General features: G+C 63.1%; 55 protein-coding genes (1 of these 55 cut by a window edge). 19 read left to right on the plus strand and 36 right to left on the minus strand.

Going from position 1 to position 56419, the window contains the following annotated elements; translation table 11 throughout:
• Positions 1 to 238 precede the first annotated feature (238 nt).
• The 4 genes from IVA95_RS10470 to IVA95_RS10485 form a co-directional block, all read right to left on the minus strand.
• Positions 239 to 676: a thioesterase family protein gene (locus IVA95_RS10470; protein ID WP_247510399.1), complete on the minus strand. Its 438-nt coding sequence runs from the start codon at positions 674 to 676 to the stop codon at positions 239 to 241.
• Between the two features lie 161 nt (positions 677 to 837).
• Positions 838 to 1875: a nickel/cobalt transporter gene (locus tag IVA95_RS10475; protein ID WP_247510495.1), complete on the minus strand. Its 1038-nt coding sequence runs from the start codon at positions 1873 to 1875 to the stop codon at positions 838 to 840.
• A 5-nt stretch (positions 1876 to 1880) separates the two neighbouring features.
• The gene (locus IVA95_RS10480) at positions 1881 to 2534 is read right to left on the minus strand and encodes a DUF1007 family protein (protein WP_247510400.1); all 654 of its coding nucleotides are present in this window, start codon (positions 2532 to 2534) and stop codon (positions 1881 to 1883) included.
• Positions 2535 to 2643: 109 nt separating this feature from the next.
• Complete coding sequence (locus IVA95_RS10485; RefSeq protein ID WP_247510401.1) at positions 2644 to 4734, minus strand: M3 family metallopeptidase; 2091 nt, start codon at positions 4732 to 4734, stop codon at positions 2644 to 2646.
• Positions 4735 to 4909: 175 nt separating this feature from the next.
• Between IVA95_RS10485 and IVA95_RS10490 the strand changes: the two genes are divergently transcribed.
• From IVA95_RS10490 to IVA95_RS10520, 7 genes are all read left to right on the plus strand, one after another.
• Entirely contained in the window at positions 4910 to 5170 is a 261-nt protein-coding gene (locus tag IVA95_RS10490; protein WP_247510402.1) for a hypothetical protein, read from the plus strand.
• A 653-nt stretch (positions 5171 to 5823) separates the two neighbouring features.
• Positions 5824 to 6966, plus strand: coding sequence for a type III PLP-dependent enzyme (locus IVA95_RS10495; RefSeq protein WP_247510403.1), 1143 nt, complete (start codon positions 5824 to 5826; stop codon positions 6964 to 6966).
• A gap of 123 nt (positions 6967 to 7089) precedes the next feature.
• Positions 7090 to 7695, plus strand: a complete 606-nt coding sequence (locus tag IVA95_RS10500) for an N-acetyltransferase (RefSeq protein WP_247510404.1) — start codon at positions 7090 to 7092, stop codon at positions 7693 to 7695.
• 258 nt (positions 7696 to 7953) lie between these two features.
• Entirely contained in the window at positions 7954 to 8343 is a 390-nt protein-coding gene (locus IVA95_RS10505) for a RidA family protein (RefSeq protein WP_247510405.1), read from the plus strand.
• Positions 8344 to 8384: 41 nt separating this feature from the next.
• On the plus strand, positions 8385 to 9815 hold the full coding sequence (locus IVA95_RS10510; protein ID WP_247510406.1) for a homospermidine synthase: 1431 nt from the start codon (positions 8385 to 8387) through the stop codon (positions 9813 to 9815).
• Positions 9816 to 10031: 216 nt separating this feature from the next.
• On the plus strand, positions 10032 to 10610 hold the full coding sequence (locus tag IVA95_RS10515; protein ID WP_247510407.1) for a hypothetical protein: 579 nt from the start codon (positions 10032 to 10034) through the stop codon (positions 10608 to 10610).
• 229 nt (positions 10611 to 10839) lie between these two features.
• A complete protein-coding gene (locus IVA95_RS10520; RefSeq protein ID WP_213247024.1) occupies positions 10840 to 11067 on the plus strand; it encodes a hypothetical protein in 228 nt (75 codons plus the stop codon).
• A gap of 24 nt (positions 11068 to 11091) precedes the next feature.
• On the opposite strand, the gene IVA95_RS10525 is transcribed toward IVA95_RS10520, so the two are convergent.
• The 17 genes from IVA95_RS10525 to IVA95_RS10610 form a co-directional block, all read right to left on the minus strand.
• Positions 11092 to 11829 carry an ABC transporter ATP-binding protein gene (locus IVA95_RS10525; protein WP_247510408.1) on the minus strand — a complete coding sequence of 246 codons (738 nt, stop codon included), beginning with the start codon at positions 11827 to 11829 and terminating at the stop codon, positions 11092 to 11094.
• Positions 11819 to 12553 carry an ABC transporter ATP-binding protein gene (locus IVA95_RS10530; RefSeq protein WP_247510409.1) on the minus strand — a complete coding sequence of 245 codons (735 nt, stop codon included), beginning with the start codon at positions 12551 to 12553 and terminating at the stop codon, positions 11819 to 11821. The genes IVA95_RS10525 and IVA95_RS10530 overlap by 11 nt, the downstream gene beginning before the upstream one ends.
• Positions 12550 to 13515 carry a branched-chain amino acid ABC transporter permease gene (locus IVA95_RS10535; RefSeq protein ID WP_247510410.1) on the minus strand — a complete coding sequence of 322 codons (966 nt, stop codon included), beginning with the start codon at positions 13513 to 13515 and terminating at the stop codon, positions 12550 to 12552. The genes IVA95_RS10530 and IVA95_RS10535 overlap by 4 nt, the downstream gene beginning before the upstream one ends.
• On the minus strand, positions 13512 to 14378 hold the full coding sequence (locus tag IVA95_RS10540; protein ID WP_247510411.1) for a branched-chain amino acid ABC transporter permease: 867 nt from the start codon (positions 14376 to 14378) through the stop codon (positions 13512 to 13514). Before IVA95_RS10540 ends, IVA95_RS10535 begins: the two co-directional genes overlap by 4 nt.
• Positions 14379 to 14430: 52 nt before the next feature.
• Positions 14431 to 15675 (minus strand): amino acid ABC transporter substrate-binding protein, encoded by a 1245-nt coding sequence (locus IVA95_RS10545; protein ID WP_247510412.1) that lies wholly within the window; start codon positions 15673 to 15675, stop codon positions 14431 to 14433.
• Positions 15676 to 15756: 81 nt separating this feature from the next.
• Positions 15757 to 16698 carry a dioxygenase gene (locus IVA95_RS10550; RefSeq protein ID WP_247510413.1) on the minus strand — a complete coding sequence of 314 codons (942 nt, stop codon included), beginning with the start codon at positions 16696 to 16698 and terminating at the stop codon, positions 15757 to 15759.
• Between the two features lie 233 nt (positions 16699 to 16931).
• Complete coding sequence (locus tag IVA95_RS10555) at positions 16932 to 17228, minus strand: hypothetical protein (RefSeq protein WP_247510414.1); 297 nt, start codon at positions 17226 to 17228, stop codon at positions 16932 to 16934.
• Positions 17229 to 17358: 130 nt separating this feature from the next.
• On the minus strand, positions 17359 to 18363 hold the full coding sequence (locus IVA95_RS10560) for a WD40 repeat domain-containing protein (RefSeq protein WP_247510415.1): 1005 nt from the start codon (positions 18361 to 18363) through the stop codon (positions 17359 to 17361).
• A 10-nt stretch (positions 18364 to 18373) separates the two neighbouring features.
• Entirely contained in the window at positions 18374 to 19411 is a 1038-nt protein-coding gene (locus tag IVA95_RS10565) for a GTP-binding protein (RefSeq protein ID WP_247510416.1), read from the minus strand.
• A 54-nt stretch (positions 19412 to 19465) separates the two neighbouring features.
• A complete protein-coding gene (locus IVA95_RS10570) occupies positions 19466 to 20335 on the minus strand; it encodes a metal ABC transporter substrate-binding protein (protein WP_247510417.1) in 870 nt (289 codons plus the stop codon).
• Positions 20336 to 20337: 2 nt separating this feature from the next.
• A complete protein-coding gene (locus IVA95_RS10575; RefSeq protein WP_247510418.1) occupies positions 20338 to 21207 on the minus strand; it encodes a metal ABC transporter permease in 870 nt (289 codons plus the stop codon).
• Positions 21207 to 21962, minus strand: coding sequence for an ABC transporter ATP-binding protein (locus tag IVA95_RS10580; RefSeq protein WP_247510419.1), 756 nt, complete (start codon positions 21960 to 21962; stop codon positions 21207 to 21209). Before IVA95_RS10580 ends, IVA95_RS10575 begins: the two co-directional genes overlap by 1 nt.
• Before the next feature lie 2 nt (positions 21963 to 21964).
• Positions 21965 to 22150, minus strand: a complete 186-nt coding sequence (locus tag IVA95_RS10585; RefSeq protein WP_247510420.1) for a hypothetical protein — start codon at positions 22148 to 22150, stop codon at positions 21965 to 21967.
• 610 nt (positions 22151 to 22760) lie between these two features.
• Positions 22761 to 23264 (minus strand): permease, encoded by a 504-nt coding sequence (locus tag IVA95_RS10595; protein WP_247510422.1) that lies wholly within the window; start codon positions 23262 to 23264, stop codon positions 22761 to 22763.
• A complete protein-coding gene (locus IVA95_RS10600) occupies positions 23261 to 23857 on the minus strand; it encodes a permease (protein ID WP_247510423.1) in 597 nt (198 codons plus the stop codon). The genes IVA95_RS10595 and IVA95_RS10600 overlap by 4 nt, the downstream gene beginning before the upstream one ends.
• 148 nt (positions 23858 to 24005) lie before the next feature.
• Positions 24006 to 24380: a fluoride efflux transporter CrcB gene (gene crcB, locus IVA95_RS10605; protein WP_247510424.1), complete on the minus strand. Its 375-nt coding sequence runs from the start codon at positions 24378 to 24380 to the stop codon at positions 24006 to 24008.
• 190 nt (positions 24381 to 24570) lie between these two features.
• On the minus strand, positions 24571 to 25173 hold the full coding sequence (locus IVA95_RS10610; RefSeq protein ID WP_028350505.1) for a superoxide dismutase: 603 nt from the start codon (positions 25171 to 25173) through the stop codon (positions 24571 to 24573).
• 180 nt (positions 25174 to 25353) lie between these two features.
• Between IVA95_RS10610 and IVA95_RS10615 the strand changes: the two genes are divergently transcribed.
• The 3 genes from IVA95_RS10615 (at position 25354) to IVA95_RS10625 (ending at position 27892) form a co-directional block, all read left to right on the plus strand.
• The gene (locus IVA95_RS10615; RefSeq protein ID WP_247510425.1) at positions 25354 to 25893 is read left to right on the plus strand and encodes a GNAT family N-acetyltransferase; all 540 of its coding nucleotides are present in this window, start codon (positions 25354 to 25356) and stop codon (positions 25891 to 25893) included.
• Positions 25894 to 25980: 87 nt separating this feature from the next.
• Positions 25981 to 27366 (plus strand): MATE family efflux transporter, encoded by a 1386-nt coding sequence (locus tag IVA95_RS10620; protein ID WP_247510426.1) that lies wholly within the window; start codon positions 25981 to 25983, stop codon positions 27364 to 27366.
• A gap of 82 nt (positions 27367 to 27448) precedes the next feature.
• Positions 27449 to 27892 carry a DUF2147 domain-containing protein gene (locus IVA95_RS10625; protein ID WP_247510427.1) on the plus strand — a complete coding sequence of 148 codons (444 nt, stop codon included), beginning with the start codon at positions 27449 to 27451 and terminating at the stop codon, positions 27890 to 27892.
• A 200-nt stretch (positions 27893 to 28092) separates the two neighbouring features.
• On the opposite strand, the gene IVA95_RS10630 is transcribed toward IVA95_RS10625, so the two are convergent.
• From IVA95_RS10630 to IVA95_RS10645, 4 genes are all read right to left on the minus strand, one after another.
• A complete protein-coding gene (locus IVA95_RS10630; protein ID WP_247510428.1) occupies positions 28093 to 29247 on the minus strand; it encodes a DUF3095 domain-containing protein in 1155 nt (384 codons plus the stop codon).
• A gap of 83 nt (positions 29248 to 29330) precedes the next feature.
• Positions 29331 to 31199: a molecular chaperone HtpG gene (gene htpG / locus IVA95_RS10635; protein WP_247510429.1), complete on the minus strand. Its 1869-nt coding sequence runs from the start codon at positions 31197 to 31199 to the stop codon at positions 29331 to 29333.
• Positions 31200 to 31300: 101 nt separating this feature from the next.
• Positions 31301 to 33268 (minus strand): HlyD family type I secretion periplasmic adaptor subunit, encoded by a 1968-nt coding sequence (locus IVA95_RS10640; RefSeq protein WP_247510430.1) that lies wholly within the window; start codon positions 33266 to 33268, stop codon positions 31301 to 31303.
• Entirely contained in the window at positions 33265 to 34980 is a 1716-nt protein-coding gene (locus IVA95_RS10645; RefSeq protein ID WP_247510496.1) for a type I secretion system permease/ATPase, read from the minus strand. Before IVA95_RS10645 ends, IVA95_RS10640 begins: the two co-directional genes overlap by 4 nt.
• Positions 34981 to 35539: 559 nt before the next feature.
• Between IVA95_RS10645 and IVA95_RS10650 the strand changes: the two genes are divergently transcribed.
• The 3 genes from IVA95_RS10650 to IVA95_RS10660 all read left to right on the plus strand — a co-directional run bounded on the left by IVA95_RS10650 (position 35540) and on the right by IVA95_RS10660 (position 39878).
• Positions 35540 to 36640 carry a hypothetical protein gene (locus IVA95_RS10650; protein ID WP_247510431.1) on the plus strand — a complete coding sequence of 367 codons (1101 nt, stop codon included), beginning with the start codon at positions 35540 to 35542 and terminating at the stop codon, positions 36638 to 36640.
• 265 nt (positions 36641 to 36905) lie between these two features.
• On the plus strand, positions 36906 to 38789 hold the full coding sequence (locus IVA95_RS10655) for an ethylbenzene dehydrogenase-related protein (RefSeq protein WP_247510432.1): 1884 nt from the start codon (positions 36906 to 36908) through the stop codon (positions 38787 to 38789).
• The gene (locus tag IVA95_RS10660) at positions 38790 to 39878 is read left to right on the plus strand and encodes a 2Fe-2S iron-sulfur cluster-binding protein (RefSeq protein ID WP_247510433.1); all 1089 of its coding nucleotides are present in this window, start codon (positions 38790 to 38792) and stop codon (positions 39876 to 39878) included.
• Here IVA95_RS10660 and IVA95_RS10665 read toward each other — a convergent pair.
• The 4 genes from IVA95_RS10665 to IVA95_RS10680 form a co-directional block, all read right to left on the minus strand.
• Positions 39875 to 40678 carry an MBL fold metallo-hydrolase gene (locus IVA95_RS10665; protein WP_247510434.1) on the minus strand — a complete coding sequence of 268 codons (804 nt, stop codon included), beginning with the start codon at positions 40676 to 40678 and terminating at the stop codon, positions 39875 to 39877. The genes IVA95_RS10660 and IVA95_RS10665 overlap by 4 nt on opposite strands.
• A 73-nt stretch (positions 40679 to 40751) precedes the next feature.
• On the minus strand, positions 40752 to 42374 hold the full coding sequence (gene ggt / locus IVA95_RS10670; RefSeq protein ID WP_247510435.1) for a gamma-glutamyltransferase: 1623 nt from the start codon (positions 42372 to 42374) through the stop codon (positions 40752 to 40754).
• Between the two features lie 26 nt (positions 42375 to 42400).
• Positions 42401 to 42565 carry a hypothetical protein gene (locus tag IVA95_RS10675; protein ID WP_247510436.1) on the minus strand — a complete coding sequence of 55 codons (165 nt, stop codon included), beginning with the start codon at positions 42563 to 42565 and terminating at the stop codon, positions 42401 to 42403.
• 44 nt (positions 42566 to 42609) lie between these two features.
• On the minus strand, positions 42610 to 44586 hold the full coding sequence (locus IVA95_RS10680; RefSeq protein WP_247510437.1) for a primary-amine oxidase: 1977 nt from the start codon (positions 44584 to 44586) through the stop codon (positions 42610 to 42612).
• 154 nt (positions 44587 to 44740) lie between these two features.
• On the opposite strand from IVA95_RS10680, the gene IVA95_RS10685 reads away from it, so the two are divergent.
• Entirely contained in the window at positions 44741 to 45685 is a 945-nt protein-coding gene (locus tag IVA95_RS10685; protein ID WP_247510438.1) for a helix-turn-helix domain-containing protein, read from the plus strand.
• Here the strand turns inward: IVA95_RS10685 and IVA95_RS10690 are convergent.
• The 6 genes from IVA95_RS10690 to IVA95_RS10715 all read right to left on the minus strand — a co-directional run bounded on the left by IVA95_RS10690 (position 45682) and on the right by IVA95_RS10715 (position 51804).
• Positions 45682 to 46725 (minus strand): NAD-dependent epimerase, encoded by a 1044-nt coding sequence (locus tag IVA95_RS10690; RefSeq protein WP_247510497.1) that lies wholly within the window; start codon positions 46723 to 46725, stop codon positions 45682 to 45684. The two genes, IVA95_RS10685 and IVA95_RS10690, sit on opposite strands and share 4 nt — an antisense overlap.
• A 46-nt stretch (positions 46726 to 46771) precedes the next feature.
• Positions 46772 to 48091, minus strand: coding sequence for a UDP-glucose/GDP-mannose dehydrogenase family protein (locus tag IVA95_RS10695; protein ID WP_247510439.1), 1320 nt, complete (start codon positions 48089 to 48091; stop codon positions 46772 to 46774).
• Between the two features lie 68 nt (positions 48092 to 48159).
• On the minus strand, positions 48160 to 48948 hold the full coding sequence (locus IVA95_RS10700) for an FkbM family methyltransferase (protein WP_247510440.1): 789 nt from the start codon (positions 48946 to 48948) through the stop codon (positions 48160 to 48162).
• A gap of 87 nt (positions 48949 to 49035) precedes the next feature.
• The gene (locus IVA95_RS10705) at positions 49036 to 50469 is read right to left on the minus strand and encodes a mannose-1-phosphate guanylyltransferase/mannose-6-phosphate isomerase (RefSeq protein WP_247510498.1); all 1434 of its coding nucleotides are present in this window, start codon (positions 50467 to 50469) and stop codon (positions 49036 to 49038) included.
• A gap of 40 nt (positions 50470 to 50509) precedes the next feature.
• Complete coding sequence (locus IVA95_RS10710; protein ID WP_247510441.1) at positions 50510 to 51274, minus strand: sugar transferase; 765 nt, start codon at positions 51272 to 51274, stop codon at positions 50510 to 50512.
• A gap of 344 nt (positions 51275 to 51618) precedes the next feature.
• Positions 51619 to 51804, minus strand: a complete 186-nt coding sequence (locus IVA95_RS10715; protein WP_247510442.1) for a hypothetical protein — start codon at positions 51802 to 51804, stop codon at positions 51619 to 51621.
• A gap of 1 nt (position 51805) precedes the next feature.
• On the opposite strand from IVA95_RS10715, the gene IVA95_RS10720 reads away from it, so the two are divergent.
• The 3 genes from IVA95_RS10720 (at position 51806) to IVA95_RS10730 (ending at position 53498) form a co-directional block, all read left to right on the plus strand.
• A complete protein-coding gene (locus IVA95_RS10720) occupies positions 51806 to 51946 on the plus strand; it encodes a hypothetical protein (RefSeq protein ID WP_247510443.1) in 141 nt (46 codons plus the stop codon).
• Between the two features lie 79 nt (positions 51947 to 52025).
• The gene (locus IVA95_RS10725; RefSeq protein ID WP_247510444.1) at positions 52026 to 52760 is read left to right on the plus strand and encodes a metallophosphoesterase family protein; all 735 of its coding nucleotides are present in this window, start codon (positions 52026 to 52028) and stop codon (positions 52758 to 52760) included.
• Positions 52761 to 52910: 150 nt separating this feature from the next.
• A complete protein-coding gene (locus IVA95_RS10730; protein WP_247510445.1) occupies positions 52911 to 53498 on the plus strand; it encodes a polysaccharide biosynthesis/export family protein in 588 nt (195 codons plus the stop codon).
• A gap of 65 nt (positions 53499 to 53563) precedes the next feature.
• Here IVA95_RS10730 and IVA95_RS10735 read toward each other — a convergent pair whose 3' ends face one another.
• Positions 53564 to 53854 (minus strand): hypothetical protein, encoded by a 291-nt coding sequence (locus tag IVA95_RS10735; protein WP_247510446.1) that lies wholly within the window; start codon positions 53852 to 53854, stop codon positions 53564 to 53566.
• Positions 53855 to 53885: 31 nt separating this feature from the next.
• On the opposite strand from IVA95_RS10735, the gene IVA95_RS10740 reads away from it, so the two are divergent.
• Together IVA95_RS10740 and IVA95_RS10745 are read left to right on the plus strand one after the other, a co-directional pair.
• Positions 53886 to 55214: an outer membrane beta-barrel protein gene (locus IVA95_RS10740; RefSeq protein ID WP_247510447.1), complete on the plus strand. Its 1329-nt coding sequence runs from the start codon at positions 53886 to 53888 to the stop codon at positions 55212 to 55214.
• Positions 55195 to 56419 carry the 5' portion of an AAA family ATPase gene (locus IVA95_RS10745; protein ID WP_247510448.1) on the plus strand. The gene runs 1088 nt beyond the window's last position, so only the first 1225 of its 2313 coding nucleotides appear in the window; it begins with the start codon at positions 55195 to 55197; its stop codon lies off the right edge, out of view. The genes IVA95_RS10740 and IVA95_RS10745 overlap by 20 nt, the downstream gene beginning before the upstream one ends.

The raw sequence follows: 56419 nt of genomic DNA on the forward strand, positions 1-56419 counted from the left end.
GGAGTTATGCAGATGATTTGCTCTCGAAGTTAAGCGGAATATTTTTGATTCCTGGGCTTGACGCGATTTCTGAAAATCAGAAGTGATTTGCCCGTCGTGTTACCTTGTCGCAGGCCGCTGCCCGAAATTGCACTTGCACGCGCGGCAAATCAGCATCCGTCGGGTGGGCAAAGCGCAAGCGTGCCCACCATTAAGCAGCGCGCTCGACGATCGATGGTGGGCACGGCAAAGGCGAAGCTCACGCCGCCAGATGCCGCTCCCGCGTCGCGATCAGCTCTCGGATTTCCTTTGATATCGGGGCTGGGCGATGGGTTTTCTGATCGGTGTTGACCCAGACGATCTCTCCCGTCACGAGCGCGTCACCGCCACCTTTAAGGAAAATCGCAAGCTCGAAGGTCAAGCTCGAATTGCCGATCCGCGCTACGCGCGCACCGACGTCGAGCTCCCAGTCGAACCGGACCGGCGCCTTGTATTCGATGACGGACTTGACGACGTGAAAATCGACACCGGATTGCTTGGCGTCGGCGTATTGATCGAAGCCTAGCGCGCGAAAATATTCGGTGACGGTGGTATCGAAATAGGTCAGGTAATGCGCGTTGAAGACGACGCCCTGGCCGTCGATCTCGGAGTAGCGCACCCGGAACGGGTGAAAGAACCAGAATTGCTCGCGTGACATGGGAATTCCCGGCGTGTTCGATTTTCCGTTAGCCCGGACGGAGCGTAGCGCAATCCGGGAATCGTTGGCCCCGCGCGCTCTGCGGCCCCGGGTTGCGCGGAGCCTGTCATCGGGCGCGCGTTCGCGCGACCCGTTGGCTCCACCCGGGCTACGGCTCCGGCTTACAAACACGTCGCGCGTTCGGCGGCGAGGTAGCCGAACAACAAGCCGAGGCCGAACAGCAGTACCAGGCCGGCGGCGCCGAATTCGATGCCGCGCATGATCAGCGCACCGCCGCCCTCGCGCCCGGCGCTCAGCCGTTTTGCCAGACCTTTCGCCGATACGGCAATCACGGCAATGGTTGCCACCGTGATCGCGGTACCGAGCCCCATCACAAAAGTCGCGGCGATGCCGGCCAGGAACAGGCCCTGCGCCAGCGAGAATACCAGCACCAGAATGGCACCCGAGCAGGGCCGCATGCCCACGGCAAAGATCGTCCCCAAGCCGCGCCGCCAGCCGCCGGGACCAGCGAGCTGATCCGGCGTGGGCCCGTGCGAATGGCCGCAATGCTCATCATGAACATGGGCATGGCCGTGATCATGGTCATGTCCATGGTCGTGATGATGGGCCGTGGCCGATGCCATCGCCAGCTCCGGCTTCGCCTGCAGCGCGCGCATAAAACCGCCGCCCTTGGTCCAGACCAGCCGGGCGCCCAAAGCCGCGATCAGGGCGTAGCTGACGATCTCGATCGCCTTCTCCGCGCTGCACATCGTCTTGGCGGTGGAAGACAGCAGCCAGGCGAAGACGGCCACAATCGCCACCGCCACCAGCGCCTGCAAGAACGCCGAGGCGAACGACAGCACAATGCCGCGCCGCGCGGTCTCCTCGTTGGCGACGAGGTAGGACGAGATCACCGCCTTACCATGGCCGGGGCCGGCAGCGTGGAAGACGCCATACGCAAATGAGATCCCAAGCAGCGTCCAGACCGCGCTGCCGTCCGATTTCGCCGCGCGAATGGTGGCCGACATTTCGCGGTAGAATTCGGATTGCTTGGCCAAAATCCATCCGATCACACCGCCGACCTGCGGCTCGGCGGCGGGCCGCGGACCGCCGAACGGATTCTGCGCCATCAGCGCATGCAAGGCAGCATCGAAAACCACAACGGCCGCGATCGCCGCGGCCGTGATTGCGATACCTCGCGCGAAGCTTGGGGGGAGCATCCGCCTCACGGGCAGTTCACCATGATCTTGTTGGCGAACATCGCGCCATAGTTGGAATTGTCGCCGTTCATGAAATTCTGCTCGTTCAGGCGCTGGGTGTTGGCGGTCTCGTCGTTCGGCCGCTGGAATTGCATCTGGCAGGCGGCGGGCGCACCGATCAGCTTGATCGGGTCCTTGTCGTCGAACTTGAAGTCGATGAAGTAAGAGGGATCGAATACTTCCAGCGCCAACTGCTTCGATGTCGCCGGCGCCTTCAGCGGCAGCACGAAATGCAGCGTCAGCGCGCTGTCCTTGTATTCGAGGTAATAGTCGACCGGCTCGTTGAATTTCGCCTTCTTGCCGTCGGCTTTGGCGAAGGTGAAATAGGCGAAGTCCTTCAGCGACTCGACATTGGTCTGCGCCAGCGGCGCCAGTTCCTCGCGGGTGTAGACGCCCTTGGTCTTGGTCGCGACACCCTGCAGTGCGTATGTCGAGAACATGTCATCGAACGTCCATGCGTGGCGCACACCTGTCATCGCGCCGTCAGGCGCGTAGACCACCTCGCTCCTGGCGGTGATCCAGACATGGGGGTGGGCCTCGGCCGCAGGCGTGCCGAGCGACAACGCGACAATCAAGCCGAACAATACACGAATCACGCGCCCGCGAAAGCGAGGACCCATATGCTGTGCTGTCTCATTTTGGCAATGTGGCAAAGGCTTTTCCTTCACAACGAACATCAGGGTTAGGTCTTGCGTCGCAGCGACGACTCGTCAAAGCGGCGCCGGCTAATCAGGCCGCCGGCGTTGCTTCGAGCAGGCCGCGACGGCGCAACAGCGCGTCGGCATCCGGCTCGCGGCCGCGGAAGGCGACATAGGCGTCCTCGGGGTCCCGCGAGCCGCCCGACGAATAGATGTCGTCGTGCAGGCGTTTGGCCACCGCGGGATCGAAGATGTCGCCGGCCTCCTCGAACGCGCCGAAGGCGTCGGCGTCCATCACTTCCGACCACATGTAACTGTAGTAGCCCGATGCGTAATGATCGCCGGAGAAGATGTGGCCGAATTGGGTCGGCCGGTGCCGCAGCGCGATTTCGGCGGGCATGCCGATCTTCTCCAGCTCCGCCTTTTCGAACGCAGCTACGTCGCGGCTGGCGGCGGCCGGCTGGGTATGGAATTCGAGATCGATCAGCGCCGAGGAGACGAACTCCACGGTGGCAAAGCCCTGGTTGAATTTTCGCGCGGCGAGGAAGCGCTGCAGCAGGTCGTCCGGCAGCGGCTCGCCGGTCTGGTAGTGCTTGGCGAACTGCCGCAGCACCTGCGGCTGCTCCTGCCAGTGCTCGTAGAGCTGCGAGGGCAACTCGACAAAGTCGGTGAACACGGATGTCCCCGACAGCGAGGGATAAGTCACATTCGACAGCATGCCGTGCAGGCCGTGGCCGAACTCGTGGAACAGGGTGCGCGCGTCGTCCGGCGACAGCAGCGACGGCTGGCCGTCGGCGCCCTTGGCGAAGTTGCAGACATTGATAATCAGCGGCGCGACCTCGACGTCGAGCTTCTGCTGGTCGCGCAGCGAGGTCATCCAGGCGCCGGAGCGCTTTGAGGGCCTGGCGAAGTAATCGCCATAGAACAGCGCCTTGTGCTTGCCGGCCGCGTCCTTGACCTCCCAGACCCGGACATCCGGATGCCAGACCGGGATGTCCTTGCGCTCCGAGAAGGTGATCCCGAACAGGCGGGTGGCGCAGTCGAAGGCGGCCTCGATCATGTGGTCGAGCACCAGATAGGGCTTTATGGCTGCATCGTCGAAATCGGCCCGCCGCTGCCGCAGCTTTTCGGCGTAGTAGCGCCAATCCCACGGCGCCAGCGCGAAGTTGCCGCCCTCCTCCGCGATCAGCGCCTGCAGGGCGTCGCGGTCGGCGAGCGCCCGCTCCCGGGCCGGCTTCCAGACCCGCTCCAGGAGGCTGCGCACCGCCTCCGGCGTCTTGGCCATGGAATCCTCCAGCCGGTAGGCGGCGTAGGTCGGAAAGCCCATGATCTTGGCGGCCTCCTCGCGGAGCGCGAGGATCTCGACGATGGTGGCGTTGTTGTCGTTGGCGTTGCCATTGTCGCCTCGCGCGGTGAAGGCCTTGAAGACTTTCTCGCGCAGGTCGCGGCGGGAGGAGCTCTTCAGGAACGGCTCGACCGAGGAGCGCGACAGTGTCACGATCGCCTTGCCCGCCATGTCGCGCTCTTCAGCGGCGGCCTTGGCCGCAGCGATAAAGGCCTCCGGAAGGCCGTCGCGGTCATCCTCGCCGAGCTCCATGAACCAGTCCTGCTCGTCGCCGAGCAGATGGTGGCTGAACGCGGTGCCGAGCTGGGCCAGCCGCTCGTTGATCTCGGCACGGCGCTTCTTGGCAGTCTCGTCGAGGCCCGCGCCGGCGCGGTAGAAATTGGTGTAGGTGCGCTCCAGGAGCCGCATCTGCTCGCCGGTCAGGCCGAGCGTGGCGCGGTTCTCGTGCAGCAGCGCGATGCGGCCGAACAGCACCGCGTTCATCATGATCGGGTTCCAGTGCCGCGCCATCCGCAAGGAGACTTCCTTGTCGATCTCGAGAATCGCCGGATTGGAGTGCGCCGAGACCAAGTCGTAGAACACGGCAGAGACCTTCGCGAGCAGCTTGCCCGAGCGCTCCAGCGCCGTGATGGTGTTGGCGAAGTCCGGCACTGAGGGATCATGGGTGATCGCCGCGATCTCGGCGGCATGATCAGCAAAGGCCTGCTCGAAGGCGGGCAGGAAGTGTTCCGGCTGGATCTCGCTGAAGGGCGGTGTCTCGAACGGCGTCTGCCACGGCCGGAGCAGTGGGTTTTCGCCAGCTTCCGAACGGGCCGCCGTCTGCAGGGTTTCCGACATCACAATTCCCGTTTTTGCCTCGTTTTCTTAAAGCTGAAACCGGTACCGATTTCGCTCGAAAACGCTCCAGAAGATGCGGCAATCTATAGCACGCGATGCGGCATTTTTGGGCCTTTTGCGCTTGATAGATGGGGCCTTTTCGGAGAGATTGCGCCCCTTGAACAGGACCTTTTTCATGAGCCCACAGCCCGCCTCCACCTCCTCCCGCACGATCGCCTGGCCGACCGTCATCACCGTCATCTCGGCAGCGATCCTGATCGGCGCGGAAGTGTTCGGCGCGGCGTTTGCCGGCGGCTGGGCGCTCGCGATCCTGTTCGGCCTCGACGACACCAGCGCGCACATTCTCCAGGCTGTGCTGTTCGGCATCGGCGTGCTGATCATGGTGGCGTTCATCCGCACCGCGCAGCGCATCGAGCCGTTCTTCAAGCGCGCCTGACGCGCATTCAAGAAAGCGCTGCGGCACAGGCGCTAAAGCGTTCATCGCCCGCCTGAGAAATCTTAACTTCCATTCATGTTTGTCGTGAGCCGTGCGCGCCGCGAACGATTTCGTAAGCACACGTCGGGGAAATTTGTCCCCAGCCTAAAAAAATTCTTGCGAACCAGAATCAAAAGTCTTATTTCCAGCCTTGCCCAATTTCGCACGTGCCTGTGGTCGTGTGTCAGTCGGTAGGTATCCGGACAAGAGGCCGGACAGCCGCCAAGGGATGGAAGAACCGAGGGTCGCTTAACAGGCGGCCAGCATCTCTCTCCAGGGATGCCGTTGAAGGTCTCACCACTCCTTGCAACCGTGACTGGCAGCCGGAGGCGAACCGGCGCACCCCGCTCTCAACGGGGGACGCGACTTAAAGCAACGACGGATCGGGCTTTTTTGGTCTCTACCGGCATTCCACCGCCGGCGCGGGCTACTGAAAAGGCTTGTCCTTCATTGCCAGGTGTGCGGGCGGGAAAATTCCCAACCAATCCACGGCAGCACAATTCGGTTCTTGAGTTCGAGGCTTCGTCGCGTCTCCATCGTGCGACAACGCCAAAGCACTCACGTCCGAGATCAAATTTGAACGTGACCCGTCGCTGGGCCGTTTGGAGGGTGCTATGACCGAACGTATTCAGGAATTCCTGCGTAACCGCCGCAGCGAGGGCCAGGACACCGAGCCGTGCCTCGTCGTCGACCTCGAAGTCGTGCGCGACAACTACCAGACTTTTGCCAAGGCGCTGCCCGACAGCCGCGTGTTCTACGCGGTGAAGGCCAATCCTGCGCCCGAAGTGCTGTCGCTGCTGGCCTCTATGGGCTCCTGCTTCGACACCGCGACCGTCGCCGAAATCGAAATGGCGATGGCTGCGGGTGCGACGCCGGACCGCATCTCCTATGGCAACACGATCAAGAAGGAGCGCGACATCGCGCGCGCCTTTGCGCTCGGCATTCGCCTGTTCGCGGTCGACTGCGCCGCCGAAGTCGAGAAGATCGCGCGGGCCGCTCCCGGCGCAAAAGTGTTCTGCCGCATTCTCTATGACTGCGCAGGCGCCGAGTGGCCGCTGTCGCGGAAGTTCGGCTGTGACCCGGAGATGGCGGTCGAGGTGCTCGATCTCGCCAAGCGCCTGGGGCTGGAGCCGGTCGGCATCTCGTTCCATGTCGGCTCGCAGCAGCGCAAGGTGAAGGCATGGGACCGCGCGTTGGCGATGGCCTCGACGGTGTTCCGGGACTGCGCGGAGCGCGGGATCAATCTGTCCATGGTCAACATGGGCGGCGGTTTCCCGACCAGGTACCTGAAGGACGTTCCTCCGGTCGTGCAGTACGGCCGGTCGATCTTCCGTGCGCTGCGCAAGCACTTTGGCAACCAGATCCCGGAGACCATCATCGAGCCGGGTCGCGGCATGGTCGGCAACGCCGGCGTGATCGAGACCGAAGTCGTCCTGATCTCCAGGAAGAGCGACGAGGACGAGGTGCGCTGGGTGTATCTCGACATCGGCAAGTTCGGCGGTCTCGCCGAGACGATGGACGAGTCGATCCGTTACGCCATCCGCACGCCGCATGACGGCGCGGAGATGACGCCGTGCGTGCTCGCAGGACCCACCTGCGATAGCGCCGACGTGCTGTACGAGAAGATGCCGTATCCGCTTCCGGTGACGCTCGAGATCGGCGACAAGCTGCTGATCGAAGGCACCGGGGCGTACACGTCGACCTACTCGTCGGTGGCGTTCAACGGCATCCCGCCGCTCAGGACTTACCACATCTGAGCTGCCTCGCTTCGAGGTCCGATTAGTTGGGAGCCGGTGCGCCGGCTCCCTTCCCTGACATTGCCAATCAATGACAACGCTTTGCGCGGCTTAATCGCCGTTGCGAGCGGGGACTGACGTGCCATGGCTGCTTTGCGGAAAACCACCACTGCCCTCATCCCGAAAGCCGCTCCGTTCGCGATCCGCGCGGAGCGGGCCTCGGACGTCATCGCGCGCGAAGCGCTGCTGGATGCCTGCTTTGGCGACAACCGCCATATGCGCACCTGCCAGCGCCTGCGCGACGGACGCGCGCCCGCCGAAGGCCTCAGCCTTTCGGCTGTGAGCAAGGGCCGGCTGGTCGGTACGTTGCGGTTGTGGCACGTCAGCGCCGGGGGCATCCCGGCGCTCATGCTCGGCCCGCTGGCGGTGGAGGCTTCCTCCCGGCAGCTCGGGGTCGGGGCTGCGCTGATGGACCACGCGCTCGCGGCGGCGAAGGCGCGTGGCCATCGCGCGGTGCTCCTGCTCGGCGATGCGCCGTACTACGCCCGCTTCGGCTTCTCGGCCGCGAAGACCGGCGAGCTGTCGCTGCCGGGTGCTTTCGAGCGCGACCGCCTGCTCGGCCTCGAGCTTTGCGAAAACGCGCTTGACGGCGCCTGGGGCATGATCGTTCCGACCGGCGCACGTTTGCCGAAAACAAAGGCTGTGCGGGCCAGGAAGGCGAAGGCCTTGCTCCTGTCGCGCGTGGCCTAAGGCCATGCCGGCGAGCCTCCCCGTGCGCCCGCGCTGGCGCAGCGCCGTCACGACCGTCCTCCTGGTCATGATCCCGGTCATGATCGTCAGGGACATTCTCGTGCGTCGCTGGAGCGCCGGCGCGCCGCCGGCCTCCGACCTCACCCGGCATTCCCGGTGACGTCGCCAGGGGTTGCGCGCGCCGGGGAAAAGCCCTTAAACCGCGCCCATCCCGCCGCCGGATCATTCCCCAGGATCGTTCCCAAGACCGAGGTTCCGATGCCCCGCCGCCTGATTTCCACCGGCTCGCCGTTCGAGAAGACCGCCGGCTACAGCCGCGCCGTCATCGACGGCGATTTCGCCTTTGTCGCCGGCACCACCGGCTACGACTACAAGACCATGGTGATTCCGGCCGATATCACGAGCCAGGCCCGCAACTGCTTTGGCAACATCGAGGCGGCGCTCAAGGAAGGCGGCTTTGCGATGGCCGATATCGTCCGCGCCACCTACTACATCACCGACATCGCCGATGCGGATGCCTTCTTTGCGGTCTGCGGCGAAGTTTTTGGCGAGATCCGTCCGGCCACAACCCTGCTCGTCGTCGCCGGGCTCTATAAGCCCGAGATGAAGATCGAGATCGAAGTGACCGCCAAGCGCCGCGCCGCCTGATCCCTCCATTCCCACGAATTTCTGTTTCCGGAGACCAACTGATGAACGCACTCGCAAAAATTCACGCGAAAGTCACTGGCCCCATCGTGATGATCGGCTTCGGTTCGATCGGCAAGGGCACGCTGCCCTTGATCGAGCGCCATTTCGACTATGACAAGTCGCGCTTCGTCATCATCGATCCGCATGAGGATGGCGAGCTCGCCAAGAAACACGGCGTGCGCTTCATCAAGCAAGCCGTGACCCGCGACAATTATCGCGAATTCCTGATCCCGCTGCTCACCGAAGGCGGCGGCCAGGGATTCTGCGTCAATCTCTCCGTCGACACCTCCTCGGTCGACATCATGACCATGTGCCGGGAGATCGGCGCGCTCTACATCGATACCGTGGTGGAGCCCTGGGCGGGTTTCTATTTCGACAAGAACATCGGTCCCGAAAAGCGCTCCAACTACGCCCTGCGCGAGACCTTGCTCGCCGCCAAGCACAAGAGCCCGGGCGGCACCACCGCCGTCTCCACCTGCGGTGCCAATCCCGGCATGGTATCCTGGTTCGTCAAGCAGGCGCTGCTCGATATCGCTCGCGATACCAACACGCCCTTCAACGAGCCGAAGAGCCGCGAGGGTTGGGGTCAGCTCGCGCAGAAGCTCGGCGTCAAAGGCATCCACATCGCCGAGCGCGACACCCAGCGCTCCAGGAATCCGAAGCCGATGAACGTGTTCGTCAACACCTGGTCGGTGGAAGGGTTCGTGTCCGAAGGCATGCAGCCGGCCGAGCTCGGCTGGGGCACCCATGAGAAATGGATACCGGAGAACGGCCGCCAGCACACCGAAGGCTGCGGTGCGGCGATCTATCTGCTGCAGCCGGGCGCCAACACCCGCGTGCGTTCATGGTGCCCGACGCCGGGGCCGCAATACGGCTTCCTCGTCACCCACAACGAGTCGATCTCGATTGCGGACTATTTCACGCTACGCGATGGCAGCGAGGTGATCTATCGCCCGACCTGCCACTACGCCTACCACCCAGCCAACGACGCCGTGTTGTCGTTGCACGAGATTTTCGGCGCGACCGGCAAGATGCAGCCGAGCTGGCACATTCTGGACGAGCACGAGGTCGTCGATGGCATCGACGAGCTCGGCGTGCTCATCTACGGCCACGACAAGAACGCCTATTGGTACGGCTCGCAACTCTCGATCGAGGAGACCCGCCTCGTCGCGCCTTACCAGAACGCGACCGGCATGCAGGTGTCCTCGGCGGTGCTGGCCGGTATGGTGTGGGCGCTGGAGAATCCCACCGCCGGGATCGTTGAGGCCGACGAAATGGATTTCCGCCGCTGCCTCGAAATCCAGATGCCCTATCTCGGCCCGGTAAAGGGCTACTACACCGATTGGACCCCGCTCACGGATCGGCCCGGCCTGTTTCCGGAAGACATCGACACCTCGGATCCCTGGCAGTTCAGGAACGTGCTGGTGCGGTAACCGCGCCGGCACGCTGGCGCAGCTCCGGCAAACGGCCGCAAGCGGGCGGGCCGATCCCAACACCATCATCGGCTTCCTCGGCGGACTGTTCAGGAGTTCTCCGCAGGAGCGCGAGATGTCATCAGCCTCTACAGGGCGGGCCTGCCCGACGAGGCGCAGAAGTTTGCCGCCGCCAACAGTCTTTCCGGCCTGTCGGACAGACTGCGGGCGGCGCGGATGCCGCCGCTGGACGCCGTAACACCGTCCTCCACGCCGGCCGACAATGACTTGCTGATCGGCGCTTACATGGCATCCGGCAACACGGCGCATATCCGGCGAATTCTCGAGAATTATTCCAGCGCCGACGACGGCATGGCCAGTGACGGCTTGCGCGTCGGATTCATGATGGGCAAATTCGGCCCCGGTCTTGCGCCGAAAGAACGCGACAGTGTCACGATCAAGGTCGCCTGCACCAAATACGATTGCAACGCGGACAAGTCGAAATTCCTTCGCGTCATGACATTGGGGACGGCGATGTGGTCTCTGCAATCGCTGTCGGCCCAGGACGACGGCATCAAGAAGACGCTGTCCGAGTTCTTTTCCCGCGATGCGCGCCTCAAGAATCTGTTCGCAGCGGAGCAGGCTGCTTTCGGAAACTACCTGATGGCGATCCTGTTCGTGTCGACTTTCCAGAATGATCGCGCCGGCGCGGACCAGGACCAGGCCTACGAGCTGATGAGCAAATCCGCGTCGATCTACGAGCGTTTCGGTTCGGGCAAGGAGGCGTTCGAACCGTTCATGAACCTGAAGAAGTAGCGGGCCCGACGAGAGCAGCCGCATGAAGGTGCAAGCGGCTCAGCGGCTTTCTTTGCTGCGCTGCACATCGCCGTGTGCAGTCACATGCGGCGGGTAAAAGTGGCCACGGAACCAGCGCCTCGTAACATTCGCTTAACTCAATCGCGCCATCCTGAGGGGATGATTTCTGCGAGGGCCTCGGCCGTCGCCAAGCTGTTTGAGCGACGGCTCCCTCGGTGGAGCGAGCAACATGCGCAGCATCATTGCCATCGTGCTGTCGGCAGCGGCACTGGCGTCGTGCACGCCCGAGAGCAGCAGCAATGCTGACGTGACGGGCTCGATCGACAATTGCGCACGCAAGCTTTACAGCCAGTACAATCCCAAGGACAAAAAGCAGTGCGTCGCGGTGTGCATCGCCTGCGAGCGTGGCGTCATGACGACCTGCTCGACCGCCTGCACGCTCAGGGGAGCACAATAATCGTAGGGCTATGGCGCGGCGGCGTCACGCAACGCCGCCGAGATAGAGCCGCTTGACGATATCATTGGCCTTCAATTCATCGACCGACTGCGCAGCTACCGCGATCTCGCCGTGGACGATGATGTAGCCGCGGTCGGCGATCCGGATCGCCTGGTTGAAATTCTGCTCCGCCATCAGCACCGTCAACCCGACGCGCTGCTTGAGCTCGCCGATCTTGGCGATGGTCTGCGACACCAACAGCGGCGACAGCCCGACGGACGGCTCATCGATCAGGAGCAGCCGCGGCGACGACATCAGCGCGCGCGCAATCGCCAGCATCTGCTGCTGCCCGCCGGACATGGTGCCGGCGAGTTGGCTGCGCCGCTCCTTCAGCACCGGAAACGTGTCGAAGACGAGCGCGAGATTCTGCTGGATGGCGCTGCGGGCCATTCTCCTGAACGCGCCGAGCATCAGGTTTTCCGTCACCGTCAGCTTGGGAAACAGCCGCCGCCCCTCCGGCACCAGCGCCACGCCGAGATCGACGATCGCCTCGGGCGAGAGCTTTGTCAGGTCATGCGCCACGCCGTCGATCGAGAGCGCAAGCCGGCCGCTGTCCGGGCGCACCAGGCCCATGACGCACTTCATCAGCGTGCTCTTGCCGTTGCCGTTGGTGCCGAGCAAGGCCACCGTCTCGCCGGCCTCGACATGCAGCGTGACGCCGCGCAGCGCCTTGACGGCGCCGTAGCCAGCATCGAGGCCTTCGATGGCAAGGCTAAGTGCCAAGATAGGCCTCCTGCACCCGCTTGTTGGCCATCACCTCGCTGGGCGAGCCGAGCGCGATGATCTTTCCGGCGTCGAGACACATCACCCGTTCCGAGAAGCGCATCACCGCCTGCATGATGTGCTCGATCATGATGATGGTGATGTCTTCCTCGCCAAGGCTGATGAGGAGATCCAGCACCTCGTCGACCTCGGAAGACGACAGCCCGGCCATCGCCTCGTCCGAAATCAAAAGCTTCGGACGCACCGCCATCGCGCGGGCGAGCTCCATCTTGCGCAGCTCCACCTGGCTGAGCGTATTGCTTGGCGCCGCCGCCTTCGAGGCGAGTCCCATCCGCGTCAGGATCGACATCGCGACGTCTTCCTCCGGCAAGCGCGAATCGACCGAAGCGAAGTCGAGCCCGACCATGAGGTTTTCCAGCACGGTCATGCTCCTGAACGGCCGCGGAATCTGGAAGCTGCGGGCGATGCCGCGGCGCGCGCGTAAGTGCGGCGGCAATTGCGTGATGTCCTCGCCGCAGAACACTACGCTGCCGACCTGCGGCTTCAACGCGCCGGAGATGCAGTTGATCAGCGTGGTCTTGCCCGAGCCGTTCGGTCCGATCAGGCCGAACCGTTCGCCCCTCCTGATGTCGACGCTGATATTGTCGAGCGCGGTGAAGCCGCCGAAGGTCTTTGTCAGAGTTCCCACTTGCAGCAGGGGTGCATCGGCGGCTGCTGTATTCATTGCTTGCCCCCCGCGCGCAGACGATAGCGCGGCCGCAACAGCCCAATGATGCCCTTCGGCGCGCCGACCACGAACAGCACCAGCATGATGCCGAGCACCAGCACGTTGACCTCAGAGGATATGGTCACGGCGAGAAGCTGCTGCGTCGAGCCGAGCAGGATGGCGCCGAGCACCGGGCCGATCCAGTGCGCGGTGCCGCCAATCAAAGCCATCGCGAGCGCGGAAACCGAGTAGCTCAGGTTGAACGCCGAGGATGGATCGGCATATTGCAGGTACATTGCGGCGGGCGCGCCGGCCGCGGAAATCAGCGCGCCCGAGATCATGCAGGCGATCAGTTTCAGCTTCAAGGTCGGCACGCCCGTGCATTCGGCCGCGAGCTCGTCGTCTCTGAGCGCCTGCAGGCCGCGGCCGATCCGGGAATTCTGGATGTAGCGCGCGATTGCGATAGCGATCACGGCGAGGACGGCCTGCACGAAAAACAGCATCTTCACGTAGCTGTCGAACGGCGCCATCACCGGCGGCCGCTGGATCTGGATGCCGGCCGCGCCGCCGACGAACCGCCAGTTCATCACAAAAGTCTCGATGATGATGGCAAGCGCAATCGTCGCGATCGAGAAGAAGATGCCGCGCATCCGCAAGGTGAGGAGACCAACGCCAAAGCCGAGCGTCATGCCGACGACGGCAGCGGCGGCGATCTGCACCACGAGCGGCGCGCCCGTCGCCTTGAACAGCGCTACCGCCGTGTAGACGCCGACGCCAAAAAAGGCGTTGGTGCCGAAATTGACGTAACCGGCGTAGCCGCCGAGGATGCTCCAGGCAACCGCAAGCGCGATGAACTGCAGGATGACGTAGCCGGCAAAGAACGGATACTCGTTGCGGACGATCTGCGTCATCGCCAACACGGCGACCAGGAAGACGGCGACGGCGGTCCAGAATGCGATGCTGTGGCTGCGCTTGTTCATCGGCCGAGCAGACCTTGCGGCCGGACGGCGAGCACGCCGAGCAGCATTGCGAACGAGATCGCCGGCGCCCAGGAGGCGCCGAACAACGTCAGCACGATGGATTCGGCGACGCCAAGGATTATGGCGGCGATCAGCGTGCCGCTGATGCTGCCGAGCCCGGCCATGACGACGACGCAGAAGGTCCGTCCGATATAGGCGCGATCGAGCGTCGGCTCGACCGGCGCCACGATGATCAGGAGCGCACCGGCGATGCCGAGCACAGCGGTGGCGATGCCGAAGGCAAATTGCTTGATGCGGACCGGATTGGCGCCCATCAGCCGCAGCGCTTCCTCGTCCTGCGCAACCGCGCGGATCGCACGGCCCATGAAGGTTTTCGACAGATATACGGCAAGCAGCACCGTCAGTGCCAGCGCCACTGCGAACGCTACAAGCTGCCGAATGGGTATGCGAAACTCGCCGAACCGCCACGACTTGCCGATATAGGTCGCAGAAACCGAGCGCTGGTCGACGCCGAATTGCAGGATGATCAACACCTCGATGATGAAGGCGATGCCGAAGAAGAAGGCGATGCCGCGGACGGCCGCATCACTGCCGCGCCGCTCGAAGGTTTCGTAATAGACGCGGTAGGCCAGCAGGCCGAACAGAAAGAACAGCGGCGTAAGCGCGAGTCCCGCCAGCAATGGATCGATTTCGTAGCTCTCGTTGAGCTGGTACACGCCGTAGGAGGCCAGCACCAGGAAGGCCGGATGCGCGACATGGGGAACATCGAGCAGTCCGAACGAGACGGACAAGCCGACGCTGACGGCTGCATAGAAGCAGCCGAGCAGCACCCCGAGCACCACTGCGCCAAGCAGCAGGTCCATCGAAAACAAATTCAGATCCCCCCTTGGCTCCGAGCCGGAAAAGCCACGAGGCCTAGTTGCGTGCCGCCTCGAAGGGACTGATGAGTTCTCCGGTTTTCAATTTATCAGGGAACAGAATCACCTGCTTGCCGGAGGAGCGGAACTGTTCGATATCCTTATCCTTCACACCGCGGAACTGGGCCTGCAGCGTCGCCGTTTCCTTGCGCTCGCCATCGGCTGAAAAAGCGATCGGTCCGACGATGGTCTTGTGCTCGTTCTCGCGCAGGTATTTGGCAATAGCCTTCTGATCGAGCGACTTGGTCGCGCCGACCGCCGCCTCGATCATCTGGCCCATCGCATAGCCGAACGGCGCCAGATAATAGCCGAGCGGATCGACCTTGGCCTCGATGGCACGCTTGGTGTACTTGTCGAAAAATTCCTTGGTGCCGTCGAAATACATGCTCTTTTCCGGCAGCCAGGTATTGTAGTTCACGACGCCGTTGAGCAGCGAGCCGAGGTTCGCCATCACGGCTGCAAATTGCAGACCGACCATGCCGCCGCCGAAAATCTTGACGCTGTCGCCGATCCCGATCTCGTTCACGGCGCGCAAGATGCCGGCCGAATCCGGCGGATAGGATGCGACATAGACGATGTCAGGCTTGGCCGCCTTCAGCGCGCGAATGATGGACGAGAATTCAACCGTGTTCGGCGGGTAGACCTGGTCGAAAACGATCGGGATATTGCGCTTCTTGGCGACGTCGCGCGCGGTGAGCGCGAGGTTCTGGGCGAATTCCTGATCCGCCGTTAATAGCGCCATGTTCTTGCCGCCGGCCTTCTGCGCCAGGTCGAGGAACGAGGCCGCCCAGCTATCGGCCGGCCCCCAGGGTGCATTGTTGAACCACATGTCGTGGCCGACCTTGCTGTTCACCTGGAACGAGAAATTCCCCATCAGCAGCAGGCCGCGCTGCTTGACGAACGGCATGATCGGCGCGGTCGGCACCGTCGCGTAAGGCGCGAACAGGAGATCGACCTTGTCAACATCGACCAGCTTGGCGTAGATCGCCGGCGTCTCCGATGCGCTCGACTTGTCGTCATAGACGACCAGTTCGACCTTGCGTCCGAGCAGCCCACCCTTGGCATTGACGTCGTCGCGCCAGATCTCGATGCCGAGCAGCGACGCCTTGCCGCCGCCAGCGAGGCCGCCGGTCTGCGGCATCGACATGCCGATCTTGATCGGCGGCTGCTGGGCAAGAACGCTCGACCCGTGCCCAACCACCGCAACAGCCATTGCGCCGCCCAGGAATGTTCTGCGTTTCATCGATTCCCCCTATGTCGTTGTGTTTCTGCGTGCGCCGGATCTTCGCCCGGCTGCGGTGAAGTGGATCGTATCAGGCTCGGGCTAGCTGCCGGCACCCGCCGGGGCAGGTTCGCTTTTGGCTTGTTTCATGATCGCCGACGGATCGGCGCCGACGCGCCCGCTGGTCTTGTCGGCGGCGCTTTCGCGCGACAGCCGCATGTCGAAGCGGATGCTCGGCATACCCTTGATCGGGCAGTCGGGATCGTTTGCGACCACGTCGACGGCAAGATCGCCCGACGAGCCGAACACGACATCATCGGCCAGATGGGGATCGTCACGCAGATAGAGCGCCGTGACCAGTTCGCGATAGCCGGCTGCACCGACCAGGAAGTGAATATGCGCCGGCCGCATGCCATGCCGCGCCTGCGCCTTCACCATGGCGCCGACCGGGCCGTCCATCGGGATGGAATAGCCGAGCGGCTTTACGGTGCGCAGCACATAGAGGCCATCGGCATCGGTTGTGAACACGCCGCGGTAATCGACCGAGGTCGCGCTGGACTGGATGTCGTAGAGGCCGTCGGCGCCGGTCTGCCAGATCGAGACGGTGGCGTTGGCGACAGGCTTGCCCGCGGCATCGGTGACGCGGCCGTACAGCACGCATTCGCTGCCGGGCTTCGGGTTCTTGGCGATCGAACTGCCGGCTGCAAGCGTCGGCGTGGCCTCGCGGTAGAACGGGCCGAGCAGGCTGGTGTGGGTGGCTTCCTCAAGCGCCGTCGCGTCATGCAGCCCGTTGACGAGCGCCGAGAGGCCGAGGGTATCGGACAGCAGGATGAATTCCTGTCGTTCCGGCGAGCACATCTTGCCGGCGGCGGTCATGAATTCGATGCCCTTGATCCATTCCGCGGGCGTCAGGTTGACCTCGCGGGCGAAGGCGTGGAGGTGTTTTACCGCCGACGCCATGATCTCCTTCAGGCGAGGGTCGGGCGTCGTCGCCATCTGGTCGAGCACGGCGTCCGTGATCGTTTCCGGCGTTAACTCACGCATGCGTCACTCCCTGAGCTGCCGGCAGTTATTTGACCTGCCGGCTGTTTTGCAGCAAGCCTAACCGCTTGTTGGGGATCAACACAAGGCATCCGAAGGCGAGGCCTGCGCCCTCTCCTACGAATTGATACGGGCGAATAGGGTCACATGGCCCGCACATTCTCGCATCAAAACGAACGCGGCGGGGCTTCGGCCCACGATTTTGCGATTGCACAAATGGCGCAACGGCAGTGGGATCATTTTTCGCGCATCGGTGGCGCAACCTTCTCCGGTGGCGCCGGCGGCAGTGCGGGCTGAGCGCCTGCCTTCTGCGCATCCGGGTCGGGGCGGGCCGGCTGCGGCGGAATGTCTGATGGCCTTTGCCCGGTCGTGCCCGGTTCGGGCGGCGCGGGCGGCTTCGTTTCCGCGTCTGGCGTCGATTGCGTCGGCGGCGTCGCCTGCGCGACGTGCAAAGAATCGCGCGCCACGATCTCGCTCAGCGACAACGCCGAAATGATTAGCCCGACCGCGATCAGCGTGGACGCGGCCAGCATTTCCCTTCGGTATTTGCGTTGACGGGCATCGGCAGGCATATCGTTGGACCCACAAAATGGTTCGTGGGCTCAACGGCCGGCAAGACGCATAGTTCCGCGGGGAACCTGCTTCGTAGCCTGTCCGGGACGCCTAGAATTCCAGCATCCCGGCGTCGCCGTCCTCAGTGCCGAAGGCCAGCAGCGTGCCCTTCGCGTTCCAGGCAAGAGCCGAGACCGGCTCGCTGCCGTTGCGGCGCACCAGAATTTCCGCGCCGTCCTCGAGCCGCACGATCAGCACGGTGCCGTCGCTATAGCCTGCAGCCATGATGTCCTGCTTCGGATGACAGGCGACCACGGAAACGCGCGCCTGCAGCGGCGCCAGCATCGCCGGCTCCTTGCCCATCGGACCGTCCTTGCTGGCGAACGGCCAGATGATCACAGTATCGGCGCCGGAGGTAGCGAGCCCCTTGCCGCCCACGCTCCACGACATCGAGCGCACGCGGCCGGGATAGCCGCTCATCCGCATGTGCCTGTTATCAGCGAGCCGCCAGCCATGCAGCGCCGGCTCATGCATGGCGGTGACCAGGAATTTGTTGTCGGGGCTGAAGGTGACGGCAAGATGCGAGCCGGCCCATTCCAAAAATTCCGGCTTCGCGGCCATGTTGGGAAACCACAGCGTCACGCCGTTGTAATGAGCGACCGCCACGCGCAGACCCTTCGGCGCAAACGCCAGCCCGCCGACGGTCGATGGCGCGTCAAAAGTCTTCTCCTCGCCCTTGTCGCTGCGGACGAACGCCGTCTTGCCAGCCGACCAAGCAAACGCGCCATCGGGATGCAGCGCGACATTGTCGATCCAGCGCCGCTTTGCATCGGTCGCGAGCACGGACGTCTCACCCTTTGCGTTCAATGCAACGAGCTTGCCGTCGTCGCCACCGGTGACGACGCGCTTGCGATCGGACGCAGTGCAGAGGATGGCGCCGCCGTGCACGTCCAAACGGGAGATTTCGCCGGTGGCATCGGCCATCGCGATTTTTTCCTCGGCACAGACGAAGGCGGCGCGCTCGCCGAGAAAATGCACGGCGGAGACGGGTGCACCGACCGCGACGGATTTCACGCGATCGGTCAGGGATGCAATGGTGAGCGGTTCGGAAGACATGATTTCCGTCTCACGCAGCAATGCAGCTTTCGAAACCTTCGCGGATTATCTTTTCCGGCAATTCGCGGCCGATGAAGACGACGCGACTTTCGCGCGGCTCGCCTTCCTTCCACCTCCGCTGATGATCGCCTTCCAGCATCATGTGTACACCCTGGAACACATAACGGTCGTCGTCGTCAGTGAAGGAGAGGATGCCCTTCGAGCGCAGGATCTTCTGGCCCTCGGTCGCGACGAGGTTTTGCAGCCACGGCATAAATTTGGTCGGGTCGAGCGGCTTGTCCGACCGCAGCGACAGCGATTGCATATCCTCGTCGTGGTAGTGCTTCAATCCGCCATGGCTGTGGCTGTGATCGCGATGGTGATCATGGCCATGATGGTGATGATCGTCGCCGGCATCGAGGAATTCCGGCTCGATCTCCAGAATGCGATCGAGATCGAACGCACCGCGTTCCAGCACGTCTGATAGTGCGACCTTGCATCGCTCGGTGCGGTGCAGCTTTGCATACGGATTGATGCCGCGGATCCGCGCCTCGACCTCGGCCAGCTCCGGCCTGGAGACGAGATCGGTCTTGTTCAGCACGATGACGTCGGCGAAGGCGATCTGGTTCTTGGCTTCCGGCGCATCCTTGAGACGATCGCTCAGCCATTTGGCGTCGGCCACCGTCACGACCGCATCGAGCCGCGCGTTCCTCTGCACGTCTTCGTCGACGAAGAAGGTCTGCGCTACCGGTGCCGGATCGGCCAGGCCGGTGGTCTCGACGATGATGGCGTCGAACTTGCCCTTGCGCTTCATCAGGCCGTCCATGATGCGGACGAGGTCGCCGCGCACGGTGCAGCAGACGCAGCCATTGTTCATTTCGAATACTTCTTCGTCGGCGCCGATGATGAGATCGTTGTCGATGCCGATCTCGCCGAATTCGTTGACAATGACGGCGTATTTCTTGCCGTGGTTTTCCGACAGGATGCGGTTGAGCAGCGTGGTCTTGCCGGCGCCGAGATAACCCGTCAGCACGGTCACTGGAATTTTCTGGGACGAAAGTTCAGACATAATGGCTCCGGAGCGGAAATGGTTTTGCGCACCGGCAGCAGGGAGGCCCCTGCCCTATGGGCTCAGCGCGCTGGTCAGGGCCTTTATATTGTGCCTGACCATCGCAATGTAAGTGGGAGAATCGCCCTTTTCGCCGGTCAAGCTGTCGGAATAGAGCGTTCCGCCGACCTTGGCGCCGGTCTCGGCCGATATCCGGTTCATCAGGCGGGGATCGCTGATGTTTTCGAGAAAAACTGCCGGTATTTTGGCCGCCCTGATCTGGGTGATGATCTTTGCGACATCGCGGGCACTGGCCTCGGATTCGGTCGATACACCGACCGGCGCAATGAATTCGATGCCATAGGCAGCGGCGAAATAACCGAACGCGCCATGGGTCGAGATCACCTTGCGGCGCCCTTCCGGAATTTTGGCGATCGCCTCGCGCACCTCGCGGTCCAACGCGTCGAGCTGCGCCAGATAGGCGCTGGCGTTGGACTTGAAGGTTTCGGCACTGGCGGAATCGGCGGCCACCAGCGCGTCGCGGATATTGGCGACGTAGATCTTGGCGTTGGCGACGGATTGCCAGGCATGCGGATCAGCTTCCGAGCCGAGCTTGAGCGGCGTAACACCGGTAGTCGTAGTTACGACGGTCGCCTTTCCGCCGGCGGATTTGACGAGCCGCGATAACCAGCCCTCGAACCCAAGACCATTGACGAACACAAGCTTTGCACCCGCAACCCGTTTGGCGTCCGAGGGCGCCGGCACATAAACATGCGCATCGCTGTCGGGCCCGACCAGTGTGGTGACCTCGACGCGATCGCCGCCGACCTGGCGGACGAAATCGCCGATGATCGAGAAGCTCGCGACGACATTGAGGCGATCCGCGGCGCGGGCCGGGCCGACGACCGCGAGCATGGCGAGAGCGATGAACAAGAGCCGGATCATGACTACGCCTCGAGATGCCGGCCGGGAAACATCTGCCGGACCAGACCACTGACAGGGCCGAACAACAGCGACACCACATACAGCACCGCGGCAATCAGAATGACCGCGGGACCGGAGGGAATTTTCGTCTGGAACGACAGCACCAGTCCGGCATAGCCCGAAACAATCGCGCTTGCGACCGCGATGCAGATCATGCCGGTGATGTCGCGCGACCAGAACCGCGCAATGCCGGCGGGCAGGATCATCAGGCCAACGCCGAGCAAGGTGCCGAGCGCGTGAAAGCCGTTGACCAGGTTGATGACGACCAGCGCCAGGAACGCCAGGTGCGCGGGCGCGCCGGCGCGAGAGACGGTGCGCAGGAATAGCGGATCGACGCATTCGATCACGAGGGGACGGTAGATTACCGCCATCACCAAGAGTGTAATCGTGGCGTTGAAGGCGATCACCAGCAGCGTCTGATCATCCATCGCGAGGATGTTGCCGAACAGCACGTGCAGCAAGTCGATATTGGTGCCCTTGATGGAAACGATGGTAACGCCGAGCGCGAGCGACACCAGATAGAAGGTCGCGAGCGAGGCGTCTTCCTTCAGCTCGGTGTTGCGCGCGACGAGGCCGGCGAGCAGTGCGACCGTAAAGCCCGCGATCAATCCGCCCGTCGTCATCGCGAACAGGTTCAGCCCCGAGACCAGGAAGCCGATCGCAGCGCCCGGCAGGATCGCGTGCGCCATGGCGTCACCGACCAGGCTCATCCGCCGCAGCATCAGGAACACGCCGATCGGCGCGGCGCCGAGCGCGAGCGCGATCACGGCGGCGAGCGCGCGGCGCATGAACTCGAATTCGATGAAGGGCGCGAACAGCGCGTCGTACAGCATCAGGCCGCCCGTGATGGCATATCGGCGGCGCAGGCTGCGGCGCTGTCGTCGAAGGCTTCGCACATCTTCATCGCCACCAGCAGGTTTTCCGGTGTCAGCACGTCGGCGGTCGGCCCCCACGCAACCGGCCCGCGCGCCAGCAGCAGGGTTTCGGGGAAGTGGCTTCGCACCATCTCCAGATCGTGCAGCGCCGCCAGGACGGTGCGCCCCTCGCCATGCCAGCGCCTGACCAGCGCGATCAGGTCCGCCGACGTCTTGGCGTCGATGGCGTTGAACGGCTCATCCAAAACGATGAGGCGCGAATCCTGCAGTAGCACCCGCGCAAACAGCATGCGCTGCATCTGGCCGCCGGACAGCGTGCCGATCGAGCGGTTTTCAAAACCGTTGAGCCCGACCGCGGCGAGCGCCGCCAGGATTTTCTCGCGCGCGGCCTTGCCGATGCCGCCGAACGGGCCCGTCGAACGCCACAGGCCGCTGCCGACGAAATCAAACACCGAGATCGGAAAGCTGCGGTCGATGTCGACGCTCTGCGGCAGATAGGCGATGTCCCTGCTATCGAGACCGCCGAGACCAATCGCGCCGGACAGCGGCTTGAGGATGCCGGCCACCCCCCGGAACAGCGTCGACTTGCCGGCGCCGTTCGGCCCGATCACCGCCAGCAGCGCACCTTCCATCACCTCGCCATTGAGGTGGTGCACCGCCGGGTGGCGATCGTAGCCGAGCGTGACGTTTCGGAATTTTATCTGCGCGGTCATGCTCACCTCATCGCCACCAGGACAACGGCCCACAGACCGACGCTGACGGCGAACGCTGCGGCAAGCCGAGCTGACACGGTCATCCGCAGGATCGACCAGGGCGCGGCCTGCGCCGGATGCGGCATCGCCGGACCGTGGCTGTGGGCGTGAGCGTGATGCGCGTCGTCGTGGGAGTGAGCGTGAGGCATGGATGGACGTTATAATATAACATTACGGGAGTCCACGAGGGGCGTGGCCGTAGATCGGTATTCTCAAAGGGCACCGTCTGTCATGCCGCTGCCGCGCCCAGCAATCGAGCTGACCTACGAAGAGGCCGCCAACCGAGGCGACCCCTGTCATAAGGCGTTCAAATAGGTTTGCTTGTGTTTTCGTTCGCCGGCTATGGCCGCTGCCCTGGGGCAGGATGATTAATGTGGCCGGCAGGGCCGCCTGAATTTCAGAGCAAGGCAGGCGGTCCCGCTAAGCCCTCAAGCTTCGAGTGGAAGGCTGGATCGTGAGGCGATAGGCAACGAGCGTGCGGCCGTCTGTTGCCTCCAGCGCCATATCGCAGACGGGACAGCGATACTCGCCCTCGGTCCCTCGTTGTGACGAAAGCTCAAGCCGCCTGAATCCGGCCCCGCAGTTGGAGCAGGTCACGTCGCCCTTCTTCATGTACACCCCTAGATTGGCTGACCCGCCCCAGCGGGGGTCAGTTTTAGCCGATATTCGCGGACAGAACCAGTTCATCATCCGGTGAATTACGGGGTTTCTGCTGATCTATGATTTATGGTTATATCGATAACATCTTGAGCGTGCATTTCACGGCCTCCCGATCACCATCGCGATCGCCGCCGCGAGGAACGGGAACGGCACCGACACCGCGGCACGAAACCAGACGAAGCGCGCCGGCATGAAGGGGATTTCCCAGAGGATCATCCGCTGAAAGGCGAACAGCGCCCAGGCGACGACATAGGCGATCACCTGCGGCGAGCCGCCGCCGACCTTCAACGCCACCGCGCCGATCGAAAAGCCGACCACCGGGCCGCCGGGCGTCGCCGCGCCCGCGATGACAGCGGTCAGAACGCCGAGCCAGCCGCTGTCCGGCCCGAGCCAGCCGGTGATGACTTCCGGTGGGATCACCGCGGCGATGTAGCCCGAGCCGACCACGCCGAGCGCAATGCGCGGCACGATGTTGATGAAGTCCATCGAGCCTTCGCGCACCGACGACACCAGCACGACGCGGCCGCGGCGCCACGCCATGAAGCCGAGAATCGCGACTGAGCCCCACAAGGTGATGTCGATGATCAGCGCCGAGGCGGTCATTCGGACGGCTCGCCCTTCGGATACATCCGCACGAAGATGACGCGGCCGAGCCAGCCGGCCAGTACCGGGATCGGCAGCGAGATCACGATGCGCCACAGCGTGAAGTCGGTGCCGAGAATCGGCAGCTCCCAGGCGACCGCGCGGCCGTAACCGATCAGCGTCCAGCTCACCACCATCGCGATGGTGGCGCCGAAATCGGCACCGACCGTCAGCAATGCCGCTGCCACCGGATAGGCGGTGAAGGGGCCGCCGGGCAGGATCGCGCCAAATGCCGTTCCGATCAAAAGTCCCTTCAGGCCCGATTCCGGGCCGAGCGATCGCGAGACTTTGTCGTGCGGCAGAATTTCCGCGATGAATCCACCGAGCAGGCAGCCGGCCAGCACGCGCGGGATGATTTCGCCGAACAGCCAGAGGTCATGGGTGAGGATATTGAGCACGCCGTCGATGCCGTCGCGCCGCCACACCAGCGCAGCACAGATCGCGACGAGCGCGCCGATCACGATCATCGACCAGCCGACCGGCTTGCGGGCACGCCGTGGCTTCGGCTCGGCGTCGTCGGCTGGCGCCGAGTCCTTTAGCGGAGGTTCTGACAAGGCTGTGGGTTTGGCGGGTGAAGCAGATCCATTCTGCTTAGTCCCGCACGTGTGGCGAAGCAAACGGAAGCTCGCGCGATACCCATGCGCTTCACAGGGGCGCCCATGCGAGGACGTCACGCAGCCCGTGTTCGTACGGGCGATTGGTTCAGGCGAACTGCCGCACCAGTGCAAGACCGCCGAACAGCCCGGCAATCGAGAGCACGACAGAGCCAGCCACGTAAAGCGCCGCGAGCCCAAGCTCGCCGCGCTCGTAGAGCAGCGCGGCATCGAGCGAATAGGCCGAGAACGTGGTGTAGCCGCCGAGGACGCCGGTCATCAAAAACAGCCGCCAGGGCTGCGAGGCCTCGCCCTTGAAGGCGAGATAGCCCGCGATCAGCCCCATCGCGGTCGAGCCGGTGATGTTGATGATGAAGGTGCCCCAGGGAAATCCGGTGCCAAGGCAGCGGGCGCAGGTGAGATTGATGAGATGGCGCAGCGTCGCGCCAAGGCCGCCGCCGAGAAAGACCAAGAGATAGCTCATCGCAGCATTTTCCAGATCAGCATCATCCCGGCAGAGTGCTTGTGCCGCACGGGAGCCCTCCCCGCAAGGATTTGAAGGCACTGCACCAACGAAAAGGGGCGGTAGCCGCACTACCGCCCCATGGATAGCCACTCCGCTATCATTCCGGGGCGATGCGTCAGCATCGAACCCGGAATGACGATGTTAGACTTCAGGCTCCGGCCTTGCCGAACAGCTCGTCGACGTAGTCCCAGTTGATCAAATTATCGCAGAACGCCTTTAGATAATCGGGACGGCGATTGCGATAGTCGATGTAATAGGAGTGCTCCCAGACGTCGCAGCCGAGAATCGGCGTCGCGCCGTAGACCAGCGGGCTCTCGCCATTCGCGGTCTTGGAGATTTCGAGCTTGCCGTTCTTGACCGACAGCCAGCACCAGCCGGAGCCGAACTGGCCGACGCCGGCGGCGGCGAAATCGGCCTTGAACTTGTCGAGCCCGCCGAGGTCCTCGGTGATCTTCTTCTCCAGGCGGCCGGGCAGCTTACTGCCGCCGCCATTCGGCTTCATCCAGTTCCAGAAATGCAGGTGGTTGTAATGCTGGCCGGCATTGTTGAACACGGCCGGATTCTTGCCGAACGAACCCTTGACGATCTCCTCCAGGGACTTGCCTTCGAATTCAGTCCCCTTGATCGCGTTGTTTCCGTTGGTCACGTAAGCCTGGTGATGCTTGTCGTGGTGGTATTCCAGCGTTTCCTTGGACATGTGAGGCGCAAGGGCGTCGTGGGAATAGGGAAGATTGGGCAGCGTGAAGGTCATGGGGTGATGTCCGAACTGATGGGAGACGTGGTCTGGTCTAACGGGAACTCTTATAGAAGGTTCCATTGCGCATAAACACCGCAATTTGGCAAGAACGGCAGCGGCTTCCGGTAACGCCGCTCCGCGTCCCGCGTATGACGGGCATGGCAGCCGCAAGCATCCGCGCTGTATGGTGATGAAATGAGCATCGAGATCGACGTCCTGAACGGGGACTCCTCATGGCCGCGGGCTGAACCGCTGATGCAGGCGGTATGGCCACGCCATGTCGTAGAAAAATTGTCCTGGGGCCACGTCAAATGGGCCGACGCCGATCTGCGCGTGCTGATTGACGCACCCGAGGATACGGAGCGGCCGGGCCTGGCCTGCCATGTCGGCATCTATTTCCGCACCGCGACCTGGGACGGGCACAAGGTCCAGATCGGCGGCATCGGCGGCGTCTCGACGCGGGAGGATTGCCGGGGACGCGGCTATGCCACGCTGGCGCTCAACGCCGCGATCAGGACGCTGCGCGACCACGAAGCGGTGCGGTTCGCAATGTTATTTTGCGAGCCGCACAATGAAGCATTCTATCAGGCGCGCGGCTGGCATGCGTTCAACGGCGAGGTCTATGCCGAGCAGCCGGAGGGAAGAATTCGCTTCGAGGCCATGGCACCATACGTGTTCGATTTCACCCGCAAGCCGCGCGATGGAATAATCGACCTATGCGGCCTCCCGTGGTGACCCCTGCACCAGCGCGGGTGGCTTGCGCCAGTCAAGGCCAATAACATTTCATCCGTAATCTAATTCGATTTGGATCACCGGTGACGCATGACCATTGACGCCCCGCTCGACATGCGTCCCGCTGCCGCCGTTCCGCCCGCGCCGACCAACGCGCTGCTCACCTCGCCGATCCTGCCGACGCTATTGAAGCTCGCGCTTCCCAACGCGATCGCCATGGTCGGCACGACGCTGGTGGCGGTCGCCGAGACTGCCTATATCGGCCGGCTCGGCACCGAGCCGCTCGCCGGGATAGCGCTGGTGTTTCCCTTCGTCATGCTGACGCAGATGATGTCGGCGGGCGCGATGGGCGGCGGCGTTTCCTCCGCCATCAGCCGCGCGCTCGGCGCCGGCGACCGCGACCGTGCGGCGACATTGGCCCTGCATGCGGCGATGATCGGCGCCTGCGCCGGAATCTTTTTCACGGTGATGATGCTGGCATTCGGCCGCGCGTTTTACACGCTGCTCGGCGGCCGCGGCGGCGTGCTCGAACAGGCCATGCAATATTCGCACGTGCTGTTCTCCGGCGCGATCGCGATCTGGCTGGTCAACACGCTGGCTTCGGTGGTGCGTGGCACCGGCGACATGCGGATTCCGTCGGTGACACTGATCGGCACCGCGCTGGTGCAGATTGCGGTCGGCGGCGCGCTGGGCCTCGGGCTGTTCGGCCTGCCGAAATTCGGCATGGGCGGCGTCGCCGCGGGCCAGTTCACCGCTTTCACGCTCGGCGCGATGTTTCTTGCCTGGTATCTCGTCAGCGGCCGCAGCCGGCTGACGCTGAACTTCGCGGGCTTCAAATTCCAGCGCGCCATGTTCTTCGACATTCTCAGGGTCGGCGCGGTGTCCTGCCTGGCGCCGCTGCAAACCGTGCTGACGGTGCTGATCTTCACCAAGATCCTGGCGGGCTATGGCACCGAGACGTTGGCCGGCTACGGCATGGGCTCGCGGCTGGAATTCTTGCTCACGCCGATCGCCTTTGCGTTCGGCGTCGCCTCGGTGCCGATGGTCGGCATGGCCATGGGCGCGGGCCTCGTGACGCGCGCGCGCCAGGTGGCCTGGATCGCCGGCGCGGCGGCCGGTATCACCGTGGGCGCCATTGGGTTGATCGTCGCGGCAAAACCGTCGCTCTGGATTTCGATGTTCACCAGCGATCCCGGCGTTACGGCCGCAGCCCACGCCTATTTCACCTGGGCAGGCCCGGCGTTCGCCTTCTTCGGCCTCGGCGTGTGCCTCTATTTCTCTTCGCAGGGTGCCGCAAAGGTCGGCGGTCCCGTGATGGCCGGCACCGCAAGATTGCTGATGGTCGGAGGCGGCGGCTGGTGGTTGGCCTCCAGGGGCGCGCCGGCATCAGCCTTGTTCGCACTGGTCGGCGCAGCGATGGTCGTTTACGGCCTCGGCACGGCGCTGTCGATCCGTCTGACCCGCTGGGGCAAATGATAACGACAAGTTGCAATCAATCCGACGTTGCACAAATCTGATTTGTTGCTATGCAGGCCTGCTTTTTTCAGAGGAATGATTCATGGCTTGCAGAACGGCTCTCTTCATCGCGATCTCAGCGGCATTGCTGGTCGCGCCATCCGCCTTCGCGCAAGGAGCGGGCGAACCGACCGGCGTCTGGCTGACGCAGGCGGGCGATGCCAGGGTGAAGATCAGCAAATGCGGCGGTGGAATTTGCGGCGTGATCGTCGGGCTGAAGGAGCCGATCGACCCGGCCACCGGCAAGCCCCAAGTCGATGACAAGAATCCGAACCCGGCCCTGAAGCGGCGGCCGATGATCGGCCTTCCCCTGTTCAGCGGCATGAGCCCCAGCGGTCCCAACAAATGGTCGGGCCAGATCTACAATGCCGACGACGGAGGCACCTACGCCAGCAGCGTCTCGGTGACGGGCGCAGACACGCTGAAGGTCGAAGGCTGCGTCGGCGCGCTCTGCGGCGGCGAGAACTGGACGCGCGTGGGGCGGTGAACTGGATACGTTGATACTGTCGATGCGGCGGCGCGAGCCCGCACCCTAGCCCTCCCCCGCAAGTGCGGGAGAGCGAACGCATCTCGCTCGCGGCGACGGCTCTCTCCAAGCAACGACTAGACTCCCTCTCCCGCTTGCGGGGGAGGGCTGGGGTGGGGGTGCTTCCGCATATTCGATCGCAGATGGCGAGCGCGGTTCTCCTACGCCGCCATCGCTTTCAGCGCTGACGCCGCCGACGCGTAGCCGCCGCGGGCGCCGTCGATGAAGTGGACGTGATCGCTGCGCATCACCGAGGGCGCGAAGCAGGTCATCATCGCGGCGTCCTGCCGGTGCAGGCCGTAGCGCACGATCTTGGCTGAAGCCGCCTTTGCCAGAAGCTCCGTCAGCGCCTGCTCCAGCTCTTCCGTGCAGTCGAGGATCATCCGCAGGCCGTCGTCATATTTGCGGAAGTCGGAATTCTCCACCACCTGCTTCACGTAGTTCTTCGGCACGAAATTGCCTACCTTGATGCCGAATCGCATCACCACGTAAGCCCACAGCGTGAAGGCAAGCACGACGGTGCGTCGCTTCAACAGGGGGCCGCCGCGCGCGGCGCGCGCCTCATATTCAACGCCGGCCGGCGGCCAGCGCAGCGGCGGCCCATCTGGTGGCACCGGCCGGCCCGCATCCGGGCTCTGCTCGACCAGCTTGATGACATCCTCGATCACTTTGCGGAAGGCCTGCGGATCGGCGCCCTTGGTCGGCACTACCAGCACTGACAGAATGAGCCCGCGAGAGGAGGGAATTTCCTCGAACCGGCACGACAGCCCGGACAGATCGGGCTGCGTTCCCGGCTTCGCCGGCGGGACGGCGAATTCGCCCCGCTTCATCGCGGCATCCGCCCATCCCAGCCCGCCGCCGGAAAACATCGCATAGGACAGATTGGACGACGGCCCGAAGCGGGCGACTTTGATATCGAGGCCCTGCGCGCGGATATCCTTCACCGGCACCAGCGCCACCCGCATCACCAGATCGAGATCAGACCTGACCCAGGCCGCGGTCGCCGCCAGCGCTTCGCGCGCGTGTAAAAGATCGGCCGGCGCCACCGCAAAGCTCGCACCATCGCCGCCGAACACGAACGGAAATTCGCGCCCGCCGAGCGCGTTGGTGACGGCCGCGATCACGGCGGCGCCGGCCATGTTGACCGCCTTGTAGCGCTGATTGGCGATCGCCTTTGTGGATTCGACGATGTCGGCGACACCGACGGCCCAGTTGTCCGGCAACGGCGTATACAGCGCCGGGTCCATCAGGCTGCCGAAGCCACGAAAGACCGGGATCGCGCCGTAGAAAATGTCGGTGCCGTCAGGCGTCGTCATGGCGGTGCCAAGTATTCCGGTTCACGAACCTCTCACAGATACGGCCAGTTTTGGAATCCGGTTCAGGCGCGCGGCAGAACGTCCTACCCTTTCGCGATCCCGCGCAGCACCAACTGGTTTAGCCGGTTGGCAAACGCCGCCGGATCTTCCGGCAATTCGCCGTCGAGGATTTGCGCCTGCTCCAGCAGCAGGAAGGACAGATCCCTGGCCGCGTCCTTGTCACCGGCGATTGCCGTGACCAGGGGATGGCGCATGTTGATCTCGAGGATCGGCTTGGTGGTCGGCCCCTTGTTCTGCATTGCCAGCAGCCGCTCGAGCATGCGGTCCTGCGCGCCGCCGCCGGCGACGAGGCACGATGCGCTCGAGGTCAACCGCTGCGAGGCGCGCACGTCGGAGACGCGTTCGCCGAGCGCGTCCTTGATCAGCGCGATCGTCGTGGCTTCATCGGCGCCGGCTTCGTCCTTCTTGTCCTCAGCCTTTTCATCCAACAGCGGGATCAGTCCGAAATCGATATCGCCCTGGCTTAAGGACTTCAGCGGCTTGCCGCCGAAATCGAGCGACGCGGAGGTCCAGAACGCGTCGACCGGATCGGTCAGCAGCAGCACCTCGATGCCGCGGGCGGTTGCGGACTCGAGCTTCGGATTCGACTTCAGCCGTTCGACGCTCTCGCCGGTGAGATAATAGATGTCGGTCTGGTTCGGCCTGAGATCCTCGACATATTGCTTGAGCGAACGCTTCTCGCCCTTTGTCGTGGTGAAGCGCGACAATGCGAGCAGCTTCTCGCGGCGCTCAAAGTCCTCCCAGATGCCTTCCTTGATCACGGGCCCGAACGCATCCCAGATTTTTGCGAACGCTTCCGGCTCCTTTTCGCCGAGGCTTTCCAGCTCCGATATCACGCGGCCGGTGACGGCTTTTCGAATTTGCGCGAGTTGCGGATTGTTTTGCAGCATCTCGCGCGAGATGTTGAGCGGCAAATCCTCGCTGTCGATCACGCCGCGGATGAAGCGCAAATAGGCCGGCAACAGTTCTGCATCGTCGGCGATGAAGACGCGGCGGACATAAAGCTTGACCTTGCCCTTGCGCGCCTGGTCGAACAGGTCGAACGGTTTTGTCGACGGCGCAAACAGCAACACCGCGTAGGACTGCCGGCCCTCGGCGCGATAATGCAGCGTCATTGCCGGTTCGTCGAATGCGCCGGCGACCTGCTGATAGGCCTGCTTGTAGTCCTCCGGCTTGAGCTCCGACTTCGGCCGCTGCCATAGCGCGCTGGCCGAATTGATCTGGCGCGGCTCGCCCTCCTCCGGCACCAGTTCGATCGGAAACTGGATGTTGTCGGACCAGGCGCGGACGATGCGTTCGATCTCGTAGGTCTCGAGATATTTCGCGGCTTCCTTTTTCAGGTGCAAGACGATCTCGGTGCCGCGGGTGACGCGCTTGGCATCCTCGTCGCTGGCAGCAGCTATTTCAAATCCGCTGCCGCCGGAAGACGACCAGACGAAGACCTGATCGGAACCGGCGCGACGGCTGGTGACGACGATGCGCTCGGCAACCATGAAGGCCGAATAGAAGCCGACGCCGAACTGGCCGATCAGATTGGCGCCGTCTTTGGCCTCGGTGAGGCGGGAGAGAAACGACTTGGTGCCGGAGCGCGCGATGGTGCCGAGATTGTCGATCAGCTCCTGGCGGTCCATGCCGATGCCGCTGTCGATGACGCTAAGCGTATTGGCCTTCTTGTTCGGCGCGATGCGGATCTTGGGCGGCGCGCCATCGGCGATCAGCTCGGGCGCGGATATCGCCTCATAGCGAAGCTTGTCGCAGGCGTCAGACGCATTCGAGATCAGCTCGCGCAGGAAGATGTCGGTCTCCGAATAGACCGAGTGCACCATCAGATTCAGAAGCTCGGCGACCTCGGCCTGGAACGGCTGGGATTCGGGGGCAGTGGTGGTCGTCATGCAGGGGCTCACCGGAAAACGAGGTGGGTAGGAAAGCCCTGATATAGCGATACCATCTGGGGTGGCAAGGTTTGGGCCCTGCCGCAACCCGATAGGCCCCCTTACCGCTCCACGAAAGCGCGCTGGAACTGATCCAGAATCGGCTTGGACAGGTAGCTGAGCATGGTCCGGCTGCCGGTCTGCATGAACACTTCCGCCGGCATGCCCGAGCTGAGCTGCAGCCCGGCGAGGCGGCGGCGCTCCTCTTCCGGCAGCATGATCCGGACCGTGAAATAGGACGTGCCGGTCTGCTGGTCGCGGGTGGTGTCGGGCGAGACATACGACACCTGACCGATCAATTGCGGCGTCACCCGCTGGTTGAAGGCCGAGAAGCGGACAAAAGCCTGCTGGCCCTTGCGCACCTGATCGATATCGTTCGGCTGCAACCGCGCCTCGATCTGCAGATCGTCGGAATCCGGCACCACTTCCATGACGGTGTCGCCGCCGCGAATGACGCCGCCGATGGTGTGTGCGGTGAGCTGATGAATCACGCCCGACGTCGGCGCGCGCATCTCGATGCGCTCGAGCACGTCGCGCGCCGCGATGCTTCGCTCGCTGAGTTCAGCTTCCTTGCCCTGCGCCTCGCCGAGTTCCTTGACGACTTCGGTGCGGACATCCTGGTCGAGCCTGACCATCTGAAGCTTCGCCTCGTCGATCTTGTTTTTGGTCTCGGCGATCGTGGAGAGCAGCTGGCCGCGTTCGCCTTCGATTCTCGCGCTCTCGCGCTGCAGGGTCGTAAGCCGCGCCAGCGGTACCAGACGCTTGTCGAAGAGGTCCTGAACGCCGGTGAGTTCGCCGGTGATCAGTTCCAGCTGCTTGGCCTTGGACGCGACCTGCGCGTCGAGGCCGACGATCTCGTCACCAAGCTGCGTTACCTTGCTCTGCAACAGCTCCCTCTGGCTCTCGCGCGCCGTCACCCGCGCCCTGAACAGCGAAGCCTCCGAGGCCAGCAGCGTTTTGACGCCGGGATCATCAAGCCGCGCCGACATCTCGGCCGGTATCGCCGGCCGGGGCAGACCGTCGCGCTCGGCGACCAGCCGCGCGATCTTCGCCCGCATTTCATCGAGCTGCTTACTCACCACCTGCAGGCTGGCTTGCGCCTGCGTCGAATCCAGCCGCAGCAACAGATCGCCGGCGTTGACCCGCATGCCATTGTGGACCGGAATCTGCGCGACCACGCCGCCGGTCGGATGCTGGATAGTCTTGACGTTGGACTGCACCACCAGATTGCCCGGCACCACGACCGCGCCCGACAACGGCACGAATACCATCCAACCGCCGGCCAACCCGCCGACGACGAGCAGCGCCCGCAAGCCCGTGCGCAATTCACGCTCGAAGGCGCGCCCAGCCCGCAGCACGATACTCTCGCCCGGCGCGCCCGCCACATCCGCCGATGCATCGCGGTTGGCAAAGAATGCGACCCCTGCGGTCAGGCCGTTGCGGACAACCTGCGTTACGGAGCGCTCGCGCGGCACCGGCCCTGCCGGGCTCGGCGGCGCCAATTGGGGCGCCTCGATGCGAGGCGGCTCCCGCCTGTCGTCGATCTGCAAAAGCTCCGGCCTGAACGTCGGCACGTACATCAGCGACGGATCGTCGGGCGCGATGATCGGACCGCGCGCGTGTCGTTCGTTCAGTCGTGAATTGCCGCGCACGCTTGCCGCCGGTGGCGGGGCCATGAGTTGCGGCTCACGCGCGACGCGGCCACGGCGCGGCGGCGGCTCGCCGTCAAAATCGTCGGACTGGGATCCGAAGGGGCCGAGCCAATCCAGCACCCTGCCCATCTTGCTCTTTTTTTTCGGCCGCTTCGGCCGGGCCGGACGCGGCCGCCGCGGAGCCGGACTTTCGTCATTCGCCGGACGGCGAAGCGGCGGCCGCTGTCCTTGCAGATTGTCCTGCTCGAAAGCCTGCCGCAATCGCTGGAGTTCGAGGATCAGCGCCTGGCCCTGCGGCGCCACGACGTCCTCATCCGTTCCGCCGACCCGGCGTCGCGCAATTCTTTCATCGGTATGCATGTGATCGAAATTCTTCATGATGGAACACTCTCGGCAAGTGATGCGCGCTGATCCGCCTTTGCCTGCGGTGGGGCTGGCGGCGCCCCTGGCGCCCCCTTGCCGTTCGCGTTGCGGACGCGCGCGAAGACTTCTTCGCGCGGGCCGAACGCGATCGCCTTGCCCTCATAGAGCACCATCGTCATGTCAAGCGCGGAAAGCGCGCTCGGGCGGTGCGAGATGACGACGACGATGGATTTGTTCTGGCGCATGATGGCGATGGCGTGGGTTAGGGCGTTCTCACCGTCGGCATCCAGATTGGCGTTGGGCTCGTCGAGAACGATCAGAAAAGGATCGCCGAACACCGCCCGCGCCAGGCCAACGCGCTGCTTCTGTCCAGCCGAGAGCGAGATGCCGCCCGCCCCTATTCGCGTCGCATAACCCTCCGGCAGGCGCAGGATGATGTCATGAACGCCGGCGATCTGGGCGGCCTTGAGGATGGCGTCGGAAGTTGCGTGTTCGTCGAAACGGCAGATGTTCTCCGCTACGGTGCCGTCAAACAGGCCGACGTCCTGCGGCAGATAGCCGATATGCCGGCCGAGATCCTCGTTGCGCCATTGATCGAGGGAGGCGCCATCAAGCCGCACCGCGCCGCGATGCGCCGGCCAGATTCCAACCAGCGCCTTGGAAAGCGAAGTCTTGCCCGACGCGCTGGCGCCCAGCAGCGCCAGCCCCGCGCCGGCCTTGAGCGAAAACGTGACACCAGACACGATCGGCATGTCGAAACCGGGGGCTGCCACCGCGAGGTTCTGCACCGACAATTCGCGGCAGGGACGCGGCAGCATGACCGGCGGCGCCGGCGGCGGCGCGGTCGCCTTGCAGATGTCGCGCAGACGGGCGAGGCCCTGGCGTGCGGCTGCCAGTTGCTTCCAGGTACCGAGCGCGATTTCGACAGGTGCAAGCGCGCGCCCCATCAGGATCGATGACGCGATCATGACGCCGCCGGATGCCTTGTCGACTACGACAAGATAGGCGCCGATACCGAGCATTCCCGACTGCAGAATGTAGCGCAGCACCTTCGCGGCCGAGCCGAGATTGGCATAGACGTCGGTCGCGCGGATGTTTTCCTGTAGGTAGCGCTCGTTGGCTTGCGACCAGCGCGCCGTCAACCGGTCCGTCATGCCGAGCGCGCGGACGATTTCCGCGTTGCGCTGGGTCGCATCCGCCAGCACCTGGCGCTGCGCGTTCATGTCCATCGCCGCCTTGGTCGAATTGCGCGAGATCCGCTCGGTCAGCAAGGTCATCGCAATGATCGCCGCAGTACCAAGCAGCGCCGTGAAGCCGATCGCAGGGTGAAACAGAAACAGTCCGATCAGAAAGACCGGGATCCACGGCATGTCCAGAAATGCCGTCGGGCCCATGCCTGACATGAAAGTGCGTACCTGGTCGAGATCGCGCAGCGGCTGCTGCATCAGGACCGGCTTGACGCCGCGCAGCGGCAAGGTGGCGAGCGCCGAATGGATCGAGCCCTGCAGGCCGGCATCGAACAGCGTTGCGATCCGGCACAGCATCCGCGACCGCATCGCGTCGAAATATCCCTGTACCAGATAGGCGAATAGCACCATCAGCGACAGGCCGAACAGGGTCGCGAGGTTACGGCTCGGAATCACCCGATCGTACACCTGCAACATATAGAGTGGGCCCGACAACATCAGGATGTTGATGACGCCACTGAATACAGCGACGCCGATCATGCGGCGCGCACTGGCGCGCAGCGCGTTGGTGACGGGATCATCGCCGGCCAGCGTCGAACGCAGGCCCGAAACAGCGCGGAGCGCCGACGCGGCCCGCGCTCGGTCCTGTGTCTGGCCCTGAGCGATACTCATTGAACTGCCCTTCGACCCGCCCCATCGGGTCTCCCTGCAGGTCTCCTTGACGCGCGATGCGGACCATTTTTCGGCGAGAATGCGACGAATGCCGATTGTTCAAGTTCGCTCGTGGGTAGAACGATGGCAAAGGCGTTTGTCGCCGATACGGCGTGCACGCTTCCGGCTGAGATTCCGGCACCGAAGGTCCGACGCGCCAGACAAGGGCCGCGATGTGCTTCTCGCCCGCGCTCCATTCGCCGTTTTCCGGCGCGGCGCGCGTCACGGATTCGTCCGTCTATCACCTTGCTTCGGCGCTCATTGGTCGCTGTGTCGGCCGAAAGACGCCACGAAGCTAAATGATCCTTCACTATGCACGACGTCCCGCCCCCTGGCGGATGGCCGCGCCTATGCATCACGGATTCGATTGGACAACAGGGGACGAACAATGGCTCGCTTGGCTCACGGGGATCAGCCCGACGCTGATCTCGATCTTCCGATCGATGAAACCGCCAGCCCGCCAGTCGCTCCGGCTTTGCAGTCCACGACACCGCCGGATGAAACACCGCCGGCCAGCCAAGCGACGTCACGGCCTGTCGGTTCGAATTTCTCTGACCTCGGCTCAACCTTCAACGGCATGGCTCGGGCGCCGGTGGATGCCCCGCAGCAAAGCGCAATCGGCAATGGCAGCCAGGCAGCCGGCAGCATTGTACACCACACCAACGATCTCACCGCGGTGCAGAACAATCTGCTGGCCGAACTCACTACAGGCCAGTTTTCCGGCGCCGCGCTCGGCCACGTTCAGGCGATCCTGTCCGACATCACCAGCGCCATTTCGGCTGCCAACGCCTCGGCGATCTCGGCAGGCTCGTTCGGCAACGCCGCCGGCGCAGAACAAACGCTTCGCGCCAGCCAACTCAGCGTCATCAATGCCGTCAGTACCGATCCCGTGCTGGCTAATCCGGCGCCGGCCGCGCCGCTGCCCACCGGCACCACGGCCACCGCGCCTCACAATCTCGCGGAGATCGGCGCGATCTTCGACGACGTGGCCAGTCAGATCCTCGGCGGGGTCAATGACGATAACCGGGCGCAGATCACCGATGACATCAATGCTGTGATATCGGACATGCAGGCGCTGATGACCGCCAACCCCGAACTGTTCGACGGGCTGACCGGCGTCCATGCCGATGAGATCGTGCAGCAACTCCAACTCGAGCTCGTCTATATCAACGACCCCGCTATAAGCCCCACGGCGGCACAGGCCAGCGTGGACAACATCCTCGACATCATCGACATCATCCAGAGCGATGCCAATCTGGCTGATATGACAACGCAAGGCGGCATCAGCGGCTTTTCGCCGCTTCCGGATGCTACCGATCCGGCGGCAATGGCCGCGGTAGCTGCCCCGGACGTGCAACAAGTCGCAGCCCCCACCATCAGCGGCGAGCCGGTGATGGTTGCGAGTGCCGACGTCGCCATCGGCGGCGTGGACCAAGCCCATTCGGACATGCCCGAACTGGCACATCATTTACATCACATGTGGGGATAGCGGCGCGCGGCGCGACCTCCGGCGCCCTCGACACGTCGGGGACGCTGGAGGCCGATACATCAAAGCAAGAAACGCGTTCGCCGATCCGGCGCACGCGGCGGGCGCAAAAGAGCTCTTCACCAGCCAGTGCCCGCAAAGAACGACCTTGGACGATGGCCTCACCGACGGCTTTGAGGACCATCACTAGTACGGCAGCGACATCGGCGGTTGGCGAGAATCATTGCCATCGGTTGCTGTTCGGGAAGTGAAGTAGCGGGGCATATGTGTGAGGCAGCGTAAGACGGATTATGGGACCATCATTCTACACTGGACGTTCGTGGCAGCCTTCGCCGTTGCGCTGGTCACGGGCTTACGCATTGCGACTGAGACGCCCGACCGGACCTGGATCAACTGGTTCGATGCCGTGCTGCCGCGCGACAGCGTATGGGTCGCCCACATGCAGGCGGCCGTCGTCCTGGTCGCGGTGGCGATCGGCTACGTCGTCTACATGCTCCGCTCCGGCCTCGGGCGCCGCGTCCAGCTCGACAAGGTTCGCCTGCGCGGATTGTTCGGCCGCGGACAGGCCAGGTTGAGCGCCGTGATCGCCCTGATGTACTGGATTTTCTTCGTCACGATGTTCGGTTTGCTGGTCAGCGGCGGCGCGCTCTATTTCGGCTTCTACTCCGGCTACGACGTGGCGATGCTGCATTGGGTGGGGACCTGGGTGATCCTCGCCTTTGTCGTCCTTCATGTCCTGACCCAATACAAGAGCGGCGGCGTCTCGCAGCTGCTGCGCATCTTTCGTCCCGCTCCGCTGCCGGCGCCGCCGCCACGGCTCGATGCCGTCGAGCTTTTGGGCATGCTCGCCAAGCAATCGGCACGCTTGCCGGAATCCGAAGACCCGAAAGCGCCGCCCGAGGTTTCAGCGCACCCACTGCAGCCTCGCGCAGAGGCGCGCCGCGATCGAACGCGTGAGCCGGATCAGACGCCGCGATCCCATCCCGGGCCTTCGAGATCGCGAAACGCGACCCTGCAGGCCAATCCGTTCCTTGTGGCAGCCGCCGCTGCGATCACCGGCGCTTCGCTCCTCGTGGCGACCGATCGTCTGGCGGTGGATGGTGTGCAGATCCGCCGCATCAATCCCGCCGACGCGCCGGTCCTCGACGGCGACACGTCCGATCGGGCCTGGCGCGGGGTCAAGGCGTTCTCGCTATTGACCGGAGAAGGCGGAAATTTCGACGGCAAGGGCGAAACCAGAATCGGCATTCGCGCGGTGCATGATGGCACCTATGCGTATTTCCTCTTCACCTGGGAAGATTCCACGCGCTCGCTAAAACACCTGCCGCTCGTCAAGCAGGCCGATGGATGGCATCTGCTTCATTCCGGCTTTCAGGCTGGCGACGAGCATCGGTACAACGAAGATAAGTTTTCGGTGCTGCTGACCACGTCGGACGTCACGCTGGCCGGCGGGCGAACCTTTCATCCCGGGCCGCAGCCGGTCGCCGGCGCGCCGGCCACCATGAGCGGCCGCGGCCTGCATTATACGGCGACCGGCTATGCCGATGTCTGGCAGTGGAAGGCCACGAGCGGCGCGACCGGATGGATGGACGATACCCATTTCGGGCCGCCGCTGGATCCGACCCCGATGCAGGCGGCAAACGTCGTTCCGTACAAGGGCGGCTTCGCGCCCGACCCGGGCACGGCAAACTACCGGGACAATTTCACCGTCGAGGCCGACACGTCAGGCGGTCCGCGCCGCAGCCGGCTAATCGCTCCGCTGCGCCTGCCCAAAGTCGTCGCCGACACGACGAACGCGATGGGAGATATCGACCTCGATCCCAATCACGGCGAAAGCGACGGCGCGCGATGGTTCATGACCGAGCAGGATTCCGTGCCGTATTCGACCAACCTCGACGCCCGCATCCCAACGGGGACCGTGATCCCGGGCGTCATCCTGGGCGGCGAATTTTCAGGCGACCGCGCCGATATCAGATGCGCAGCCCGCTGGGCTTCCGGCCACTGGGCGCTCGAGGTGAAGCGTCGGCTCGATACCACAAGCCAGTTCGACGTGCCGATCAAAACCGGCATCTTCATGCGGGTCGCCGCGTTCGATCACAGCCAGATCAGACATACGCGGCACGTCCGTCCTATTCGTATCGAGGTGGAATAAATGTCAAGGATTTGCAAAGTCACGATCAACAACGAGCCATTTCTGGCCAATCGCGGCGAGCTTCTGCTCGACTGGGCGTTGATGAACGGGGTCGATCTTCCGCATGATTGCCGTTCCGGAATTTGCGGCGCCTGCCGCGTGCGGCTCGTCGACGGCCAGGTATTCGGCGGCCATAGCCGGGGCGACGACATGATCCATGCCTGCCAGGCCAGAATCGTTTCCGATCTCGAAATTGCGATCGAGCCGGCTCCCGAGCCGGTGGCGCTGTCGGCGGAAGTGGCGCAGACCGTTCAGCTCGCACCTGATGTGGTGGGTGTCGACATCGAGTTGCCGAAGCCGCTCGATTACCTTCCCGGCCAATACTGCAAGCTGCAATTTCAGGGATTCCCGGCAAGGTCCTACAGCCCGACTTATCCGCTGGAAGGCCGGCCCCACGATCGCATCCTGCACTTTCATATCCGAAAGGTCAGGGATGGGCTGGTATCCTCGGCGCTCGGCCACGACATTCGCCCCGGGCACCGCGTCAAGCTGACCGGACCGTACGGCCGCGCCTTTTTCAGGCAAGGCCATGCCGGGCGCATCGTTCTCGTCGCCAGCGGCACCGGTTTCGCCCCGATGTGGTCGGTCGCGGTCGCCGCGATCATGGAGCAGCCCCAGCGCGATATGGTCTTCGTGGTGGCGGCACGGAGCATCCGCTCGCTCTACATGCACGCGGCGCTGTGCCGGCTGGCGCTGTTTCCCAACGTCACGCTGATTCCGATGGTGTCGGAGCCGCAAAACATCTCGCATGCTGTTCGCAGCGGCCGGCCGACCGATCATTTGCCAAAACTCACGCCTGATGACGTGGTCTATACCGCGGGCGCGCCAGCGATGACCGATGCCGTGGCGCGGATTGCAAAGGCTGCGGGCGCCCGATGCTACACCGACCCTTTCGTGGAGGAGCCGCGAAGGGTGGAGCAGGCTGGCCTGATGTCGCGCCTCACCGGCTGGCTCAGCGAGCCCAAAACGGGATCGATCCCGTTGCAGCCAGCGCAACGCGCGGCGCCGATGCCCCGCGGCGTATCCGCAGTTGGCGCAGGTAACCGCTAGCTGATCGCTGCGATGTACCGCTGGACTGACATTTCGAACGCCGGCTTTGCATTCTCGCGGATGTTACGGCCCCACCACGCGCCATAGATGCAATCGAAGGCCAGCGGTTCGACCGCGCGCGCGATCCGGCGGACCGCTGCGGCATTGAGCGGGATGTAATTCGGATAGCTGTACATGAAGCTGAGCGAGCGGCGGTCCAGCGCGACCATCGCGACATCGCCGGTGAGCAATGCGCCCTGCCCTTGCGCACCCGCGCGCCAATGCATCACCGTGGCGCCGGCAAAATGTCCGCCGGTTCGCACCAGCAGGATATCGTCCGAGATCCGGTGGCTGTCGCCGGTCCACGGCACGATGGCCGGATGCGGCCGCGTGACGAAAGCGCTGTCATCACCATGCAGATAGACCGGCACGCCGCCGAACGCATCGCTCCAGTCGGCGACCGCGCCGTAGTAATGCGGGTGCGAAACGGCAATCGCCTTCAGGCCGCCGAGCGAGCGGACGTAATCGATGGCTTCGCCAGTCGCCAGCGGCACGCAATCCCACATCACGCAACCATCCGCATCCCGCACGAGCAGCGCGCGCTGTCCGATCGCAAAACTCGGCTTGAGCACGATGCCGGGAATGCCGAGATCGTCACGCCAGACGAGCTTGTGGCGCTGTGCCAATTCCTCGCGCGTGAGCCACGCCTGTCCGTTCCAGTTCACATATTGCCGCTCGTCCTCGCACACCGGGCACGCCGGCGGCGGCTCGGCACTTTCGGGAAACTGGGCACCACATTGTTCGCAGGTCCATAGCGGCATCGGCATCACTCCTGTCGGCAGGAGTGGTAACGCAAAATGGGAAGTCCGGCCAATGCGAGAGGCGTATCAACAATTAGTAACCGACCGCTGCGCCATCGCTGCGCGGATCGGAACCGCCGCTCAGCATGCCGTTCCGCCGGTCAATCGTGATGCCATGCGCATGGCCGGCCATTTCGTTCCAGGTGTCCCAGCGGTTGATGGTGTGGCCGCGCTGTGCGAGCGCATCGATCGTTTCGGCAGGGAACCGTCCCTCCATATGCAGCGTGTCGCGTGCCTCGCCGAGTGCGAAGCGGCCGGACAGGAATCGCGGCATCTCGATCGCCTCCTGAACGTCGAGACCGAAGTCGATCATGGCCGCATAGAGCTGGAGCTGGATTTGCGGCTGGCCATCAGCGCCCATGCAGCCGAGCGCGCTCCAGAGCTTGCCGTCGCGCTTGGCCATCGAGGCGATCAGCGTGTGCAGCGGGATCTTGCCGGGTTCGAGGCGATTGGGATGGTTGCGATCCAGCGAGAAATACGCACCACGATTTTGCAGGATGACGCCGGTGTTTCCCGCGACCACGCACGCGCCGAATGCGCCATACAGGCTTTGGATCAGCGATGCCGCATTGCCGTGACGATCAATGGCGGCGATATAGACCGTATCGCCGGCGAGGCTGCCGAAGGACGGGACCATGTCCCACTTCAATGCCGATCTCCGGTCGATCAGCCGGCCGCGCAGGTCCGCGTATTCCTTCGATATCAGCCGCTCGACCGGCACGTCGGCAAACGAGGGATCGGCAAGCATCTGATCGCGGTCGTGATAGGCGATCTGCTTGGCCTGCACCAGGAGATGGACATGATCGGGCCCGAGGAAATCCTTTCGGTGCAGTTCATGCGGCTCGACGAGGTTGAGCATTTCGAGCACGGTAAAGCCTTGCGTTGGCGGCGGCGTGTTGAAAACGGTGACATCGCGGTAGCGGCCAACCAGCGGCTCGCCCCAGATGGCCTTCTGCCGGCCGAAATCGGCGAGCCGGAACAGGCCGCCCTTCTCTTTCGAAACGCGCGCCATTTCAGCAGCGACATTACCTTGATAGAAGCCGGACCATCCATCATCCGCGATCGATTGAAGCGTGCGGGAAAGGTATGCATTGGTGAGCTTCGCGCCTGGCTGTGCGGCCGTGCCTTGCGGAAAGAACAGCGCGGCGGCTTCGCAATCCCCAAGCAGATCGTCGCGCATCATCTCGATGAAGCTTGCGAGACGGCCGGTGACCGGAAAGCCGTCGCGGGCATAGCCGATGGCGCCCTCGAGCACGCGCCGCAGAGGCAATCGCCCATGGACATTGTGCGCCTCGATCCAGCTCGCCACCGCGCCCGGCACGGTTAGCGTCGCCGGCACGATTCCCCGCAGCGGGATTTCCTTCAACCCTCGCTGCTCGATCGACGAAAGCGTTGCAGCGGCTGCCGCTTTGCCGCCGCCATTGAGGTAGCGGATTTCGCCGCTGGCGCCGTCGTGAATGAGCCAGAACGCGTCGCCGCCGAGCCCGGTCATGTGCGGATAGACCACCGCGAGCACGGCACTCGTCGCAATCGCGGCATCGATGGCGGAGCCGCCGGCGCGAAGCACGTCGAGGCCAGCCGCGGACGCCAGCGAGTGCGGCGACGTCACCATGCCGTTTGAAGCCAGCGTGACCGGCCGGCCGGTACGAATGTCCAATTCACTCCCCCGAAGATACCGAGCGGTCAGGCGTCCGTCCGGTACGAATCCGCCTGATCAAACAATTGTCGTAGGTGGCCTCGCAGACCTGAGGTGGCGAGACGCCAGCGCAAGACGGGCACGGATTGCGCGGCGACGCCGGTGGAGGTGACAGCGACGCCGGCTGCCGTGAGGAGCTTCCTGCGATTCATGATCAGTCTCCTTGCTTGATGAAAGAAAAAGCAATCCGCGGTCGTCAGCCGCAGCATGAATCCTTGTCGCGGTTGTCCCGGCTGGCAGCGTTGCGGTCGGGCGGCAGGTCCATCGCCGGGTTCTCGGCAAAGAAGCCGTTCGGCTTCAGGGTGAAGCCGACATATTCGACCGGCATCACCGGAAAATCCTCGGGCTTGCAGACATGCGTCGCCCCAAAACTGTGCCAGACCACGATATCCTGGTTCTCGATTCCTCGGTTCTGGGCAATATATTTTGGCAGGCCGTCGCCGCCGGCATGCTGGTTCGGAAACTCGCCGCTCGCGTAGCGCTCGTCGGGCGCATAGCGCGTGACCCAGATATGCTTGGTCGCAAATCCGCCGCGCGAGGTCATGTAGCAGCCCTCCTGCGCCAGCATCGCAGGCGCACTCTGCGCTATCAATTTATACGCCGTCGGACCGCCGACGCTGTTCTTTCTGTTGGGGTTGCTGATCTTCCAGTAGCGCCCGGTCCGGCCATCGGCCTCACGCGCCGCATCGCGCTCGCGCGAGAGCGTTCGGGCCGTGACATCGAACACATTGCCGTATGGGTTGTCCGTACCCCACGGCCGCGGGCGGAATTCGTGTTCGGTGACGGTGTTGCCTTCGCCGTCGAGCATCATGTGCAGGCGGGCATTGAAGAAATGCTGATGGGTTGGGCCGCCGAGATTCTCGGCGACCATGCCGCCCCACGGGTAGTCCTTGCCTGCGGCGACCGCCGCGGTCTGGATGATGCCGGTCAATTTGACTTCGAGCTGGATGGTGCCGTCCTGATAAAAATACCAGAAGAAGCCGTAGTCGTAGTTTCCGACCGTGGTGAAGAAGGAGATGACGAGGCGGCGCGATCGGCGGACCTCAAACGTCTCGTTGCGGAACTCATAATGCTTCCAGAGGATCCCGTAATCCTCTTCATGCAGGCAGATCGCGTTCTTCATGATGCTGGGCTTGCCGTGATCGTCGGCGACCGGCACATCGAAATAATTGATATGGCCGAGGCAGTCGCAGCCGAGTTCGAGCGCGTTGGCGAGCTTGCCCAGCCCATACTCGCCGGCATCGAAAGCGCATTTCCAGAAGTGGTTCGCGGTCGGATCGGCATAGGGCACGATCATGTCGGTGACGCTGGCGCGGTAGATGATCGGCCGTTCGCGCGCACCGTCGCGGAACGATATCTGGTGCAGCACGAGGCCCTCGCGCGCGGTCCAGCCGACGCGGAACGACCAGTTCTGCCAAGCGACCTTCCAGCCCTCGACCGTAAAGCTCGGGCCGTCCTTCTGCACGACATCGAGCGGTTTGACGTCCTTGCGCGTTTGCGGAATCGACGCCCGATCATAGTTGCGCGACTTTTTTGGGATCGGGATAACGTCAGGCTCGTCGACCAGGTGGACGATCCGGTTCTCGATCAGATCGACGAGCGCGACTACGCCTTCGATTGGGTGCGCATAGCCGTTGTCCTTGAGATCCCTACGCCAATAGGACACCGCGCTGACCAGCCTGCGGCCCTTCTCCACCTCGCGGTCGAAATAGCCGGCCGAAAACGGATCGACCTGAACCAGCTCGATGTCCTTGTCATCGAGGCCGCGCCGCTTCATCGCGCGCCGCCAGTCCGCGTCGGCCTTGACGATGTCGCCGACCTTGAACACCTCCTCGATCGTGATCGGCGGCTGGCCGTAAGGATGGGCCTTGGTCGAATACTCGTTCCACGCTGTCACGGACTTTGATTCAAGGTCCACGGTGGCGACATGCGTCGCACCGGTCTTGCAGTCGAACAGGGTGGCGGCGGCCCGGCGTGGCAGTCCGGCCCCTGGCGTCCATCCGAGGACGTCGGACTTGGCGGGCTCTTCGAGTTGCACATGGGTAAATCGCGCGTGCGCACCGAGTCTCTTCTCTTTCTTCAATATTTCGGACGCCAGTGCGACTTCGGCCTCGCTGAGCGGGTCGAGCGGATGATCGGCATCTGTGCCGACAAATGGCTTTGTAGGTATCATATCGGACCGAATTCCCATGGACTGGCCGCAGGTTACGGCGGTCCGAGACGGCGCGTCTTGAATGAACCTGCCACGTCCGGCGCTGGTTTGGGCCTTGCCAGAGCCACCAGTCCTGCGCGACGCTGAGGGCTCATCAACCGGATGTCGTCACGCGATGCCGATCAGCGTCTCCACCGACCCGATCCGTCCGACGGAGCGTCAGGCCTTCTGGACCGAGGCGATCTGCCGGTCTTTCGCCAATATCGAGACCAAGCCGCTCGGGTGCGTCGTCGTCAGCGGCCACTTCGAGTTCGTCGAGATCGGCGGTGCCAAGCTCGTGCGCTTCGACAGCAGCCCGCAATGCTACACCCGCGACGCCAGGCTGGTGAGCCGGGCCGGATCGGACGAATTCATGTTCGATTTCCAGCGGCGCGGGCGCAGCGCGATGGTGCAGGCCGGCAACGAAGGCACGATCGATCCCGGATATGGCGTGCTCTACGATGCACGGCGCCCATTCGAGGATCGGCTGTTCGGTCCCGAACAGCGCGCAGAACTGCTGATCGCGACCGTCCCCGCCGCATCGCTGTTGCGGTCCATTCCCAGCGCGGAGCGATTATGCGCCAGGCCGGTGCCGCTATCCGGGACGGTTGCGCGTTCGATTGCCGCGATGGTCCGCGACGCGATTTCCTTATCCGACGCACCGGCACGACAAGACGAACCCGATATCGTCGCCTATTTGTCGGCCCTGTTGCGTCTCGCCGCAGGCGCCAGCCATCAACTCTCCCGGCCCGACCTGTTCCGCCTGATCGATACCCATCTGAGGACCAATATCGCCGCTGTCCGACCGGTGCCGGCGCTCGCCGCCGAATTCGGCATCTCGGAGCGAACCTTCCACCGCATCTTCGCCGACCGCGAGACCACGTTCGAACGACATGTCCTGCATCTGCGTGCCGAGCTGTTCAAAAACCTGCTGCGGCAGCCTTCGCTGGCAACCGTTTCGATCGCCAGCCTTGCCCATCAGTGCGGCTTCGCCGATGCCGCCCATGCCACGCGCGCGTTCAAGAACAAGCATGGCACCACGCCGCGGGATTTTCGCGCAAGCGTGCCGGTTCGCTTCTAGGATGCGGCCATCGCTTGGCTCGTTTCGTGATAGCTGCGATACCAGGCTGCGAACCTCTGGATGCCGTCCTCGATCGGGGTTGCCGGGCGAAAGCCCACGTCGCGCACGAGGTCATCTACATCGGCATAGGTGGTCGGCACGTCGCCCGGCTGCATCGGCAGCAATTCCTTGTTAGCCTTGCGCCCCAGTTCACGCTCGAGGATGTCGAGCACGAGCATCAATTCCTGCGGCTTGTTGTTGCCAACATTGTAGATGCGCCAAGGAGCGATGCTCGATCCCGGGTCCTGAATTCCGTCCAGCCCAGGCCCGGGCTGCCCGACCTGCGGCGGGCGATCGATCAGGCGGACCAGCGCTTCGGTCACGTCGTCGATATAGGTAAAGTCGCGAAGCATCCGCCCGGCGTTGAACAACTTGACTGGATTGCCGCGAACGATCGCGTCCGCAAACACGAACAGCGCCATGTCGGGCCGATACCACGGGCCGTACACCGTGAAGAACCGCAAGCCGGTGCACGGGATTCCGTAAAGATGGCTGTACGAGTGAGCCATCAGTTCGTTGGCTTTCTTGCTCGCGGCATAAAGACTGATCGGATGATCGACATTGTCATGCACCGAGAAGGGCAACTTCCTGTTGGCCCCGTACACAGACGACGAGGATGCGAACAACAAATGACGGCAGCCGTGGTGCCGGCATCCCTCCAGAACATTGGTGAAGCCGACCAGATTGGCGTCGACATAGGCATGCGGATCCTGCAGCGAATACCGCACGCCTGCTTGCGCGGCCAGATGGATGACAACGGGAAATCGATGGCGCGCAAACAGCGCCGGTATCGCGACGCGATCCGCCACGTCCAATTCTTCAAACTGAAAAGCCGGATCGTTGCGCAGGATCGCGAGCCGAGCCGCCTTCAGTTGCGGATCGTAATATGAATTGAGGTTGTCGAGCCCGACCACGCGATGGCCCGACTGCAGCAACCGCTGCGCCACGTGGAATCCGATGAAGCCCGCGGCTCCGGTTACCAGAATTGCCTGATCCGGCATCATGCGTGCACCCTCCACCAGCCGATGTCATGACGGCTCATGCTTGTCAGTACGCCACCGATTTCGGCCGTCCCACGCCGCAGTACAGAAAGCCGTTTCGCTCCACCTCCTCCGGCGAGTAGATGTTGCGCAGATCGACGATCACGGGGCAGGCCATGATGGTGGACAATTCCTTGAGATCGAGCGCCCGGAACTGCTCCCATTCCGTGACGATGACGAGCGCGTGGCATCCCTTGGCGCATCGGTAAGCGTTGTCGCAAAAGGTGACGTTCTCGAACACCTTCTTTGCCTGCTCCATGCCGACGGGATCGAAAATTCGCACCTCGGCCCCCATGTCCTGCAGTGCCGTGATTAGCGGAATCGACGGCGCATCGCGCATATCGTCCGTATCCGGCTTAAACGTTACACCGAGCACCGCAATGGATTTGCCCCGGATGTTGCCGCCGAACGCGTTCGCCACCTTGCGCGCCATCGCCCGCTTGCGCTGATCGTTGACCGCGACCACCGTTTCCACGATGCGCACCGGCGCTTCATTGTCCTGACCGGTCTTGATCAGCGCCATCGCGTCCTTTGGAAAACAGGAGCCGCCGAAGCCCGGCCCCGCATGCAGGAATTTCTGCCCGATCCGGTTGTCGAGTCCGATCCCGCGCGCGACCTCCTGCACATTGGCGCCGACCTTCTCGGCAAGATCCGCGATCTCGTTGATAAAGGCGATCTTGGTGGCGAGAAAGGAGTTTGCGGCGTATTTCGTCAGCTCCGCGGTGCGGCGGTCGGTATAGAGGATCGGCGAGGCGTTGAGGTGAAGCGGCCGGTACACCTCAGCCATCACGCTGCGGGCGCGCGCATCATCCGTTCCGATCACGATCCGGTCGGGATGCTTGAAGTCGCGGATCGCCGCCCCTTCGCGGAGGAATTCGGGATTGGAAACGACGGCAACTTTGGCGCCGGGATTCTCTTCGCGGATGATGCGCTCGACCTCGTCGCCGGTCCCGACCGGGACCGTCGATTTGGTGACCACCACCGCGTGCTCGGGCAGCGCGCCCGCGATCTCGCGCGCCGCCGCATAGACATAGGAAAGATCGGCGTGGCCGTCGCCGCGGCGCGACGGCGTGCCGACCGCGATGAACACCACTTCCGCATCTCCGACCGCAGATTTCAGGTCGCTCGAAAATGAAAGGCGGCCCTGGCCGACATTTCGCGCCACCAGTTCGGCCAGTCCGGGCTCGTGGATCGGCATCTCCCCGTTGTTGAGGCTCGCAATTTTCTCCGCATTGCTGTCGATACAGACGACCTGATGGCCGAAATCGGAAAAGCACGCCCCTGACACCAGCCCGACATAGCCGGCGCCAATCATCGCTATATGCATTACGGTTCCTGTCTGAGAAGCCGCGCGGCCCAAAGGCCGCGCCGGCGGAAAGGCGGTGAAACGACGAGCTAGCTGCTCAATATCGATTCACCGTCGAGATGACGGGGAAAGAAAAAGAAGTTGTTGACGTAGAACTGTCCATCCTTGCGGCCGCCGTCGGGCCGCAGCGCGTCGGCATCCTGAAGCCTGCGGGAATCGAACTGTTCCACTCCGACCACATCATTGTTCTTCAGGAAGAACCCCCGATAGGATTTATTCCGGAAGAATTCGAACACCAAGCGCGTCGCCTCGGCGCGATGGCGGTCCTCCGCCTCGACCAGGAATACCGGCTGGCAGCGGTCCAGTAGCTCGACGGCGCCGTTCAGCACATTCAACTCGTGGCCTTCGACATCGATTTTCACGAACGCCACATCCTGGTCGATGACAGCGTCGAGCCGCGCGATCGGCACATGGGCTGAAACGACTCTCGCCGGTGAATCGGTTCGTGCCTCCAGCGAGGCAAGGCCGTACACTAAACCGTCTTCGCCTTGCGGGATGAACAGCTCGGCGTCGCCGTCATGATCCGACAGCGCGATCTCGTGGACGCTCACATTGCGCGCCGAGGTTCGGCGCAACAACCTCGCCATCTGCTGCGAAGGTTCGAAGGCATGAACCTGCCGGGAAAGACGCGCCAGCCGCCGTGTGTAGAGGCCGCAGTTTGCGCCGACGTCGACCGTCACGGCGTCGTCGGGAATGACCTTGTCGAGATAGGACAGTTCCCGCTCCGCCGTTTTGGGGCGTTTCATGAAATGCCATTGCAGCCAGATCGAGGGAAACGCATCCTTCACCAATTCCTTGACGTGTTGCTTTGTGTTCATCGCTGCCTCCCTTCGCGTCGCGCGCGCACGCCTCGCCGCGGCGTGCCTCGCCCTCGATGCGGATGCTGCCTCCCACCCCACCACACCTCAAACGCGGTCATAGATATCCTGCACGCGGACGATGTCGTCCTCCCCGAGATAGCTGCCCGACTGGACCTCGATCAGGTTGAGGGGAACCTTGCCGGGATTCTCCAGCCGATGCATGCATCCGAGGGGTACGAAGATCGACTCGTTCTCGCGCAACAGGATTTCCTCGTCATCGCGCGTGACGATCGCAGTGCCGTTCACCACGACCCAATGTTCGGCGCGATGATAATGTTTCTGCAGCGACAGCTTGGCGCCGGGATTGACGGTGATGCGCTTGACCTGAAACCGCTCCCCGGCGTGAATCGACTGATAGTATCCCCAGGGGCGATGGACGCTGTGGGTCTGGGTTGCCGAGCGATGGCCGTTTGCCTTCAGGCGCTCGACCAGCTTTCCGACATCCTGGTCGCGTTTCCGGCTGGTCACCAGCACCACATCCGGCGACGTGGCGATGACGAGATCCTCGACGCCGAGCGCCGCGACCAGTTGCCCGTCGCCGCGCACGTAGCAACCCGAAGCGTCTTCCACTACCGCATCGCCGATCACGACATTGCCGGACGAATCCTTCTCCGCCATCGACCACAGGGCCGACCAGCTTCCGACATCGCTCCAGTCGAACGTGGCGGGAACGACCACGGCGTTATCGGTTTTCTCCATGATCGCGTAGTCCATCGAAATCGATGGACATGCTTCGAACGCGCCTTCCTCGAGGCGAAGAAAATCGAGATCGCGGCTAGCGCCAGTCAGCGCCTTGCGACAGGCGGCCAAAACCTCCGGCGCCCGAAGCGCCAATTCATCGATGAACCGGCGCGCCGGCAGCAGGAATATCCCGCTGTTCCAGACGTGTTCGTCGCAGGCCAAGAGGCGCTCGACCGTCGCCAGATCCGGCTTCTCGACGAAGCTGGCGACGTTACGAATGGGAGAAGCGGCTTCCAGCTCGTCGCCCATCCGGATATAGCCGAAGCCGGTCGCGGCCGAGGAAGGCCGCACGCCGAACAGGACGAATCGGCCGTAACGCGCGGCCGCGATGCCCGTCGATATGGCGGCGCGGAACGCAGCGTGGTCGTGCACCCAGTGGTCGACCGGCATCGCCAGAATCACGGCGTCGGGATCGGCTTCGCTGGCGAGCAGCGCTGCAACCGCAACCGCAGGAGCGGTGTTTCTTCCGAACGGCTCGAGCACGATGGTCGGATGATCGACGCCGACCGCGCGCAACTGCTCGCCGATCGCAAAGCGATGCTCGGCGTTTGCGATCACCATCGGATCGGTAAACAGCGAGCGATCGTCGACCCGTAGCGCCGTTTGCTGCAGCAGGGTGTTCTCGCCGAGCAGCGAGAGCAGTTGCTTGGGATAGGTTTCGCGCGAAAGCGGCCACAGCCGCGAGCCGGCGCCGCCGGACAGGAGAACGGGTACGATACGGCCGCGCGGCTCGATCATCGGCATTGCATGGTCCTTCGATGTTGTGACGTTGAGGTCGTCAGAATCCGCTTCCCGACAGGAATTCTTTGCGGATCGTGCGGATGATGATCATGATGTCCATGCGCAGCGACCATCTCTCGATGTAATCGAGATCGTAATCGATCCGCGAAACCGCGGGACCGAATTCGGCCGTGCTTCCCCTGCAGCCGCTGACCTGCGCGAGCCCGGTAATGCCCGGCCGCGCCGTATGCCGCTGAAAATAATAAGGCACGAGGTGTTCGTAGGGCAGATCCGCCGCCAGCATTCCCGGCACGTGCGGCCGCGGCCCGACCAGCGACATGTCGCCCTTGATCACGTTGATCAGTTGCGGAATTTCATCGAGGCTGGTCTTGCGCAGAATTCGCCCCACCGGCGTCACGCGCGCATCACCCTGCACCGTCTGCCTTACGCCGCGCACATCGCCCGCATCCGCGCGCATGGTGCGGAATTTGTAGATCTTGAAGCGGCGATTTCGGTAGCCATACCGGTACTGAAAGAACAGCACCGGGCCTGGCGACGTCAGCTTTATCGCAACTGCGATAACGATAAGGAGAGGCGCGAAGAACAGCAACGCGCCGCTGGCCGCCGTGACATCAAAGATGCGCTTTGCGATCGACGAGGACGGCTCAGTTCGCGCCCTTCGGCGCGACCGCCGGCGGGCTCGATACGCGCCATGCGTACCACCGCCGGCAAATTCGACAGGACGGACTGAGATCTCAGTTCGCTCTCTTCGAATCGGCGCAACGCTGTTCCGATCGAAGGTGGCTGTCACGATGGAGGCCATGACTCTCCTCTCTGCGGGAACCGGACTATCTGAGTCGAGCAGCTCGGTTGCTCGACAACGAGCGAGACGATTTCGCAGCAGCGAACGTCCGCACTTCGCGGTCGCTAACACTTTCCAGAATCTTGAGCGAAATTTGGCGCGATTGCGAAAGCGATGTCGCATCACGACGGAACTGAATCGTTAACGAGATTTGTGCGACGCGATATTCCGATTTGTTCGGAGACGCTTAGACTCGATTTGCCTGGTTAATGAGCTGCGCGTCGTTCGACGCTGCTATGCATATTCGAAAAGCGCGGAACAAAATCCGTTGTTCGATTCTCGACGTTCAATCGAACAGTGCGGCGTCACTGCGCGGGCAACAAATGGCCGTCACGTCGTTGATTTGAACGAGATTGTTCATCGAAGCTAAAGCGATTGGCCGCAGCCTGACGAACGGCTGTGAGCACGATGGTCGCAGCTTCGGGAAAAACAGAGACGGCAGCGATTCGCGAGCCGTCCACTTTGCGGAACGCTTCCAGGGAGGCGCTCATGATGGCCGAACGTCTGGAGAGCCGTGCGCTGGTGCCGCACGGCACATTGTCGCCCGACCGCAAACTGAGGAACCGCATTCTCATCGCGAACGCGATTGCGTGGATTGTGATCGTGCTGCTGATCTGCCTGCTCTTCTTCTGATCTATTACTTGTGGCTGCATCTCGGCACATGGTGTCATGGATTGACCGGCGCGCGGTTCCATGATCGACATCGCACACCATGCACCGAACGTCTGCGGGAGCTTCACGCTCCGTTAACGCTTCAACGCCTGCCGATACACGCATCTATGCGGTCGGCGACATCCACGGCTGCGCCGATCTGCTGAGCGAGATCATTGCACGCATCGACGAGGACATTAGGCGGAGACCGATCGCGCACACTGTCGAAGTCTATCTCGGCGATTATATTGATCGCGGACCACACTCCAGGACGGTGATCGATCTGCTCACAGTCCGACTCGTGGCCAATCACGCAGTGTGTCTACGCGGCAACCACGAAGCGGTGATGGAAGGATTCCTTCAGGATCCCGCCATCCTGCAATACTGGCTGCAATTGGGCGGCATGCAGACGCTTGCATCGTATGGAGTCGAACTGCAGGATGGAACCGAGACGGCAAGCGATCTGCATCGTCGCTTTCTCGAAGCGTTTCCGCGCACTCACCAACTGTTCATGCAGTGTTTGCGCAATCAATTCAGCTGCGGCGATTTCCTGTTCGTGCACGCCGGCATTCGTCCGGATGTGCCGATCGAGCATCAGGATCCCAACGATCTGATTTGGATTCGCGATGCGTTCCTAGACTCTACACAGGATCACGAACAATTCATCGTGCACGGCCATACGCCGGCGCCGCATCCGGATGTCAGGCATAACCGAATCAATATCGATACTGCTGCGTGGCGGACGGGAACATTGACCTGCATTGCGATTGAAGGATCGACGATTCTCTTTCTGTGACTCCGGCGAGTCTCTTGCTGTGACTCGCATGCAACGTTTCGTTAACGCGTGCGCGCAGATTGGGCACATGGAACTTCGTCTTCACATTCTTTCGCCGTTTTTACTTCCATATGATCCGCGGCTGTTACGTGCATTCATGGAGATGCAGCTATGCAGCAACGGTCGCCCAGCGCCGGCCCGACGCTTCCCTCTCTTCTCTTCGTCCTTGTAGTCGCCGGCATCAGTGCCGGATTTTCGATTCGTGCTTCAGCACAGACGCCACCATCCGCATCGTCTGCGGAGCGTTACATTCTCGGTCCGAACGATCGAATCAGGCTGAAAGTCTACGGTGAACCTGACATCACCGGCGAGTATGAAATCGACAATGGCGGTCAAGTTTCGATTCCGCTCGCCGGTCACATCAAGGCTGCGGGCGCCACAACGCGGCAGCTTGAAAAATCGATAGCATCCGCGCTTGCAAAGGGAATCGTGCGCGATCCGCGCGTCAACGTCGAGATTGCGCAGTATCGCCCGTATTACATTCTCGGCGAAGTGAAGAAGAGCGGGGAGTATCCATATCGCAACGGGTTGACGGTCATGGATGCGATCGCAAGCGCCGGCGGATTCACGTACCGCGCCAACGAAAACAAGGTCTATCTCCGCCGTGCAGGCGCCGGTGCGGAAGAGACCTACCCTCTCGATGCTCCCGTTCCGGTCTATCCCGGCGACAACATTCGGATTCCGGAGCGCTACTTCTAGCGCTTCGGAATTGCAGATGAGGTGATGCCGCTCGTGAGCGGATGATGGCGCGTGTTGCGCTGTTGTCACAGTTCGCGTTTTGCACATGCGAAATATTTTGCGGCGCGAGGAAAACTTTTCTCGGCAAGGCGCGTTGCAAGCGTGCGCATCACTTCAATCTCACAACTCAAAACCTTGCGCCCGCGTACCGAGTAGAGGCCTGCCGTTCTTATGCGCAGTCGACGATCATTATTTGAGCGATGGGCCTCGCCCGATAAGTGTTCGCCGCCTTCGCGTTCCCGCAAGGGATGGGTGATGGGATTCGAGTCTGCATCGCTGAATGCGCCTGAGGAAAGCGGAGAGCGATCGCGTTCCATAGGCGTGCCCGGGCGATGCCGCTTCAAACTGTTGCCCGCTCCGGCGGCGGCCATCCTGCTCGGTCTCGGATCGTCCGCCAATGCACAAGCCATTCCGTGGACCAGCGGAGAGTTTGCTTCACCCTGGAACGCGCAGAAAATCTTTGAACCGTCATCGCTGCCGGACAGGACCGATCCGGACAACCGCGAAGAGATACCGCCCGAGGACATGCCGGTGAAAAAGCGACAACAGCCTGGCTATGAACCCGTCGGTATTCGCGCCGGCTCCTGGATGTTCAACCCGTCGCTGACCGCCGGAACTTTTTACGACAGCAACGTCTTTGCGTCGAACACCGCCCAGCGTTCGGACATCGCGGCCGTGATCGAGCCCACCCTTCGCGCGCACTCATTATGGGGACGGCATGGCGTTGATCTGAAGCTGAATGCGCAGCAGACCGTCTATAACCAGAATTCGAGCCTGAATCAGACCAATGCCAGCCTGAAGGGCAACGGCTGGCTCGACATTACCAAAGACACGATGCTGCTGAGCAGCTTTCAGGTCGCGCATCTGAACGAAGGTGTCGGCACGCTCGGTTCGCCCAGCAACGCCATATCGCCGACGCCGTATAATCTGATGTCCGGCGATGTCACGCTGCGCAGGGAGTTCAACCGGCTGACGACCTCGATCGGCTTCCGCACTGATTCCTACGACTTCCAATCGACGCGCGCGCAGAACGGTAGCGTCATCAACCAGGATGCCCGCGACGGGCAGATCTATTCACTGCACAGCCGGATCGATTATGCGATCTCTTCCACCCTCGGCTGGTTCGGCGGCGTAGAAGGCAATCAGCGCGACATCAGGGGAACGCCGGGCCACACCCTGGATTCGCAGGGCTATCGCGCGCTGTCCGGCATCACCATCGGGCTGAGCAACCTCGTCACTGGCGAATTCGGTGCCGGTTACGTTCAGCAACGTTTCGACGATCCGTCGATCGGCATGATCGAAGGCCCTTCCTATCGCGCGCGGCTGACATGGCGGCCCACGCGCCTGCTCGACGTGCATTTCAATGCCGAACAGCTCGTCACGCAGACCTCCGACACCAGCGCCACTGGCGTGCTTGCGAATGCGGTTCAACTCGGCGTCGACTACGAACTGCGCCGCAATATCATCTTGTCGGTGGCGGGCGGTTACGAGAACGACCGGTTCTTCGGCCAGATCCGCAAGGACAACGTGCTGACGTCCGACACGCGGGTAAAATATCTCGTCAATCGATTCGGCGCCGTTTCCGCCTACTACCGCTACACCAAGCGCGACAGCGACATTCCCGTCTTCAGCTTCGACAAACACCTGGTAGGAATGAATGTTACAGCGCAATTCTGACCTGCCCTATGTGGTCCCCGACGAGCCTCCGGTTCGCGCTGCGGAAAGCTGGCAGTATCCGACCGTCGATCTGCGCGAGATGGGCCGCATCCTGCGCCGTCGCTATAGGCTGGTGGTACTGCCGGTCGCCGTCCTGCTCGGGTTGGCGCTGACCTATCTGACGCTCACGACTACTTTATATACCGCGACGTCGACCGTGCTGGTCGATCCGCGCCGCGCCAATGTCGTCGAGACCAACCAGTCCGTGCTGTCGAATTTCGGCACGGACGATGCAACCATCGAGAGCCAGACGCTGCTGATTCAGTCGGTTGCGATCCTGGTGCGCGTCGTCGGCAAGCTGAAGCTGACGGAGGATGCGGAGTTCAAGCCCAAACCCGGCCTGCTTGATCCGATCAGACGGCTGTTCAGCAACAGCGGGCCGAGTAACGGCGCGAGCCCCGAAGACGCCGCCAGGGCGCGGTCGGTCGAGATCCTTCAGAGACGGATGAAGGTAACGAGGCAGGGCACCACCTTCCTCGTCGACATCGCCGTCAGTTCCGAATCGCCGCAGAAGGCCGCAACCATCGCCAACGCAGTTGCGGACGCCTATTTCGAGGAGCAGGTCCGCGCCAAACACGACGCCACGCGGATTGCCGCGAATTGGCTCAACGGCCAGATCGACGAGTTGAAGTCGCGAGTTGTCGCGTCCGAGAAGGCGGTCGAAGACTTTCGTTCGGCCAACAACCTGATGGTCTCGCAGGGCGTAACCCTCAACGACCAGCAGCTCACCGATCTCAACAACAAGCTGATCGCCGCGCGCGTGCAAACGGCGGAGGCGCGGGCAAAGTACGAGCAGGTCCAGGACATCGCGAGATCAGGCGGCGATCCCGGCGGCATCAACGCGGCCATTTCCTCGGAAATGATCACCAAGCTGCGTACCCAGTATGCCGATATCGCCAAGAACGAGGCGGATCTGTCGAGCAAATACGGCGCGCGTCATCCCCTCGTCGCCAATGTGCGGGCGCAGCGGCGCGACACCCAGAAGCTGATCAACGACGAAATCCGGCGGATACTGGATAGCACGAAGCACGACTATGACGTCGCGCGTTCGCGCGAGGTGTCGCTGCAGCAGAATCTGGACCAGCTCCAGGGCGTGTCCACTTCCTCCGGCCAGGCCCAGGTACGCTTACGCGAACTGCAGCGCGAGGCCGAAGCTAGCCGCACGC

Source organism: Bradyrhizobium sp. 157, from assembly GCF_023073815.1.
In the GTDB taxonomy this organism is placed as follows: domain Bacteria; phylum Pseudomonadota; class Alphaproteobacteria; order Rhizobiales; family Xanthobacteraceae; genus Bradyrhizobium.

What these genes read in the sequence shown, in the direction of transcription:
- IVA95_RS10470 (WP_247510399.1), bottom strand. Translation starts at nt 676, where the DNA reads ATGTCACGCGAGCAATTCTGGTTCTTTCACCCGTTCCGGGTGCGCTAC.
- IVA95_RS10475 (WP_247510495.1), bottom strand. Translation starts at nt 1,875, where the DNA reads ATGCTCCCCCCAAGCTTCGCGCGAGGTATCGCAATCACGGCCGCGGCG.
- IVA95_RS10480 (WP_247510400.1), bottom strand. Translation starts at nt 2,534, where the DNA reads ATGGGTCCTCGCTTTCGCGGGCGCGTGATTCGTGTATTGTTCGGCTTG.
- IVA95_RS10485 (WP_247510401.1), bottom strand. Translation starts at nt 4,734, where the DNA reads ATGTCGGAAACCCTGCAGACGGCGGCCCGTTCGGAAGCTGGCGAAAAC.
- IVA95_RS10490 (WP_247510402.1), top strand. Translation starts at nt 4,910, where the DNA reads ATGAGCCCACAGCCCGCCTCCACCTCCTCCCGCACGATCGCCTGGCCG.
- IVA95_RS10495 (WP_247510403.1), top strand. Translation starts at nt 5,824, where the DNA reads ATGACCGAACGTATTCAGGAATTCCTGCGTAACCGCCGCAGCGAGGGC.
- IVA95_RS10500 (WP_247510404.1), top strand. Translation starts at nt 7,090, where the DNA reads ATGGCTGCTTTGCGGAAAACCACCACTGCCCTCATCCCGAAAGCCGCT.
- IVA95_RS10505 (WP_247510405.1), top strand. Translation starts at nt 7,954, where the DNA reads ATGCCCCGCCGCCTGATTTCCACCGGCTCGCCGTTCGAGAAGACCGCC.
- IVA95_RS10510 (WP_247510406.1), top strand. Translation starts at nt 8,385, where the DNA reads ATGAACGCACTCGCAAAAATTCACGCGAAAGTCACTGGCCCCATCGTG.
- IVA95_RS10515 (WP_247510407.1), top strand. Translation starts at nt 10,032, where the DNA reads ATGCCGCCGCTGGACGCCGTAACACCGTCCTCCACGCCGGCCGACAAT.
- IVA95_RS10520 (WP_213247024.1), top strand. Translation starts at nt 10,840, where the DNA reads ATGCGCAGCATCATTGCCATCGTGCTGTCGGCAGCGGCACTGGCGTCG.
- IVA95_RS10530 (WP_247510409.1), bottom strand. Translation starts at nt 12,553, where the DNA reads ATGAATACAGCAGCCGCCGATGCACCCCTGCTGCAAGTGGGAACTCTG.
- IVA95_RS10535 (WP_247510410.1), bottom strand. Translation starts at nt 13,515, where the DNA reads ATGAACAAGCGCAGCCACAGCATCGCATTCTGGACCGCCGTCGCCGTC.
- IVA95_RS10540 (WP_247510411.1), bottom strand. Translation starts at nt 14,378, where the DNA reads ATGGACCTGCTGCTTGGCGCAGTGGTGCTCGGGGTGCTGCTCGGCTGC.
- IVA95_RS10545 (WP_247510412.1), bottom strand. Translation starts at nt 15,675, where the DNA reads ATGAAACGCAGAACATTCCTGGGCGGCGCAATGGCTGTTGCGGTGGTT.
- IVA95_RS10550 (WP_247510413.1), bottom strand. Translation starts at nt 16,698, where the DNA reads ATGCGTGAGTTAACGCCGGAAACGATCACGGACGCCGTGCTCGACCAG.
- IVA95_RS10555 (WP_247510414.1), bottom strand. Translation starts at nt 17,228, where the DNA reads ATGCTGGCCGCGTCCACGCTGATCGCGGTCGGGCTAATCATTTCGGCG.
- IVA95_RS10560 (WP_247510415.1), bottom strand. Translation starts at nt 18,363, where the DNA reads ATGTCTTCCGAACCGCTCACCATTGCATCCCTGACCGATCGCGTGAAA.
- IVA95_RS10565 (WP_247510416.1), bottom strand. Translation starts at nt 19,411, where the DNA reads ATGTCTGAACTTTCGTCCCAGAAAATTCCAGTGACCGTGCTGACGGGT.
- IVA95_RS10570 (WP_247510417.1), bottom strand. Translation starts at nt 20,335, where the DNA reads ATGATCCGGCTCTTGTTCATCGCTCTCGCCATGCTCGCGGTCGTCGGC.
- IVA95_RS10575 (WP_247510418.1), bottom strand. Translation starts at nt 21,207, where the DNA reads ATGCTGTACGACGCGCTGTTCGCGCCCTTCATCGAATTCGAGTTCATG.
- IVA95_RS10580 (WP_247510419.1), bottom strand. Translation starts at nt 21,962, where the DNA reads ATGACCGCGCAGATAAAATTCCGAAACGTCACGCTCGGCTACGATCGC.
- IVA95_RS10585 (WP_247510420.1), bottom strand. Translation starts at nt 22,150, where the DNA reads ATGCCTCACGCTCACTCCCACGACGACGCGCATCACGCTCACGCCCAC.
- IVA95_RS10595 (WP_247510422.1), bottom strand. Translation starts at nt 23,264, where the DNA reads ATGACCGCCTCGGCGCTGATCATCGACATCACCTTGTGGGGCTCAGTC.
- crcB (WP_247510424.1), bottom strand. Translation starts at nt 24,380, where the DNA reads ATGAGCTATCTCTTGGTCTTTCTCGGCGGCGGCCTTGGCGCGACGCTG.
- IVA95_RS10610 (WP_028350505.1), bottom strand. Translation starts at nt 25,173, where the DNA reads ATGACCTTCACGCTGCCCAATCTTCCCTATTCCCACGACGCCCTTGCG.
- IVA95_RS10615 (WP_247510425.1), top strand. Translation starts at nt 25,354, where the DNA reads ATGAGCATCGAGATCGACGTCCTGAACGGGGACTCCTCATGGCCGCGG.
- IVA95_RS10620 (WP_247510426.1), top strand. Translation starts at nt 25,981, where the DNA reads ATGACCATTGACGCCCCGCTCGACATGCGTCCCGCTGCCGCCGTTCCG.
- IVA95_RS10625 (WP_247510427.1), top strand. Translation starts at nt 27,449, where the DNA reads ATGGCTTGCAGAACGGCTCTCTTCATCGCGATCTCAGCGGCATTGCTG.
- IVA95_RS10630 (WP_247510428.1), bottom strand. Translation starts at nt 29,247, where the DNA reads ATGACGACGCCTGACGGCACCGACATTTTCTACGGCGCGATCCCGGTC.
- htpG (WP_247510429.1), bottom strand. Translation starts at nt 31,199, where the DNA reads ATGACGACCACCACTGCCCCCGAATCCCAGCCGTTCCAGGCCGAGGTC.
- IVA95_RS10640 (WP_247510430.1), bottom strand. Translation starts at nt 33,268, where the DNA reads ATGAAGAATTTCGATCACATGCATACCGATGAAAGAATTGCGCGACGC.
- IVA95_RS10645 (WP_247510496.1), bottom strand. Translation starts at nt 34,980, where the DNA reads ATGATCGGCGTCGCTGTATTCAGTGGCGTCATCAACATCCTGATGTTG.
- IVA95_RS10650 (WP_247510431.1), top strand. Translation starts at nt 35,540, where the DNA reads ATGGCTCGCTTGGCTCACGGGGATCAGCCCGACGCTGATCTCGATCTT.
- IVA95_RS10660 (WP_247510433.1), top strand. Translation starts at nt 38,790, where the DNA reads ATGTCAAGGATTTGCAAAGTCACGATCAACAACGAGCCATTTCTGGCC.
- IVA95_RS10665 (WP_247510434.1), bottom strand. Translation starts at nt 40,678, where the DNA reads ATGCCGCTATGGACCTGCGAACAATGTGGTGCCCAGTTTCCCGAAAGT.
- IVA95_RS10675 (WP_247510436.1), bottom strand. Translation starts at nt 42,565, where the DNA reads ATGAATCGCAGGAAGCTCCTCACGGCAGCCGGCGTCGCTGTCACCTCC.
- IVA95_RS10680 (WP_247510437.1), bottom strand. Translation starts at nt 44,586, where the DNA reads ATGATACCTACAAAGCCATTTGTCGGCACAGATGCCGATCATCCGCTC.
- IVA95_RS10685 (WP_247510438.1), top strand. Translation starts at nt 44,741, where the DNA reads ATGCCGATCAGCGTCTCCACCGACCCGATCCGTCCGACGGAGCGTCAG.
- IVA95_RS10690 (WP_247510497.1), bottom strand. Translation starts at nt 46,725, where the DNA reads ATGCCGGATCAGGCAATTCTGGTAACCGGAGCCGCGGGCTTCATCGGA.
- IVA95_RS10695 (WP_247510439.1), bottom strand. Translation starts at nt 48,091, where the DNA reads ATGCATATAGCGATGATTGGCGCCGGCTATGTCGGGCTGGTGTCAGGG.
- IVA95_RS10700 (WP_247510440.1), bottom strand. Translation starts at nt 48,948, where the DNA reads ATGAACACAAAGCAACACGTCAAGGAATTGGTGAAGGATGCGTTTCCC.
- IVA95_RS10705 (WP_247510498.1), bottom strand. Translation starts at nt 50,469, where the DNA reads ATGATCGAGCCGCGCGGCCGTATCGTACCCGTTCTCCTGTCCGGCGGC.
- IVA95_RS10710 (WP_247510441.1), bottom strand. Translation starts at nt 51,274, where the DNA reads ATGGCCTCCATCGTGACAGCCACCTTCGATCGGAACAGCGTTGCGCCG.
- IVA95_RS10715 (WP_247510442.1), bottom strand. Translation starts at nt 51,804, where the DNA reads ATGAGCGCCTCCCTGGAAGCGTTCCGCAAAGTGGACGGCTCGCGAATC.
- IVA95_RS10720 (WP_247510443.1), top strand. Translation starts at nt 51,806, where the DNA reads ATGGCCGAACGTCTGGAGAGCCGTGCGCTGGTGCCGCACGGCACATTG.
- IVA95_RS10725 (WP_247510444.1), top strand. Translation starts at nt 52,026, where the DNA reads ATGCACCGAACGTCTGCGGGAGCTTCACGCTCCGTTAACGCTTCAACG.
- IVA95_RS10730 (WP_247510445.1), top strand. Translation starts at nt 52,911, where the DNA reads ATGCAGCAACGGTCGCCCAGCGCCGGCCCGACGCTTCCCTCTCTTCTC.
- IVA95_RS10735 (WP_247510446.1), bottom strand. Translation starts at nt 53,854, where the DNA reads ATGGAACGCGATCGCTCTCCGCTTTCCTCAGGCGCATTCAGCGATGCA.